Genomic DNA, 57671 nt, shown 5'->3' with positions numbered 1-57671 from the left:
AAGTCGATCACCGCCTTCAGGCCGCACCAGCCAAAATCATTCGATCCGTTGTTGCTGCCCAGATCGATCACGCCGACCACGCGGCCGAGCGGATTGGGGGACAAAAATTCACCAGGTGCGTTCAGGCGCTGCGCCTCACCAGATGCATAAATTCTCATTGGCCATCCTTCATGGAAACGCGCATGCCAGGCCCCGTTGCTCCCCACGCCGGCAGGCCGCAAGGCTTAGCAGAAACCACTGATTATAACAACAGTTTTCACAGTTCGCAAAATTAGTCAACGCTACCTATAGTGTTTTGGATAAATCCACTACCCCATATATAGTGTGCGACAGGCAAGACCAGCATGGAGACTCCTTGTGATTCGAGTTGCCTTTTTCGCTAACGCGTGCCCTCAGGGGTAGAAAGGCATCCCATGTCATTGGCTCTCAGCGTCGAAATCAGCTTCATCAAGAAGAACCCCCGCTACGACCCGTTCCATCCCATCTTGTACGTGGGCGGGAGTTTGCCCGCCATCTGGCACCAGGACATGCGCACCGCTGCGCAGATGCAGTGGGATCGCACGGTGCAGTTCTATGTGCAAAGCGGTCTGCGGCGTGTCAATGTCGTCGCGGAGTACGGGCCTTCAGGCCTGCTGCATCTGCGCACCGAGCCCGACGGCACGCTCACCAACAACCTGTTGAGCCTGCCCGAGTTTCCGTTCTTCTACGATTTGATCCTCGGAGGTACGCCTGCACCCCAGGAAACGTTGCAGTCGCCCCGTGGACTCCCCGGCCTTGGACTGATTGGTGGAGCCCTCAAAGATCGCGCCTTCGGGCCGATCAACCGCTGACAACCGGGGACCACGCACCTTCCACGACGTGAAGATGATTTGGAGGATGGACCAGCAGGCGCCATCATCTTCCATTGGAGGTGCGCGGCTCCGGCGTCGCCTGAATGGTGTCCAGGCGGCGCATTAGTTCCTCTGTCAGCTGCTGGCGTGCCGACTCCGCTGCAGCGGTCGCGGCGAGCAGCCGCTCCAGCTCCAGGTTCCGCTGGGTGGCCTGGTGCAGTTCTGTGTGCAGGCGGGCAAGGTCCTGCTCCTGGCCCAGGGCCTTGGCGGACATTTCCTCCAACTGCTGGGGCATGCCCGCGAAGCCTTCGGCAGCCTGCTGTGCACCCTGCAACTGCGCCTGTAGCTGCTGAAACTGCGACTTGAGCTGCGCCAGTTCGCGCGCGAGCGCCTGGTTCTGCTGGTGGTCGTTGCGCATCTGCTGCTGGTTGGCCGAAACGGCCGCATTGGCCTTGGTCAGTTCCGTCTGCAGGTACTGCAGTTGGTGCTCGTGCTGGCGTAGCTCGCGCTCGCGCTGCTCCTTGGACGCATCGCGGAAGTGCTCAAGCGCCTCCCTGGCGTGGGTGTGCTTTTCTTCCAGGGACTGGCTGTGTGCTTGGGCACTCGCAAGCCGGGTCTGCAGCTGAGTCGTTTGCTCGACCAGTTGGGCCTGCTCGATCGCCTTGGCGGCCAACTGCCTGCCGGCGTGCTCGAGAGATTCGCGTTCCCTGGCCAACTCAAGCTGGGTTTGTTCCAGCTGCCGCCTGGCCGCGGCCGTTTCGCTCTTGGAGGTCTCCAGGCTGGCCTTGTAATGCGCCTCCTTGGCGTTGAACTCCTCCATCAGCGCAACGACCCGTGCGTTGGCATCGAGCTCCAACCTTGCGGACAGGCGGCCGACCAGTTCAGCGAGCTCGTCGCTGATGCTGATTTTGGGTGCCGTGGCGTGGGCTTCCTCGTCTTCGATTTCCTTGAGGTACCGGTGGATGGTCACCTTGGAGCCGGTGTTGCCCAGCTCGACCCGCACCGCATCGATGGACGGGTACTTGCCTTGGCTGATCAGCCTATCCCTGGCTCGCAACACCTCAGACTTGTAGATCCCCGCTCTGGCCATGGCTTCCTCCGATTTTTTCGTACTGTATTACATACCATGATATTACATACCATTAATTGCGATGGGAACGGGAAAATTTCTAGAAAATTCGGAGCAGTTAATAAGGGTTTATCTGTTGTGATGCCAGAAAAAGCCCGGCAAACGCCCAACCACGGCATGTAATGCGCTGGGAGGGGGTGTTTTAGTGGGAGTGACGTCCGCCTCATCGGCTGGCGGTACGGCGAGAAGGCGCAAGGCCAGCGTACCAGCATTCAAAACAGCGCTCAGAGTGCTTTCCAAGATGCGCAGAGGCGTATCGCCCCAGTCTTCATGCGCGCAACTTGGGCCAAAAATCGAATCAAAATGACCAGAAGTCGACTCAATTTTGCACTAAACTGGATCATTAACGATACAGCCTGTGGAACACCTTTCCGAAGTCCTCAAGATCCTCGACGGCGCTCTTAAATCCAACCAGAGCATGGCGGCCAATTACGCGGGCCTTCTGGCAGATAAGCTCGAGCGCGATGGTAGCCGTCGTGAAGCCTCTGCAATTCGCGAGCGGCTCGCGCGTGTGCCCGCGGCGCTTGCGTCGGCGCAGCTCGGGACGCATGTTGCACCTCTTGGAACCCTTCCGGTGGACGGGGACAGTCGGTTGAATACCGTGGACGTGAGTCGTCCTGCACCGGGTTCTGTGCAACTGCTATTGCCCAGCGGGCTGCAAGCAAGGCTGCAAGACTTCTTGTCCTCGATCCAGCACCGCGACAAGCTTTTGGCCGCTGGCGTCTCTCAGCCCAATCGCTTGGTCATGCACGGTCCACCGGGGACAGGCAAGACGCAAACGGCGCGGTGGATCGCTGGCCAATTGCAGCTTCCACTGCTGACCGTCAGATGTGACACTCTGATCAGCAGCTTGCTGGGCCAGACCAGCCGCAACCTGCGGCGCGTTTTCGATTACGCTCAGGAGGTCCCATGCGTCTTGTTTCTCGATGAGTTCGATGCTCTGGCCACCGCCCGCGGCAACGAACGCGATGTCGGTGAACTGCAGCGCGTGGTGATAGCACTGCTGCAGAACATCGATGCCTTGCCGGATGAGACGATTCTGCTGGCTGCGACGAACCATGACCAGTTGGTGGATTACGCCATCTGGCGGCGGTTCACCTACCGCCTAGCCATGCCTTTGCCGGATCAAGAACTGCGTGAGCAACTGTGGGCCCAGTTCCTGGGTGCCTACGCCCCATCGCCAATGAATCTCTCGGACTTGGCTCAGCGATCCGAAGGGCTTTCCGGCGCTGCGATTGAGCAAGTGTGCCTGGATGCCAAGCGCACTGCCATCTTGTCTGCCAAACCGAAAGTCGAGGAAACTGAGGTTTTCCGCCGCCTTGGGCTGACAGTCGCAATGAACAACGGGCAGAGGCTGCACAGCTTGCAGTCCGAGATCCAATGGCTGCGCCACTGGCATCCCAAATTCTTTTCTCAGAGGGTATTGGCCGCTGCATACGGGGTGTCGCAGCGACAGATCAGAAACGCGATCGAGGAGGAGAACATCTATGGCAACCGAGGAGATGAGAGCGCGTAGCGCGCGCAGCAACAATCCGTTCCATCGGATTCCCTTTCAACGCGCGGACCTGTCCGCACCAGAAAATGGTGGCGGGGGCATCAAGGAACTAGTGCCTGTGACGCCGCAGTACAGGGCGGCGCTGATCGAAACACTGGTGACGGCAGCCACTGCATTGCATCCCGAGATTGCGCTTTACCCAAACTCACCGGGAGTGTTGGTTTTCAAGCTGCGTGACACTGCCATCGCCAAGTCGCACCGGCCCAACACACTCGTGGCAGAAGCTGAGCTTCAACCTGCCGGAGTTGGGCGCATCGAAGAGATGCTGGTGGCAGCCAACGCTGCAAGCCTCGACACTCTCTCTGTGGTCATCCTCAGTAGAAATACACAGCAGATCCGGGCCAATCTGTCTGCCATCGAGAAAATCCAAGCTTGGGACAAGAGCCGGCGTCTACTAGCACCAGTGCCCGAACTGCGCAGGCGCGGTAGAGCGTTACTCAGCCTTTTCCGATACCACGCTCCGGATGCTACCGCCCGCAATGTCGATGCCCTGCGCGCCGTGTTTCAGAAGTTCAAAATTGCTGCTACTCCGATCCCGCAGCGCTGGGGGCCACCAGTATTTTTGGTTGACCTGGGGACGATCAAAGATGAGGCTCTGGAAGCTCTGAGCATGTTTCCAGGTCTTCGCTCGATTTTTCCGGAGCCGAGGGTGCAGTCCACAGCTGCTATACCAGGCTTCGTGCCGGGACCATTCTTGCCGCCGCTTCCCGGAGACGTCCTTCCCATCGTTGGCGTATTCGATACAGGCACTGCGGCGAGCGCGACCAGCTTGCGGCCATGGATTTCTTCCTCGGACCCATACGTTCTACCGCCCGAAACCGATCATGTGCATGGAACGGCAGTTGCCTCCCTCGTGGCTGGCGCCAAACTGCTGAATGATGGTCACATCTTGCTTCCCCCAACGCGGTGCAGAGTTCACGACACCTGCGGCCTTGAGGCGGCAGGAGGCAATGTCACAGATTTGATCATTCGCCTCTCCGATGCCGTGGGCAAGGCGCCCCATGTGAAGATTTGGAACCTGTCCCTTGGCGCCGGCCAAATCGGGGATCAGGACTTCAGCTACTTCGCACAGCAATTGGACGCGCTGAGCGACCAACACAAAGTGCTTTTTGTCGTCGCTGCGGGCAACTACGTTGGCTTGCCACGTCGAGGATGGCCGGTCTCTGACCCAAACCTCCAGGATCGCCTGAGCAGTCCTGGAGATTCTGTACGCGCCCTGACAGTCGGGGCCGTTGCTCACCTGGATTCGCCCGGAGCCGTAGTGGCTGCAGGGCATCCCGCACCGTATTCCCGGAGAGGGCCAGGTCCCGTTTTTACGCCCAAGCCAGACTTGGTGCACGCGGGTGGAGGCGTGCACTCAGAATGGAATGTGGGACCCAGCAGCCTGCAGATGCTCAACCCCACGGATGCGCTATATGGGAGCTTTGGCACGAGCTTCGCAACCCCTATCGTAAGTTCGGTTGCCGGGCATGTCTGGCAAAGCCTCGACGGGCGCCCAGATCTCGCCGTTGCGCCCCACATGGTCAAGGCGCTCCTGGTCCACGCAGCGCGGCTGGCCTCCCCGGACTATGGAGCACAGGAAAGGCGCTACTACGGCTCTGGCATCCCCAAGGATGCGCTCTCGGCGCTGTATGACAGCGATGATTGCTTCACGATGATGTTCGAGGCCTTGGTCGTGCCGGGTTTCAAATGGCGCAAGGCTCCATATCCCATTCCAGCGTCTCTGTTGCACAACGGCAAACTGCGGGCCGAAGTGATCATCACGGCCGCCTATTCGCCGCCACTCGATCCCAGTGCCGGTGCCGAGTACGTGCGCGCCAACGCGAATGTCAGCTTTGGCGTGCTAAATGGCAACAGGATTGCCGGAAAGGTGCCGATGGAGGGTGAGGCGGGAACCACAGGTTATGAAGCTGCGCAGATCGAGCATGGCGGCAAGTGGTCCCCTGTCAAGCTGCACCGAAAGAGGTTCCCAAACGGAGTCGCAGGAGACCAATGGGCAATCCAGGTGGATGCACTGTTGCGTGCCAACGAACCGCCTCTGGCAGAGCCACTGAACGTCGCGTTGATCGTGAGCTTGCGATCACTGGATGGGAATGCTCAGGTCCATGCGGACGGCGTGCGCTCGCTGGTAAGTTCTAACTGGGTGCGGCAGCAGCTGCCGGTGCGTGTCCCAGTTCATGTGTGACCGAGCGAGAGTAGATGAGGAAAAAAATCAATCCTACGCTTCGGTACGAATCACCCTGACGATCAGGACTCAAGGTAGCCCGTCCGTTACTCACCCGCAACAGCGGTTTGGTATGGGCGCTGCGGACTTCTCCACCAGGTCGGCGTCGCTGAGACGCAAGTCCTGAAGAATGTTGCACTTGGGCGCTGGGCCTCCAACGCATTCCTCAGTGCACGCCGTCACGAACTTGCTCAGGCTGCGCTCCAGTGCCTGCAGGTCGACCAGCTTAGCCCGCACGGAGTCGAGGTGGACCTGGGCCACTTCGCGTGCTTCCACGCAGTCCCTGTCAGCGCTGGAGGCCAGGGACACCAGCGTCTTCGTGTCGTCCACGGAGAACCCGAAGTCACGGCAGTGACGGATCAGCGTTAGCAGCTCCTGCGCATCCGCGCCGTATACCCGGTGCCCGCTCGGCCGGCGCACTGCCTCAGGAATCAGGCCGACCTCCTCGTAATAGCGGATCGCTGAAACGTTCAGCCCGGTGCGCTCGGCCAGCGCTCCGATGGTCAGTTGGGCGGCAGGGTTATTCATCGAAGGTCCTTGCATCTCAAGCTACTTGAGGTTCTAGAGTCAGTCTATCCGAACTGCTCTTTGCAAGGAATCCCGATGAAAAAACCCCTTCTCACCACCATCGGCCTGGCCGGCGCTTGCGCAGCATGCTGCGCCGTGCCGCTTCTCGTCCCCATCATCTCTGGTTTGTCGGTGGCCGGACTGGTTGGGCTGGACTGGAACCGGCTTGCGGCCAGCCAAGAGTATCTGGCCATCGTGCTTGGAGTCGCTGTTGCATTGGCGGTGGCCCTGGGACTTTGGCTGGCCCGGCGCCGGCGCACGGCAAGCGCTTGTGCGGCTCCCATTACGCCCAACGGTGGTGAGTCGCAGCTCGCATCCTCCTGTGGATGCAGCGGGCCTTCCAAGTCCGCTTCGAACGGGAGGGCGCTGTGAGTTCTACCACGACAGCCCAGGCCGGTGCGGTCTGCAGCCTCGATGCCGATGGCCTCTCCAGCAGGCTCATTCGCATTGCGTTCCTGGCACAGCGCTATCTGAGGTCCGACCGCCAGGAGGGCCGCACTTTGCACCTGACTTACGCCAAGGAAGCGGGTCCCGAACTACGGAGCATCCTGGAGCTCGAGCGCCAGTGCTGCCCGTTTCTGGTTTTCGATCTGAAGGAGGAAGACGCTGCGATCAAGCTGGCCATCTTGGCCCCCGACACAGACGGCTTCACAGCATCGCTCTACGACCACTTCCGCGGCACTGCCATCTCCAAACCCTCGCGAGGCTGCGCCGGCAGCGGGTGCGGTTGTGCTGCGTAGGATCTTCGCAGTCATGTCCACATTTCGACACCTACTGCTCTGGCTTCTCCTGCTTGTCGGTGTGCCCGTGACCGCTGCGCCGGGAGCCACCGTATCCACGCCCCAGGTGCGCGCGCAGTTGGTGGTGCATGCGCCCCAAGGGCTCGGTGCGGGGAAGACGGCCTGGCTCGGTCTCGTGATCAGGCACGAGCCGGACTGGCACACCTACTGGAAGAACTCGGGCGACTCCGGCCTGCCCACCCAGCTCACCTGGCAATTGCCTGCAGGTGCTACGGCGGGCGAGATCCAGTGGCCTACGCCCAAACGCATGGTCGTCGGGTCGCTGGCCAACTATGGCTACGAAGGCACGGTACTGCTGCCCGTGCCGCTCACCATGTCCGAGGGATTCTCTGGGCAGGCGCTACGGGTGAAGCTCCAGGCGGACTGGCTGGTGTGCAAACAGGAGTGCATCCCACAAACGTGCGAGTTCGAGCTGATCGTGCCTGCGAATGCGGCATCCACATCCGATGCCGCGCTGTTCGAAAGAGCATTCGCGGCCCAGCCGAAAGCGCTGGCTGGCGTGGACGCGCAGGGAGCCATTGATGGCGAAATGCTGGCCGTCACCCTGCGTGGATTGCCATCCGCATGGACCGGTGATGCCTTTGAGTTCTTCCCAGAGGATCCTGCTGTCGTGGAGCCTGCGGGAACCATCTCAGCGTCCCGGCGAGGACATGATCTGGTGCTTCGCATGCCTCTGTCAGCGCAGCGCAGCGAAAGCCCTGCAGTCATGAAAGCGGTTCTGGCTCGCCCCGGAGACCATGCGGGTATTGCCCTCAACTTCGCTGTGTCGGGTTGGCCGGCACCGGGTGAGCAGGCAGTCGCCGCGAGCGTCGCCGCATCGCCGGAGCCAGGGCTCGCAGGGGGAACCGGGTTGTTGGTCGCACTGGCGTTGGCTTTCGGCGGGGGCCTGCTTCTGAACCTGATGCCCTGCGTGTTTCCAATCCTGTCGCTCAAGGTGCTTTCGTTTGCCCGGCATGCCGGCGACCGCAAGGCTCTGGTTGCCGGCGGCCTGGCCTATACCGCGGGTGTTGTCGCTTCCTTCGTAGGGTTGGCCGGCCTGCTGCTTGTACTCCGCGCGGGTGGAGAGGCCCTGGGCTGGGGTTTCCAGCTGCAGTCGCCACTGGTGGTAACGGTACTCGCCATCCTGTTCACGCTGATCGCTTTGAACCTGCTGGGAGTGTTCGAGTTTGGCTCCTTCATGCCCAGCGGTATCGCCACCATGCGTGCGCGCAGTCCCTTGCTGGACCATGGCCTGACCGGGGTGTTGGCTGTCGGTGTGGCTTCACCATGCACGGCGCCCTTCATGGGCGCGGCGCTGGGGGCAGCTCTCACCATGCCTTTGCCGCAGGCGCTCGCAATCTTCACATCACTGGGCCTGGGCATGGCGGCGCCGTACCTGCTGGCCAGCGCCTGGCCTGGGTTCTCCGATTTGCTACCCAGGCCAGGCGCATGGATGGGCCGGTTCAAGGTGCTCATGGCCTTCCCGATGTTCGCCACCGTCGTCTGGCTCGTCTGGGTACTAGCGCAGCAAATCGGTGTGGACGGTGCAGCTGCTGTGCTGGCGCTGCTGGTTGCCATCTCGTTTGGTGCGTGGACCTATGGCCTCTCCGGGGTCGGCCCCAAGAGTGGGCGGCGCTACAGACTGGCGGGTGGGTTGGTGGTTGCAACGGCGCTGGTATGGGCATGGCCGCTTATGGGCACAAAGCAAGATGTCGTCGCCGCTACCACCAGTACCTTGAAAGCACCACCCTCGGCATCCGCTTGGCAGACCTGGAGTCCGCAAGCCGTGGCCAACGCGCGGGCGGCGGGGCAGCCTGTCTTCGTGGACTTCACGGCCGCCTGGTGCGTGACCTGCCAGGTCAACAAGCGCACCACGCTCAACGATGCAGCGCTACAGGCCGAACTCGCAGCCAAGGGCGTGCGCCTCTTGCGCGCCGACTGGACCAACCGGGACCCGGTGATCACCCAGGAACTGGCTCGGCTGGGGTGCAGCGGGGTTCCTGTGTACGCGCTGTATGGCCCCGGGGCAGCGCAGGCCGACTTGCTCCCCGAGATCCTGACCATAGCCAAGGTGCGCGAGGCCATCGCCCACTGGCCCGCCGTTTCATCAACCTCCAAGGATTCCTTATGAAAAACCTGATTGCCACCGCCGCTGTTCTCACGGCGGTCTTCGCCACTCCCGTCACCCATGCACAGGCGGTCGTCGGGCAAGCCGCTCCTACCTTCCAGGCGACCGACGTGAACGGCAAGACCGTGCAGCTGTCCGACTACGCGGGCAAGCATGTCGTCCTCGAGTGGTTCAACCCGGGTTGCCCGTTCGTGCAGAAGCACTACAACAGCGGCAACATGGCCGCCACCCAGAAAGCGGCCGTATCCAAGGGGGTGGTCTGGATCTCCATCAACTCCGACGCGCGCGAACCAGGCGACAAGAAGGCGGCCGCCTCTTTCCCCTCCTGGCTTAAAGACAGGGGTGCATCACCCACAGCCGTGGTGCTCGATGGTGCAGGCACCATCGGCAAGGCCTACGGCGCTCGCGCAACGCCGCACATGTACGTGATCGACCCGCAGGGCAAGCTGGTCTACGCCGGAGCCATCGACAGCAAGCCCAGCACCAACCCCGAAGACATCAAGACGGCGACCAACTACGTGAGCCAGGCCCTGGACGAGTCACTGGCCGGCAAGCCCGTCAGCAAGCCCAAGTCCCAGGCCTACGGCTGCAGCATTCACTATGGGTTGGGTGACACCTTGAAGAACCTTTTCAAACCGGCTGGCTGACGCCATCCATGCAGGATCGGGGTTGCGCGTACGGGCATTGCACAAAGGCTTTGCCTGGCATTGCGATACTACGGCCGCTGCGCGAACGCCTGTCCTGCAGCAGACACCTTTGCCAAGCTTGACCCGAGAGCCATTGCGTATGCAGAACACCAGAGATGCCCTTGAGAGGCACCAGATTTCGATGTACTTCGTGGCCGTGGTCGTTGCCACGGTCGTCGCCTTGGTGATTCCCGGCACGGCAGTGCTCGAAGGTGCCATCAACCCGGCCCTCGCGCTGATGCTGTACGTCACCTTCCTGCAGGTCCCGGTCGCAGAGCTGCGGCATGCGTTTGGCCAGGTGCGGTTTCTTGGCGCACTGCTGGTCGCCAATTTCGTCGTCATCCCGCTGCTGGTCGCAGGGCTGATCCAGTTCCTGCCGGCCGATCCTATGCTTCGGCTGGGCGTGCTGCTGGTGCTGCTCACGCCGTGCATTGACTACGTGGTGACGTTTGCCCATCTGGGCAGAGCCGACTCTCGCCTGCTGCTGGCTGCGACACCCACCTTGCTCATCGCGCAGATGATTCTGCTGCCCGGGTACCTGGGCTTGTTCCTGGGTGAAGACGCTGCGCGCCTCGTCAATGCGGGTCCTTTCATCCACGCGTTCCTGTGGCTGATTGCTGTGCCGCTCGTGCTGGCCGCCCTGACCCAGGTGTGGGCAGCAAAGACCGAACGTGGGGCGCGCGCCTCGGCGCTTCTTGGTTTGCTGCCCGTCCCATCGACCGCGCTGGTGTTGTTCATCGTGATCGCGGCTGTCTTTCCGCAGCTGGGACCAGCGACCGGGTCTGCGCTTGCCGTTGTGCCTGTCTACGTCGCGTTTGCGATCCTGTCGCCGCTGATTGGCTGGTTGATAGCGCGGGCCTTCAAACTGGCCCCTGAACCCGGCCGCGCGGTGGCCTTCAGCGCCAGCACCCGCAACTCACTGGTGGTGCTGCCACTCGCATTGGCGGTGCCTGGTGCGATACCGATCCTGCCGGCGGTCATCGTCACGCAGACACTGGTGGAGTTGTTGGGCGAACTTGTCTACGTACGGCTGATACCAGCCTGGGGGCACAAGACTGCAGCTATCGAAACGACTGCCGCATCGCCAGCGCCACCAGAGCGCCGATCAAAGCCGGCACCGTGATGGCGGCCCCCAACCAGAAGTAGGCACCTGCGGACGCGGATGCCTTTTCCCCTCGCCTGGGCTGGCAGCAGCATGTCCATCCAAAGCCGAACTGAGGCTCGTCGGTGCGCGGCCTCTACTTTTGACTGCACTTAGACACCGTGCTGACAAAACTGTAATGCAGCGGTCAGCGCCGCGAGGGGGCCAGCTTTTTAGACTTGTCTCCGTGGTGCAGGAAAGATTGCATCTCCTGAATTCCCAACCGGGCTTCCCTCTAACCATTGACCTCAAGGACCATCATGAAACTCAAGACCACCATCATCATCCTCGCGCTGAGCGCAGCCCCTGCATTCGCCTTCGATGCAAACCATGGCGCCAAATCCAAGACCCGCGATGAAGTCAAAGCCGAACTCTCGCAAGCACTGCGCAGCGGCGACATCATGGCAGGCGGGGAAATCGGCGCCAAAGTCAGCGAGCTCAACTCCGGCCGCTATCAGTTGACGACCCCAGCACTGGGTAAGACCCGGGAACAGGTGCGGGCTGAACTGGAACAGGCCGTTCGTGCCGGCGACATGCTTGCCGCCGGCGAGTCCGGATCGAAGCTCAACGAACTGCAGCCCGAGTTGTATCCAGCCAAGGTGGCGCAGGCCGGCAAGACCCGTGAGCAGGTCAAAGAGGAGCTCGCACAGGCCATCCATACCGGCGACCTGATGGCCGCAGGCGAGGATGGTCGCAAACTCAACGAAATCTTCCCTGGCCAATACCACCCGCACCACGCTGGCTCGACGGCCGCGCATTCGGGCCACCGCAATGGCCAAGATCTCTGAACATCCGATTCAGAATCCCGCGAGTTGGCTTGGCGCTCATTCCACGCCCTGTTGGGGTGGGCGCCAGGGTCGTTCAAGGGTTGAGGGCCTGGTGCCGCCGGTAAGGTATGGAGTGCTTGCGCTGGACCCGCATCGGTACTGTCTCGACTGCCCAATTGAGCCGCATCGCTGTTCTAGCTTTTCTCACGCTTTACCAGGTCCGCTGAGCAATCCCAGACCTTGACGTAGACCGATTCTCCAGCAACCACGCTCACGTCTGCAGGGAGACGCGCAACGGTCCAGCGTGACCGACCCACCTCTCTCCACTGGACGATGGCAAAGCGCTCTGGCGCGCGCCCAAGCTGTGTGGGCATACATCGGCGCTTATTGAAAGCCAAGTCCTGCGCCGTGGCTTCAATCCTGCTGACCTTACCAACTCGCCAACCATCTGCCCATGGCAGGGAGCCCTCGTACACCGGCGTCGCGCAGCCAGCGACCAGCACGGTCACTACGCACGGCGCCAGCAAGCGCAACAGGCGTGCGCTGACCTCTGGCAAGCAGGAACTGGCGGTGGACATCCGCGCGGGGATCACACAGAAGCCCTCCAGTGATCCGCACCGGCATTCGACGCGTCGGCCACAGCCGTACCGCAGGCTTCAGTTTCCAATTGGATGGTGGTGTGGGTGATTTCGAACTGCTTTTCCAGCATCTGATTGATGGCCGCCAGCATGGCCTCTGGGTGTGCCGCGTCGGGGTTGTACACAATGTGTGCGCTCAGGCTTGTCTTGGCGCTGCTCACTGCCCAAACATGCAGTTCATGTACGGAAGACACCCCTGGCATATCCGCCAGTGCCTGCTTTAGCTGAGGCAGGTCGATGCCGTCGGGGACTCCTTCCAACAGGATGTTGAGCGTCTCCTTCAGAAGGATCCAGGTGCGTGGCAGCACCCACAGGCCGATAGCTACCGCAATGACGGTGTCCACCCAGTTCCATCCCGTGAACAGAATGACCAACGCTCCCACGATGACGCCAATCGAGCCGAGCAGGTCGCTCCACACTTCAAGATACGCGCCTTTGACGTTGAGGCTGGAATCCTTGCCAGAGGTTAGGAGGCGCATGCTCACGAGGTTGACGATCGTGCCGAGGACAGCGATCACCAGGACTCCCGTGGTTTGAACAGCAGGCGGGTTGCTCCAGCGTTGCCACGCCTCGTAGAGGATGTAGGCCGCGACGCCAAACAGGAGCAAAGCGTTGAACGCGGCAGCCAGGATCTCGAATCGGTGATAGCCGAAGGTGCGACGGTCGTCTACAGCCCGGCGGCCGACGCGAATGGCTGCCAGCGCAATGGCCAGAGCCGCCACGTCGGTGAACATGTGTGCGGCATCGGATAGCAGAGCCAGGCTATTGAGCATGACGCCGCCAATGACTTCGGCCAGCATGAAGCCGCCGGTGAGCATCAGCGCGAAGCGCAATGCCTTTTCGTTTCCCGCCGCCGGCAAAGCGTGATCGGAACCTTTACCCATGGTCTGTCTCCTGAGATTGAATCCGGTTGCTCCGTTGACTGGGCTTGTCCGCGGTCGCGTTCGGGCCCTTCGTGCTCAATGTCGGCGCCGGTTCTGCGGTTTTCCAGTAGTTCGGCATTTCAATCGGACTGCCTGCCGCTCCCTCAGTCGCTTGGCCAGGCGTCGGCTGTACTTGGTTCGAATTTCCATCGGGGGATGGCGTTTGAGCCACATGTGCCGCAGTCTCCAAAACACAAACACCGAGATCAACAAGCCGATCCAGATCCAGACCAGCTTGGCAAAGAGCCCGCCTTGAGCCGCTTGCATTGACATGGATCGCTCCTTTTGCCCCTCGGGATGGGAACATACAAGCGCCGAGGGGCGGTCCAAGCCCGCCACTACGGTGACGTCGCCTGGACGAGAATCGTTGACCGCAGACAGCTCTATCGCCCGCTCTGAGTGCTGGGGGGCAATGGTCCAGACAGCGTTCGTGTTACTTCAGCGTGAAGCGGACGGAAGCGACCGACTTGCCGGCCTTCGAGACAGCGACGACTGCTTTGGTACCGGCGGGGACTTTGAAGCTGCCCGTGGCTTCCAGCTTGCCATCACCGGCTTGGAGCTGGACATCCTGCTTGTCGCTGCCTGCCAGCAGAGTGACCTTGGCGGTCATTCCCGCCACTGCAACTGGCTTCCCGTGGTCGCGCATATAGAGCTGCAGCTTGTCGGCGCTGGCAACGAATTCGTACTCGACGTCCTTGGCTTCCGCAACGGCACCACCGTGCATCGGCTTTACGTCGTGGCCGTGGTTGTCGGCAGCGATGGACGCGCCCGAGATCGACACTGTGAGGGCGAGGATGAGATGGGAGAGCTTCATGACAGTTCCTTTGGGGTTGGAGAAAAGGGAAGGTCCCGCGATCAGCGGGACCGTCTACGGCTACACGGGCTTCGGTGCTTCAGGGTGAGAGGGCTCAGCGGACACGTCCTCAGCTTCTTCATCGGGCCTGTGGGCCAGCCGATAAAGAATCGGCAGCACGAGAAGCGTGAGCAGCGTGGATGAAAGAATTCCGCCAATCACCACGGTTGCCAGGGGACGATGGACTTCAGCGCCGGTGCCTGTAGCGATGGCCATGGGAATGAAGCCCAGTGAGGCCACCAAGGCGGTCATCAGAACGGGCCGCAAACGGGTCAGAGCGCCTTCACGGATCGCCTCGTCAAGGCCCACACCGCCTTCTCTCAAGCTTCGGATGTAGGAAATCATCACCAGCCCGTTGAGAACGGCCACCCCCGACAGCGCAATAAATCCTACCGCCGCTGAGATAGACATCGGAATATCGCGAAGCCAAAGCGCCAAGATGCCGCCCGTCAGCGCGAATGGAATACCAGTGAAGACCAGCAATCCATCCTTGACGTTTCCGAACATCGCGAACAAAAGGACGAAGACCAGCAGCAAGGACACGGGCACGACGATCTGCAAGCGCTTCGTAGCCGATTGCAGGTTCTCGAAGGTTCCACCCCAGCTCGTCCAGTAGCCCGTAGGGATCTTGATTTGAGCGAGGCCTTGCTCGGCGTCAGCCACGAAAGATCCCACATCGCGTCCGCGCACGTTGGTGCTCACCACAATGCGCCGCTTTCCGTTCTCGCGGCTGACCTGGTTGGGCCCTGGTGCCAGATCGAACGAAGCAACCTCACCCAGCGGAATGAAGTTGGTCTTGCCCTCCGTGCCCGTTCCGGAGCGTGGGAGCGCAATGGGCAGCCGCTTCATTCCCTCCAGGTCGTTGCGCAGGGCTTCGGGCAGTCGAACCAGGATGTCGAATCGGCGGTCGCCCTCGAACATGGTGCCAGCCTCACGTCCGCCGATGGCCGTGGCCACGGTGTCCTGGATGTCGGCGACGTTCAGGCCATAGCGTGCGGCCTTCTGGCGGTCGATGTTGACCGTGAGCATCGGAAGGCCTGTTGTCTGCTCGACCTTCACCTCGGATGACCCCTGGATCTTCTGCAGCATGGCGGAAACCTCTTCGGCGGACTTGTTCAACACGGCCATGTCGTCACCGAAAATCTTCACCGCCACGTCGCTTCGCACACCCGAGATCAGCTCGTTGAAGCGCAACTGAATGGGCTGGGAGAACTCGTAGTTGTTGCCAGGAATTTTGCCAAGGACTTCCTGAATCGCGGCAAGCAACTCGTCTCGGGTCTTGCGAGGCTCAGGCCATTCATCCACCGGCTTGAGCATGATGTACCCGTCCGAAATGTTCGGCGGCATGGGGTCCGACGCAATTTCGGCAGTACCGGTTCTCGCAAAGACGCGCTCAATCTCCGGAAACTTCGCTTTCAGTGTCCGCTCGATCTGCTGCTGCATAGCCACCGACTGGGACAGGCTAGTGCCCGGAATGCGCAGCGCCTGGATGGCAAGGTCACCCTCATTGAGGTTGGGAACGAATTCGCTGCCCATGCGGGTGGCGATCAATCCGCACAAGACCACAGCGACTGCAGCGATGGTGAGAACGAGCGTTTTGGCGCCCATCACGCGATCGAGCAGCGGGGCGTACATGCGCTTGGCATAGCCAAGGAGAAAGTTCTCCTTCTCGCTGACCCGGTTGCCGATGAAAAGGGCAACCGCTGCCGGAATGAACGTCACCGACAAAATCATCGCGCCGAGCAGTGCGGCGACCACGGTGAATGCCATCGGGTGGAACATCTTTCCTTCAACACCCGTGAGCGCGAAGATGGGCAGGTACACCACCATGATGATCAGTTGCCCGAACAGCAAGGGGCGGCGCGATTCCTGGGACGCGAGGAACACCTCATGGAAGCGCTCTGCCCGGGTCAGCGGCCGCCCGTGATGCGCTTGCGCGTGGGCAAGACGCCGAACACAGTTTTCAACGATCACGACAGCACCGTCAATGATGATGCCGAAGTCCAGGGCCCCGAGGCTCATCAGGTTGGCACTCACCTTGTACTGGACCATGCCCGTGAACGTGAAGAGCATCGACAAGGGAATGACCATTGCGGTGATGATCGCTGCGCGGATGTTCCCCAGGAAAAGGAACAGGATCACGATCACGAGAACCGCGCCTTCGAGCAGGTTTTTCTTCACCGTGCCGATGGCCTTGTCGACGAGCACCGTGCGGTCATAGACCGTCACCGCATGCACACCCTCTGGAAGGCTCTTGTTGACCTCCACCATCTTCTTGTCTACCGCCTGGGAGACGGTCCGGCTGTTTTCTCCAATCAGCATGAACACGGTGCCGAGAACCACTTCCCGTCCGTTGTCCGTGGCAGCTCCGGTTCGAAGCTCCCGGCCAATTCCCACTTCGGCCACGTCCTTGACGCGCACGGGCACGCCGTTGGCGCTGCTGAGGATCACGTTGCCGATGTCCTCCAGGGATTTCACCTGGCCAGGCGCGCGGATGAGGTACTGCTCGCCGCGCTTTTCGATGTAGCCCGCGCCCACGTTGCCGTTGTTGCGATCCAGAGCGGTCACTACGTCCTGCAGCGTCACGCCCAGCGAAGCCAGGCGCTCGGGGATGGGCGCGATCTGGTATTCCTTGGCGAAGCCGCCGATGGAGTTGATTTCCGTCACGCCAGGAACGTTGCGCAGCTGCGGCTTGATGATCCAGTCCTGGATCTCGCGCAGGTCGGTCGGGGTGTAGGGTGAGCCGTCGGGCTTCTTCGCGCCGTCCTTGGTTTCGACGGTCCAAAGGTAGATTTCCCCCAGCCCGGTCGAGATGGGCCCCAGCGCTGGCGTGATGCCAGCCGGTAGTTTGTCCCGGGCCTCCTGGATACGCTCGTTGACGAGTTGGCGAGCGAAATAGATGTCGGTGCCGTCCTTGAAAATGACGGTGACCTGCGACAGTCCATACCGTGAAAGCGACCGCGTCTGATCCAGGTTCGGCAGGCCGGCCATGACCGTCTCAATCGGGTATGTGACCCGCTGCTCGGTCTCAAGGGGCGAGTACCCGGCCGCCTGCGTGTTGATCTGGACCTGGACGTTCGTGATGTCGGGCACGGCGTCAATAGGCAGCTTCTGGTAGCTGAAGACGCCGAAGGCCGCCATGGCGAAGGCCGCAAGCAGCACCAGCCATCGCTGCTCGATCGAGAATCGGATGAGTTTTTCAAACATGTATAGGCTCCAGGATCAGTGCGTGTGTTCGGCAGATCCCTTGCCGAGCTCAGACTTCACGACGAAGCTGCCAGTCGAGGCGTAAGGCATGCCGGCCTTGAGGCCCCCAAGGACCTCGATCCGCTTGCCATCGCTGCGGCCCAGCTTCACTGGCTGAGCAATAAACCCACCGTTGACCTTCAGGAAGACAACGGGCTTGTCTCCAAGGGTCTGTACCGCGTCAGCCGAAATCGTCACGGGTGCCGCTGTTTCTTCAGAAATAACCTCGACATTCACGAACAGGCCGGGGCGCCAGGCGCCTTTGGGGTTGTCCAGAACCACGCGGGCTTTGGCTGTACGGGTTTGCTCGCCGATCAGCGCGCCTACAAAAGCGACAGTCCCCGTGGCCGATGCGTCAAACGCTGTGGCCTTGATGGTGACTTTCTCGCCCACCCGCACCGACGGCAGATCCTTCGCTGGAAGGTTGATTTCCGCCCACACGGTGGAGAGGTCGGAGATGGTGAACACCGCAGCATCTTCCTTGACGGCTTCGCCCAGGCTCAGATGCTTCTCGATGACGATCCCGTCAAAGGGCGCACGCAGCTCGATGCGATTGAGACCGGAAGCGGACGAGGTGGACAGGCCCAGCGCACTCAGCTTTTGATTGGCGTTGGCCACAGCCACCTCTGCTTCGCTCAGGGCTTGCCTGGCCTGCAGGTAGTCCTGTTCGGCAGATACCTTCTGCTCCCACAGCTTCTTTTCTCGCTCGTAAGTCGTCTTGGCCAGCGCGAGGCGCTTGTGGGCCGTCTGCAGCTCGCTGCGTTGCTCCGAGGCAGTGGGGCTGGCAATGGCAGCCAGGACTTGTCCCTTCTTGACGACTTGGCCAAGGCTGGCACTGACGCTTTCCACCACACCGGCGAGCCGTGGAACCACATGCGAGGTGCGGTCTTCGTTGAGCTTGATTTCACCAGGCAGCAAGAGTGCCGTCTTGATGTTGGCGGCGGATGTCGTATCCACCGTAATCGAGGCAGCCTTGATCTGGGCGTCTGCCAATTCAACCTTGCCTTCTTCCTTGCTCATCACGAACATGAAGGGCTCGGTGGCCGTCTGCGCGATGATCTCGATCTCGAATGCATGGGGTTCGGGAACGATTTCCTTACTGACCAGGCTGTCTTTTTCCTGAACGAAAGTCAGCTTCTGCTTTTCGTCTGTCAGGCGGGTCACCGTTGCGGTGACCGTCGCGGCATTCAGCGGCAGCGCCTTGTCTTTGTCGAACAACCAGATGCGCAGCCGCGGCTCTCCACCGTCCTCGGACAGCAGCGCCTCCAGGCTGAAGTCGCCTTCCTTGAACACAGTGCCGCCGTGAGGGCCCTTGGCTTCGCTCTTTTCGTGGTGCTCGCCGTCCGCATGGCCCTTGTCATCGTCGTGGCCCTTTTCTCCTGCCTTGCCGTGGTGCTCACCGTCGCCGTGGCCCTTGGCTTCAGTGTGGCCGCCGTGCCCGTGGCCATCGCCTTCGGCAGCTGCCGCCTTGGGCTTTCCGCCGCCCTGCAAGATGCAGGAGCCGGCCCCGACCCCCACTGCGAGGACGACGGCAATGGCGATCAGGGGCTTTTTGCTGATGGTGGATTTGCTGGTGTTCATGGTCATTCTCAGTTCTGCGTTGCGATCAGGCGGGAAGCGGTAGTGCCGCCGAGCAAGCGGTCAACATCAGCCGCTGCGCGGTGCGCCTCGCCAAGTGCTTTGAGGTATTGGGCTTTGGCTGTGAAGTAGGTACGCTGCGCATCCAGCACCTCCAGGAAATTGAACTTGCCGTTTTCAAACCCAATGGTGGCTGCGTCATACGCCGACTTCGCCCCCGGAAGGACGTCCTGCTGCAGGGCCCGGATCTCCGATGCGATCGTTGCGAGTCGCTCCCGGGCCTGCGCTACTTCGCTGTGCAGGCGCACAGTGGCAACCTGCAATTCGTCGCGTGCCTTGTCCTCCAGCTTCAGTGCCTCCAGCAGATTGCCCTCGTTGCGGTCGAACACCGGCAAAGGCACGGAGACACCGAACAGAAGCACGTTTCGCTGCGTCTCGTTGCTGCGCTGCATGCCAACGCTGACGGTGACATCCGGCACTCGCTTGCTCTGCTCCAGGTCGGTCAGGGCCTTGCGCCGATCCACCTCGATCCGCGCCAGGACAACCGCTGGAGAAGAAGAAATCAGTGGCTGCAGATCGGCGAGCTGTGGCACCGCAGGGATGTTTTCTGCCTTGCCCTCCAGTGCCGTGAAAGGCGCCTCGATCTTTCCCAGGAGCGCGAACAGCCGCGACAAGGCATTGCGTTCTTCGCTGGCTGCCTGAGAGAGTTCAACCCGGATTCCCGCTTCCGCCACGCGGGCCTTTGACTCTTCGACGGGCGAGACTTTGCCTGCGGCTACGCGCTTGGCAACGGCGTCCGTTGACGACTTGGCCAGTGCCACGCTGTCCCGGGCAAGCGCCAGGCGTTCTTGTGCAGTCAGCACATCGAAATAGGCTGCAGCCACATTGGCTCGCACGGTCGCCTTCAATTCGTCGAGTTGGGCCTGCGCTTGCTCGCGCGATTTCTCGGCCGCCTTGGTGCGGGCCGCGCGCTTGCCGCCCAACTCCACGGGAAGGTTGAGTTGCCAGCTTTGGGTGCGCGTTTTCGAGCGCGCGTCCTCCAGCGAATAGGCAAGCTCGGGATTTGGGCGAGTGCGTCCTTGCAGAACTTGCCCCTCGGTGGACTCGAACTGGCGAGTCGCAGCAGCCACCTCTGGGTTTCCCTCCAGCGCCAGTTCAATGGCCCTGGCCAGCGACAGCGGCGCTACGGGTGCTGCAACGTCCGCAGGGGCATTCGAGCCGGCCACGGGTCGTTGTGCCATGCCTTGGGACAAGGCACCGGTGGACGTGGCGAGCAGTATGACTGCGGCAGCCGTTGCGAGCTTGATTTTCTTGCGGCCGCGCCATGCGTCCGGCTTTCCTTGAAAGCAAATACCCTTGAACATCCGATTCTCCAGTGATTTCAAAACACGAAGGATCAGCGGGGGGCAACCGTGCAGTTGCTGGCAACTCGTCATTCGTCACAGTCGCGGCATGCGCAACTGCATCCGCCCTTGGGGCGGACACGGACAACTGAGAGAAGGAGAGAGGCCCCGCCGATTAGGCGAGGACAGACCACCGGGGGCGGTCTGGGGGAGTGGGCGTTACACCAGCGATTCGTACATGGGGCTGGGCACCGACACTGCCATCGTGAGAGGCACCCCGGCTGGCATAAGGGAAATTGAGGGCGCCGATGCCGGCACCATGACAGACGGAGCAGTCGATATCAAAACCAGCGCTTTGATCGCCCTTGTCGGCTTGGTGGTCCGCCTTGTCAGCATCATGTTTGTGCTCATGATGTCCCACATGCTGCGCCTGCGCCGTCGTACTCTCATGCATGCAATAGGCAGCTACCGCAGACCAGCTGAACTGGAACGGTAGCAGTGCAAGCATAAAAACAGCTATCAAGCGGCGCATTTTTTGAAGTCTAGCATGCGTCCATGAAGTGACCGCGTGAGGATTGATGGCCGCTCTGGCGCAATTGTGTCGAAAAATCAGCCGCCCGCGCCGTGCAGTTCCTGCAGGCGCTGCTTGTCGGCGGCAGACATGTTCAGGTATTCCTGTTGCACCTGCTCACGGGTCTTTGCCGCTCCGGTCGCCTTGACGGGCACCGCACCACCGCGCGAAAGGATCGCCAAGGTCCCATCCTGGCGAGCCGTCGCGACCGACTGAATTACGTCGCCGCGCGACAACGAGCCCTGGACGTGGTCGGGATGGGTGGTGAAACCGACCTCACCTCCTGCGGGGTGGTACAGCGACGACGCCGATGCCAGGCCGGGAGCGGCAATGGCCAGGGCGATCAAGGAAAGTGCGAGAGGTTTGCGGATGATCATGGTGTTGTCCCTTGCTTGTGGTGAGCCTTCGGCGACCTGCCTGGGCTATGCCTTGCGACATGGGGTGAACTGTAGAAAACGGCCCCCGACAAGGCACCAACAGCCAGATGACAAATTCGTAATCTACGAAGGGCCTGCATTCTTCGAGAATGGCACCATGAAAATTCTGCTCATCGAAGACGAAGTCAAGCTGGCCGAGTACCTGCGCAAGGGCCTGGGTGAGGTCGGCTACGTGGTGGACGTGGCGCACAACGGGGTGGATGGCCTGCACATGGCGCTGGAAGGTGGGCACGATTTGCTGGTCTTGGACGCGATGCTCCCAGGGATCGACGGCTTCAGCCTTCTAACGGCCTTTCGCAAATCCAGGCAGACCCCAGTGCTGATGCTGACGGCCAGGGTCAGTGTGGAGGACCGCGTGCTGGGACTGCAAACTGGCGCCGATGATTACCTGGTCAAGCCCTTCGCCTTTTCCGAGTTGAGCGCCCGCATCCAGGTTCTGCTCAGGCGCACCCAAGGTGCGCGGGACGCGGCAGAGCCCACGCAACTGCGTCTGGCCGACCTGGAAGTCGACCTGGTGCGGCGCAAGGCGTCCCGAGGCGGTCAGCGCTTGGAGTTGACTGCCAAAGAGTTCCTGCTGTTGACCCTTTTTCTGAGAAGGAAGGGAGAAGTGCTGTCCCGCACAGAGATCGCCGAGCAGGTCTGGGACATGAACTTCGACAGCGATACCAACGTGGTGGAGGTCGCAATACGGCGCCTGCGCACCAAGATCGATGTGCCCTTTGATACTGCGCTGCTGCACACCATCCGCGGCATGGGCTACGTCATGGAAGAGCGCAACGGATGAAGGCGCTGATCCAACATCGCTCATTGCGCCAGCGGTTGTCGTGGTGGCTGGCACTGCAGAGCTTTGCCGGGCTCGGGCTGGTCTGCCTGGCCGTCTACCTGGTGACCGAATTCAACTTCCGAGACCGGCAAGAGGAAACGCTGGCGCAAAAAGAAACCGTCATTCGGCACTTGCTGCTGGATGGCAAGGAGCATGGGGATTCGGAAGACCTTGCTCACAAGCTCGATGACTTCCTAGTGGGGCACGGGGATCTGTCGCTCGAAGTAGCGCAAGCCGACGGGTTCGTTCTCTACGCCCATACCCGCAACCAGAATGCGAAGACGGTGTGGCGTCAACGGCAGTTCGAAGTGGCACAGACTGCGGGCCAGACTCCCTCGAAGCATTTGCGCGTCCAGCTGTCTCTGGACATCCAAAACGACAACCAGTTGCTTCACCGGCTTGCACTCACCTTGCTGGTGGCAGCCGTTGGTGGGGCCATCGTGGTTTCGCTGGGTGGATTCTCGCTGGTGAACCTGGGCCTGGCGCCCGTTCGAAGACTGGCCAGTCAGACGCGCGCAGTGTCGGCCGACAATTTGCACCAGCGGCTCGACGGCGCAGAGCAGCCACTTGAACTCGTGCCTCTGATCGACCAGTTCAACGCGCTCCTGGCCCGCATTGAGAAGGCCTACTCACAGATGGAGGGCTTCAATGCGGACGTGGCGCACGAGCTGTGCACGCCTTTGGCCACGCTCATTGCCAACAATGAACTGGCGCTGCGGCGCCCTGATCAGGCGGACATTCGCGAGGTGCTGGCGTCTAATCTGGAGGAACTGCATCGCCTGACCGGCATCGTCAATGACATGCTCTTCCTTTCCCAGGCGGATCGGGGAGTGGGAGCGCGTCGCGTATCCGTGGCGAGCCTTGCATCGATGGCTGCTGACGTACTGGACTACCACGAGGCCGCGCTAGCCGAGGCCGGTCTCACTGCGAAAGTCGTCGGCGATGCGCACGGCTCCTTCGACGTGCCGTTGTTGCGCCGGGCCTTGTCGAACTTGCTGGGAAACGCCACTCGCTACGCGAGCACTGGCTCAATCGTCCAGATCAACCTGAGAGCGGTTGACGAGGACCGCGCGCTGATCAGTGTCACCAACTACGGCGACACGATCGATCCCGAGATTCTTCCGCAGTTGTTTGACCGATTCTTCAGAGCGGATCCTGCTCGCAGCCATGCACAGAGCAACCATGGCCTGGGCCTGGCAATCGTGGGCGCGATTGCCCGCATGCACCAGGGCAAGCCCGTGGCCAGGTCAGAGAACGGAGTGACAAGTGTCGGGATAGAAATTCGCGCTCACTGATAGTCAGCATCGTTTATTGGCCCGCTGCCTGGGAGCCACGCCGATATCACGATGGGCACCTGGCGGGTGGGCCTCGCTGGGCTGCATGTGATTGTGTTGCAGTGCCGCATTGGCCAACCCGCCTAAGATGCCGCACTCACCGGCGAGGTGGCCTGGTGAGCACTGCTGTTGCAAGCTGCGCAATTCGGACTCCAGTGCTTGGAGTTCCCGGATGCGAGAGACCACGTGCCCGATGTGCTCCTGAAGAAGCGCGTCCACCGAGCCGCAGTTTTCATCCGGAGCGTCCTTGAAATGCAACAACACCCGGATCTCGTCGAGCGTCATGTCCAGGCAGCGGCAATGGCGAATGAAGGCCAGGCGCTCGACATGGCTGCTGTCGTAGACCCTGTAATTGCTTTCTGTGCGCATCGCGGTCGGCAGCAGGTTCTCGCGCTCGTAATAGCGGATGGTCTCGGTCTGCGTGCCGGTGGCCTTGACAAGTTCGCCGATTTTCATGAAGCGTCCTTTGCAAAATCTGTTTTACGTAGGACAAGGCAGCGACATCTGGCTTGTCGCTTGACTTTAAGGTCACTACAGGGTTTCCAATTAGGCCATGAAATCAGAAACCAGCACTCCTCCCAGCGTTGTTGACACCTGCTGCTCCTCGGGCTGTTCCAGTCCCGCAGCAGCGGCCCCTGCAGCCGCAAGCAGCCCGGGCCAAGGCAAGCTGTTCCGAATCGCCACCATGGACTGCAGCGCTGAGGAGTCGGAGATCCGGCGGGCGCTGGAACCTCTGGAGGGAATCCGCTCTTTGGGCTTCCAGCTGGGCGCGCGCACGCTGAAGATCGATGCGGAGGATCGCGCCTTGTCCCTGGCGCTCGATGCCATCCGCAAGGCGGGCTTCGATCCACAGCCGGTGGTCGCTGCGGCAAACACCCAGGGTAGCCAGGGCCGGGTGTTTCGCATTGCGACCATGGACTGCAGCGCCGAGGAGGCGGAGATTCGCCGAGCGCTGGAGCCTCTGGATGGGATTCGCTCTCTGGGCTTTCAGCTCGGTGCGCGGACGCTGAAGATCGATGCCGACGAAGGCACCTACCCGCTGGCCCTCGACGCAATCCGCAAAGCGGGCTTCGATCCGCAGCCAGTGGCCGGCGCCAATGGCTCCGAGGGCGGACAGGCGGGCGAACCAGCCGAAGGCGACGACCATGGACATGGTTTTGCAGGCGGCATCTCCCGACTGGTAGCCGCGCTCGTGTTCGCCACGGGGGCTGAGGTCCTCTCGTTCTTTGCTCCCGATCAAATGGCCTGGAAAGTGGCGGGCATGGCCATCGCCGCGCTGGCTATCTGGCTTGCCGGGATCGACACCTACAAGAAAGGCCTTGCAGCGCTGCTGCGCGGCAAGCTGAACATCAATGCGCTGATGTCGGTGGCCGTCACAGGAGCCTTCCTCATCGGCCAGTGGCCGGAGGCCGCCATGGTGATGGCCCTGTACGCGATTGCCGAGTTGATCGAGGCCAAGGCGGTGGACCGGGCCCGAAACGCTATCAAGGGCTTGCTGGAACTGGCGCCCGAAGAGGCTTTGGTACTGGGCACCAACGGAGCATGGACCGCTACACCGGTGGCTTTGGTGGCCATCGGAGCGACCGTGCGCATCAAGCCGGGCGAACGCGTGCCGCTGGACGGTAAGGTGACCAAGGGCAATGGCGCCATCAACCAGGCCCCCGTGACTGGCGAGAGCATCCCCGTGGACAAGGCACCTGGCGACCAGGTGTTCGCCGGCACGATCAACGAGACTGGTGAGCTGGAGTTCGAGGTCACAGCCTTGTCGAGCAACACCACCCTGGCCAGGATCATCCAAGCCGTTGAGCAGGCGCAGGGCACGCGCGCTCCGACGCAGCGCTTTGTGGATCGGTTCGCCTCCATCTACACCCCCGCAGTCTTCGCCATTGCCGTGGCGGTGGCGGTCCTCACTCCTTTCCTGATGGGACTTACCTGGCTGGAGGCGCTCTACAAGGCCCTGGTCCTGCTGGTGATCGCCTGCCCATGCGCTCTGGTCATTTCCACGCCGGTCACGGTGGTCAGCGGATTGGCCGCAGGAGCGCGCCGCGGGATTCTGATCAAGGGCGGCACCTACCTGGAAGATGCCCGGCTCCTGAAGGCGGTGGCGCTGGACAAGACCGGCACCATCACCGAAGGCAAACCCAAGCTGGTGAAGTGGCAGGTGTGGGGTGCCGGTGACGAGGCAGCAGTCCAGCAAATGGCTGCCAGCCTGGCGGCTCGCTCCGATCACCCGGTTTCAAAGGCGATTGTCCAGGGCTTGGACGTAAAGGGCCCAGAAGCAGAAAGCTTCAAGGCCTTGCCTGGGCGCGGTGTCGAAGGCATGGTCAATGGTATGCGCTTGATGCTGGGCAATCACCGTCTGATCCATGAGCAAGGACTGTGCGGTCCGGAGCTGGAGGCGGAGCTGGCGACCCACGAAAAACAAGGCCGCACGGTCACCCTCCTGGCGGACGAATCGCGCGTCCTGGCGCTGTTTGCGGTAGCGGACACCATCCGCGAGACGTCGAGGCAGGCCATCGTCGACCTCAAGGCGCTGGGAGTGACGTCGGTGATGCTGACGGGTGACAACACGGCCACGGCAAAGGCCATCGCTGCCCAGGCCGGCATTGATGATGCCCGTGGCGATCTGCTGCCCGAAGCCAAACTCGATGCCATCAAGGAAATGCAAAAGCGCTATGGCGCTACCGGCATGACCGGCGACGGCATCAACGATGCGCCGGCGCTGGCGCAGGCCGACATCGGTTTTGCCATGGGTGCAGCGGGAACTGACACGGCCATGGAAGCCGCCGATGTAGTCATCATGAACGATGACCTGCAGCGCGTCGCCGAGACAGTGCGTCTATCCAAGCGCACCCACGCCATTCTCTGGCAGAACATCACCCTGGCACTGGGCATCAAGAGCGTCTTCCTGGTGATGGCTGTCGTTGGCACGGCCACCATGTGGATGGCGGTCTTCGCGGACATGGGAGCGAGCTTGCTGGTGGTTGCCAACGGGCTGCGTCTGCTTCGCGGTACACGGGTGGAGCCAGCCGCCAAGCCAAGCCGCTCGGAAACCAAGGAGCATGCGCATTCGCACTGAGCGTTCGTCAGCGCGCGCCAAGTCCACCGGTGGGCTTGCGGAGCGCTTGCTGAATGTCCCGCTTTCATTTCTTGGTTTTGGAGACCTCCTGCGCCACTAAGTCGGCCAGCTGTTTGTGGCCAAAGCTGGGTAGCGGGCGCCCGTTGACGAAGAAGGTCGGGGTCTTTTCGACCTTGAGGGCGGTCAGGTCCTGCACGTCCTGTAGCACCACGGCGTCCAATGCAGGGGCTTCGATGTCCGCCCGCGCCCGTTGCATGTCCAGCCCCGCCTGTTCAGCCGCCTTGTAGGCCAACTCCAGGTTGGGGTTTCCATGGTCCGCCCACTGCGGCTGTGCGGCCAGCACCGCCTCCAGCACGGCCAGGTACTTGTCCTGCCGCCGGGCCGATTCCAGTAGCTTGACCACCTGCTCCGACCCTCGGTGGAAAGGCGCGTAGCGGATGACCAGCCGCACTTCGGTGGGGTACTGCTGCATCAATTCCTTGACCACCGGATAAAAGGCGCGGCAGGTCTCGCATGCGGGATCGAAGAACTCGACGATGGTCACTGGTGCCTCACGGGGCCCGATCACGGGTGAATGCATGCGGACCAGGCGTTCGGCTTGTCCTGCCACCTGCAGCTCCTGTGCACTTTGCACGCGACTCTGGTACAGATTCACGCCGACAAGGAATGCCACAAAGGCCATGCCCAGCACGAGGAAGATGATGAGTTTTCGGTGTTTCATTTGTCTGTTTTTCGCAGATAGAGGGAGAGCGAGACGGCGATGGCAATGAACGCCGCCAGTGAAAGCCAGGGCAACTCAATGCCGTAGAGGATATCGAGCTTCTGATCGGCGCATGACACGCCGGCGCCGCAGGGGACCCAAGCCTTGGGCACCAGGCCTGCCGCCAAGAGGCTGTGGTAACCAGCCACGACCGCACCCGCCAGCGCCAGAGGCAAGGCATAGACAGCGCCCCGGCGGTCGTCGCTGTAAAAGGCCATTCCCAGAAGCAAGACCAGCGGGAACATGGCAATGCGCTGGTACCAGCACAAGACGCAAGGAGCCATGCCCATGACTTCGCCGATGAACAATGCACTGCCGGTGGCGGACACAGCCAGCAGCCAGGCGATCAGGAGCAGCACCGAGGGTCGGCTCATCGACACCTCCTTGAACAACGGTTCTGGCAGGAGGCACCGATCAAGGCACAACTGCGTGTGAAGATTCCAGAGCCATTCGGCCCGACAGTGGAGGACATGGAAAGATCCCGAAGGCATGCAAATGAGGCCAGCACACGCTGTGCTGGCACGCTTGGCGGGGATCGGAGACGGTGGTGACCGATGCCCTGGTCAGGCCAGGGCGGGCCACTGCGGGCGTTCGGGGCGACTGGCGGACTCTGAAGACGGCCACCCGCGCGTGTCGATGTAATAGCGCCCCAGGGGAAAGGCCGGCAGTAGATCGCGTTGCGCCTGAACGGCTTCGGTGCCCTGCAGATGGCAGGAACCACAGTCCACACTGGGCGCTGCATCGCCAGCTCGGGTGGATTCGTCCATTGCTACGTCCCGCAGTTGGGCGTGCTCGCAGCAATGCATTGACACAGGAGGTAAGGAACCCGGTCCGTCATCGTTGCAGTACGCGCCCACCACCGCCCAGCACAATTGCAGCGGCAACAGTACCAATAGGAATACAAGCAGACGGGTGCGGGAGTGCATCCGGAAAATTGTAGTGGCATCCGAGGCGGAACGACCACTTTGGAGCGCCGGCCGATCCAATGCCCGGCAGTGTCGAATCGATCACACAGACAGGCGCGGCAACATAACAAACTTGTAATCTTGCGGTGCGCAAGCTGTCGGCATACGGTCAGCAAACTGTCACACGTGACTCGTCGGCTGGCCAGACATTGGTGCAGTTTCCGGGGCACGTGCATTCAAACCCCAGGAGATCCACCTGACAGTTCGCACCTTCCTGGCCGCCGTGTCGCTTTCTGCGGCAGTTGACCCAGCCATGGCCAGCAGCGTGATCCATCCTGCGACCACCGAGATGGGATACACGACGCACCCAGAACACGCGCAAGCGGGCAAATCGCGTGATCAGGTCCTGGCGGAGATGGATCAGTCCAAGAAGGACGGCCTGTGGCAGTACCACCGCTTTGGAGCTCCCGTACCGGTCAAGGGCAAGGTCGCGAGCCGCGGTGAAGTGCTGGCTGACCTGGAACGCTCCCAGAAGCATCCAAGCTGGGCACTTCGCCGTGTCGGTGCGCCAGTGGCGGCAATACTCGCGCCCTGACACGACTTACATTCAGCATCGCCCCCCGTCCTTGCAGTGCAAACTGCATAAGCCGAAGGGGGCAAGTCATGGCGCCGCTTCGGATGTGCGGACCGATCCCGTTGTTGTCCCGCACGAATTACGAGAATCAGACGTGATGCAGGGTGACTGCGCAGTGACCAAGAACAACTATTGCGTTCGATCCGCAGGCTGGTCAGTGAAGCGGTGGCACGCCTGAACGGCCTGTTCAACACCATCGACGCGGCCATGGGCCAGGCTTTCATTGCATGGCGCTCAACAAACAAGCGGTCCGCTGATCGCCCGCTTCTGAAAGTGAATGCTCCTGTCTCGCATACGTTGAGTGCGACAGCCTATTAGCTCTCGAACTGCTATTGCTGTCATGTTTTTGGAACCCCGGAACTCGTGAGCGATGTGTGCCTGGGCTTGATGCGAGAAAAGAAGCCCGGACACGCCACATGGATCGCGGCCGAAGACTGACTGTGGCTGTACCAACCTCTGCTCCGAGCTCCTCCTAATCCCCGGCAAGACATGGCTGGATGCCGGTTGCTCAAACGGCTTCAGCGCCTGTAGTGAAAGTAGGCGGTCGCGACGGCTGCATGGCGGGTGAAGTTGATGACTATCTGCAAACTGAAATGTGTCGTTTCTGCCTTTGCTGGTCGACGTTGCATCGCTGTTCAGCACCCCTTGTCGTTTGTCGCTACGTAGGGGTTCCATGAAGCCCAAGTCAGTCCGGGACGGCTTTCGATGCTTCCTGCAGTATTTCGCGTCCCCCGTTCGCTGCAATGGCAGCTACGACGATTCCCAATATCAGGTCCGGGATATTTGATCCCAGCCACATGACCAGGGCCCCGGACAGAACAATGGCGCCGTTAACCATGGAATCGTTATTCGTGAAAATTGCTGAGGCCTTGAAGTTCACGTCTTCACCGTGGTGACCGCGCAGCAGCCTCAGGCACACCAAGTTCAAAGCTGCATTCGCCGCAGCTATAACCATCATTGCTGGGCCCACAGGCTCCTCGTCACCGGAAAAGCGGCGCAAGACCTCCACCATCAGCAGCACGGCAAGGCCAATGAGCAAGAAGCCCGACAAACGCGCTGCGCGGACTTTGACCATAGCTGCTCGACCGACCGCGTACAAGCTGACCGCATAGACTGAAGCATCGGCAAGGTTGTCTAGGCCGGAACCCATCAGTGCGGTCGAGGCAGCCCACAGTCCAAGGCCAATACCGGCGGTGGACTGCGCCAGGTTAATCAGCAACACGGTCCACAAGATCTTGCGGTCAGCTGCATTGTTTACGTCGCGCCCGCCGAGTTCGTCGTCTTCGTCGTTTTCAGCCATGCTTGTTCCTTTCGAGTACGCACATATTCAGACCTCCAGCAACTAGAGGGTCAAGGTCGCAAGCCAAGGAACTGCTGCGGAGCATGTGGAACTGGCAGCGACGGAATCGAGGGCAAAGCCGAAAGCGTTGCGCGAAGTTCGGATGCGCTCAACATCTCTGACAAAACTTGCGCAGGCCCATTTCCGCTGTAGAGCACGTACAAAGGTACGCCACTTCGCCCAAATTTTCCCAGTTCGGCGGTAATCTCCGGGTCGCGGATCGTCCAGTCAGCGCGTAACAAAGCGACGTCCTTAGATGCAAATGCTGCCAGCACTTGCGGGTCCTGCAGCACCGTCTTCTTGTTGTACTGGCAAGTGACGCACCACGCAGCGGTGAAATCGACAAACACGGGGCGGCCGCTGGCCAGCAGTAGCTCCGCCCGGCCCGGTGCCCAGTTCTGCCAGACGCTATCACTCACCGCCGCTGCCTGCGGCGGTCGGACGGTGCTGATCTGGCCGACGAGCAGCCAGGCGCATCCTGCCGTCCATGCAACGGCGATACCCCCGACTATCAAGCGCGTGCGTCCCAACAAGCTCAGGCTCCAGGCCAGCATGCTGGTGGCAACCAACACCGCGAGCAAGGCGCCGGCCGCGTCGATCCCGGTTTGCTGCCCAAGCACCCAAATCAGCCAAGCCACCGCCGCAAACATCGGATAGGCCATCAGTTTGCGGAAGGTAACCGTCCACTCACCGGGGCGAGGCAGCAGTTGCGTAAAGGCCGGGATCCAGCTTGCGACGAGATACGGCAGCGCCATGCCAGCGCCAAGCGTCGCAAAGATCAAGATGGCCTGAGCGGCGGGCAGTGCCACCGCGAGCCCAAGCGCGGCGCCCATGAAAGGGGCCGTGCAGGGGGAGGCGACGACCACCGCCAGCACGCCGGATAAGAAAGCGTTAGCGACTGGATTGTTGCTCTGCAGAGACGCCAAACGGGCTGGAATGCACTGGCGGACCTCAAACAGTCCCGCCAGGTTCAGGCCGAGCAGCGCGAACAAGACAGCCAGCGCGGCGACCACCCCGGGCACTTGCAATTGAAACCCCCAGCCGAGCTGTTGCCCCGCTCCGCGTAGCGCGACGAGTATCAGGCCCAGCGCCATAAAAGACGCGACTACCCCAGCGGAGTATGCCGCCCCGTCGAGCCGCCGAGCCCGCTGGTTTGCGGCATGCTGCGTAAAGCCGACAACCTTGATCGCAAGCACCGGGAAGACGCAAGGCATCAGGTTCAGGATCAGCCCACCGAGCAATGCGCCCAGCAAGGCAACCATGAGTGACAGCCCGGAGCCCGATTCAGTCCCGGCTGCGATCACGTTCTTGCGAAGCGCTTCCTGCAGCGCCGGCGACATAGTGACCGGCGCCGCCATTGCAGGCCAGGGCCCTTGCACCAGAGCGTCGACCCGCCATCCTTTGTTGCCTTGGGTCAGAACGATCGGCATCACATCCGGGCTCTGACTTCGCTGAGGCGAGAGCGGGACCCGTGCGGTCCAGATCTTGCCTTCCCATGCCTGGCTCCATGGCGCGGAAGTCTCGATCACTTCCTGCGACTCGGGGAAGAATTCCAACGGCGTTTCCCGAAGGTCCGCGGGCAGCCCGCTGACGCGAAGTCGCAAGGAATTTTCATCAATCGTGGCGGTGGCCTTGCCTGCTAGTTGCTTGGGCTGTGCCGCAAAGCTCGCCTGGAAGACGGGTCCATGCAGGGCTATCGCGCTCCTAGCGGGAATCGCCAGCAAAAACTCGCCTTCCTCGGGGATGCACTCCTTGCGGCACACCAACCACTGAGCCTTGAGCTTGACTTCCAGCGCGCCACCCAGAAGCGAAGGCTTGAATTCCGGCGTGATGGTCAGCGGGACCGGCAACAGCACGGTGTGCTCGTAGCCGTAGTTGATTAACGTGCCGATGGGATATTTGCGAGGCATGGGCCACGCAATCTCACCCGCCAGCACGCCGACGGGTAGTTTCCATTCCAGCTTGGTGGGAAGTCCGGAGTCCCCGGGATTTTTCCAGTACGAGTGCCACTCAGGCTGATGCGCAAGTTGCAGGCCAACCCAGACTGGTTTGCCCGGCTCCAGGCCATCGGGCGCATGGGCCAGCAGTTCGGCTCGGGTGCGCTCGGTCGCCACCACGCTCTTGCCGCCAAGCTGCGCTGATGCCGCGCCTCCCCACAGCGTGAGCAGCAGCATGAGGAGATAAGCAGTGAGGGAGGTAGGTGGCTTGAACATGGGGCGGCAATGCACTTTTGGGGCGCGCGATGCACGCCATCGCAAGGGACTATAGGTGCAATGAGGGCGCGGGTTGCCCGCAGCCCGGGCCTGCCGAGGGTCTCTGATCGGGTCTGCTTGACTCTACTGCAACTAGAGGGTTTCCAATTCCTGCCAGACCTTTGTGAGGAGAGATGATGAGTACAAAAGAAACCCCGTTCCTGGAGACTGTCATCCGGTATGGCAGCTACCCGCTGATCCTTGGTGCCACCGCGCTGGTGCTTTTCGGTGCACTCGCTGGCGGCTGGCCGTATTTCCCCACGGTGCCGCTCACGGTGGCTGCAGCCCTCGCGTGCGTCGCCCTACTGGAGCGGCGGCTGCCCTTTCACACCGAATGGGCTCGCGACCACCGGGACACCGTCTGCGATGCGATCCACACGGTGGTCAATCTCGTCGTGCTCCTCGCGGTCCACGGCGTTATTGCTGCGCTGGCGCCGCTGTGGTCCGCCGGGACGTGGTGGCCGGATCAGTGGCCATTTTGGGCACAGGCCCTTGCCGTCGGTGCGGTACTCGACCTGAGCCTCTACAGTGTCCATTGGCTTAGCCACCGCGTTACCTGGCTCTGGGGTTTCCACGCAATCCATCACAGCTCGGAGCGCCTCTACTGGCTCAACGGCGAGCGCCGGCACCCCCTGCATGCGGGAATAATGGCCGCACCCGGCTTGCTTGCCGTAGTGTTGATGGGGGCGCCAGCATTGGCCATCGGAGCATGGCTCGGCCTGCTGGCAGTGCACCTGGCCTTCCAGCACTCCAACCTGGATTACCGGGTCGGGGCGCTGCGCTTCGTGATCGGGGCCGCTGAAGTCCACCGCTGGCACCACAAGCGCGAATACGAAGACGCCCAAGTCAACTATGGCGAGTTCTGGATGCTTTGGGATCACCTCTTCGGCACCTTCCGGCTGCCCAAGCACAAGCTCGGACCCAGCGAAGTGGGGCTGAAGGAAACCGACTTTCCGATGGACTACGGGTCGCAACTGGTCCACCCCTTCCGCAGCCAGCCAAAGGCGCACGGCGCTTCCGATAAAGACTATGGGCTCGCCCGCGCCGCATTCCTGCGTGAGAAGGGTCTCGCAGCTTCTCGCGAAGCTGCCGGCGACCGGCTCGCGGCGTGGCGGGCGCTTGAGTTGGGCCATATCGTTTCGCAGCCGTATCTTGGCCTGCACTTGCGCAGTCATGCAGCGATGCTCGGTCTGGCGTGGAGAACTCACTTTTGTTCCGAGATGCTGGTCCAAGTCGTCCGTCTCGCGTTGGCTCCCTTGGGTCATGCCCTTGGCTGTATCCCTCCCCGGAACGTTGGCACCGGGCGCTTTGGTGTGATGGAGCATGGACCGTGGCCATCGGAGTTGGACCCGGTCACCTTGCACCGCCGATAGGATACCTGGCCATGACGAACGAACAAAATCGCATTGCCGCTGAGCTGGGCGTCGATCCGCACTTCGATGTGTCAGCAGAGATCACCAAGCGCACGCAATTCCTCATGGAGTACGCGCGCGGCGCCGCCGCAGGATCGCTTGTGCTCGGGATCAGCGGCGGGGTGGATTCCAGCGTCGCCGGGCGGCTGTGCCAACTCGCTGCAGAGCAGTCGCGCTCCTCGGGCATGCCGGTTCGCTTCATCGCGATGCGGCTTCCATATGGAGTGCAGGCCGACCAGGCTGACGCCCAGCGCGCGGTGGCCTTCATCGATCCAGATGAAACGCTGGCCATCGACATCAAGCCGGCTGCCGACGCAATGCTCGCGCAGCTGAAGGCCGGTGGCCTCAAGTTCAACGACCAGTGGCAGACGGACTTCGTGCTTGGCAACGTCAAGGCGCGCCAGCGAATGATCGCGCAGTACGCCGTTGCAGGCACAAACAGCGGACTTGTGGTCGGTACGGACCATGCCGCCGAGGCTGTGATGGGTTTCTTCACCAAGTTCGGCGACGGCGGGTTCGACCTGAGTCCGCTGGGCGGTCTCACCAAGCGTCGGGTTCGGGCCATGGCCTTGGCACTCGGAGGTGACGAGGAGCTAGCGCACAAAACTCCCACCGCCGATCTGGAAACCATGCGACCACTGCGCCCCGATGAGGTAGCGCTGGGCGTTAGCTACGATGCGATCGACGACTTCCTGGAAGGCAGGCAAGTGGACCCCGTCAGCGCCGAGGTCATCCTGCTGACCTACCGCCGCACGGCCCACAAGCGGGCGCTACCTGCAGTACCGGCTCCCCAGTGCGCCGCCTGAGCCTCAGGCGGGCTCGGCCCAGCCGGTAAGAATTCCGCACTCGCGCGCCGTGCGGGCGGTATCGCAGGAACGCCGCAGGTCGGTCAACTCGCGCTCCAACTCCCGCAACTCCTTGATCTTGGCCCGCACCTGGACGATATGGGAGTCCACCAGCGAATTCACCTCACCGCAGTCCAGCTCAGGCCGATCCCGGAAACTCAGCAGTTGCCGGATTTCATCGAGGGTCATGTCCTTGGCCCGACAGCGGCGGATGAACAGCAAGCGCTGCAGGTGGACGTCGTCGTACAGTCTGAAATTGCCCTCGCTGCGCGCCGGCTCAAGCAGCAAGCCCTCGGATTCGTAAAAGCGCACCGTTTGCACCAGACAGTCCGCCCTTTTGGCCAGTTCACCGATCCGCAGCATGGTTGTTCTCCGTAAAGCTTGACTCTATATCAACTAGAGATTGTCCAATCATGACACGCGGGGAAACACTTTGCAACGAAGAATGAGCGACCTATGACCAAAGACTCCTCCAATTCATGCGGCTGCTCTGGCGACAATGGCCAACAGGCGACTTGTGCCGGAGAGAAAACCGGCACGGATACCACTATTTTCCATGTGAGCAACATGGACTGCCGCCGCGAAGAAGGACTGGTGAGGTATACGCTGGAGGGGATACCCGGCGTGGAGCGGCTGGAATTCGATCTTCCTCAGCGCAAGCTGACCGTTGCGCACAGCCAGGTGACGGCCGATGTCCTGGAGCAGGCATTGAACGCAGTGGGCATGAAGGCGCAGGCCGTCCGAGATGCGGCGGTGTCGACCACCTACCGCATCGAAAACATGGACTGCCCGAGCGAGGAGAAGGTCATCCGCTCGCACCTGGGCGCGGTTGAGGGGGTCCAGGACCTGAAATTTGACCTGGCGGGGCGCACACTGTCGGTCAAGCACCTCGCCGAGGCGCGCGCGCAGATGGAGCAGGTTCTGGCTTCCATTGGCATGCATGCCAAGGAACAGACCGCCCTTCCCGGGGGGGCGGTGGCAGCCGTGCCACTTGTCGAGTCCCCGACGTCTCAGCTTCGGCCAACCGAGCCAGTTTCCCCGACGCCGGCCGGCGAGCGCGTGACGTACCGGATCCAGAACATGGATTGCCCAACGGAGGAGGCTCTGATCCGCAACCGCTTGGGCAAGGAGCCAGGCGTGACTGCCCTGGACTTCAACCTGATGCAACGGGTACTGGGCGTCCAGCACACCCTTGCTTCGACAGCGCCGATCGAGAAGGCGCTCGATTCGATAGGCATGCGGGCCGAGCGGCTGGATCTGCACACCGTCACCACACTGCTGCGCATCGCCAAGATGGACTGCCCGACCGAGGAAAGCCTGATCCGAGGCAAGCTGCAAGGCATGCCAGGCGTGCAAGGCCTGGACTTCAACCTGATGCAGCGCATGCTCACAGTCCGACACGCGCCTGAAGCAATCAAGCCAGTGATCGAAGCGATTGAGTCACTGGGCATGGAAACCGAGGTGCACAAGACCGATGAGCCGCGCGTTTCTGAGGCGCCCGCGCACAAGGCCAGCTGGTGGCCAATGGCAGTCTCCGGCATCACGGCGGTGGTCGCCGAAGGCGTCTATTGGGCCAACGACGGATTTCACTGGGCGGTGGTCGTGCTCGCCCTGGTCTCGATCTTCACTGGCGGCCTGAGCACCTACAAGAAGGGCTGGATCGCCCTGAAAAACCGCAACCTGAACATGAACGCGCTGATGTCCATCGCAGTCACAGGCGGTATGGCGATCGGCCACTGGCCCGAGGCGGCCATGGTCATGTTCCTCTTTGCGCTGGCCGAAGTGATCGAGGCGAAGTCGCTGGACCGCGCCCGCAATGCGATTCGCGGTCTGATGGACCTGGCACCAGAGACCGCGACCATGCGGCAGGCCGACGGCTCGTGGAAGGAAATGCCGGCCAAGGAGATCGCCAAGGGCGCAGTGGTTCGCGTGCGTCCCGGCGAGCGCATCGCGCTGGACGGCCTCATGACCGCAGGCCGTTCGGCCATCACCCAGGCTCCCATCACCGGCGAGAGCCTTCCCGTTGAGAAAGCGGAAGGCGACCAGGTGTTCGCGGGCACCATCAACGAGACCGGCTCCTTTGAGTACAAGGTGACCGCTGGCGCAAGCGACTCGACGCTCGCACGCATCATCCACGCAGTGGAGTCCGCGCAGGGCAGCCGCGCGCCCACGCAGCGCTTCGTCGACCAGTTCGCGCGGGTCTACACCCCGGCTGTGTTCCTAGTGGCCTTGCTGGTTGCCGTCGTTCCACCGCTGGCCTTCGGCGGCGTCTGGTTCGACTGGATCTACAAGGCACTGGTGCTGCTGGTGATCGCGTGCCCCTGCGCTTTAGTGATTTCCACTCCCGTCACTATTGTCAGCGGTCTTGCCGCCGCCGCCAGGCGCGGCATCCTGATCAAGGGCGGCGTTTATCTGGAGGGCGGGCGCAAAATCAAGGCCTTGGCGCTGGACAAGACCGGCACGCTCACCAACGGAAAGCCTGAGCAGACCGACTTCCTGGCGCTGATCGGCGATGCCCAGCAGGTGGCGGCCTGGGCTGCGAGCCTCGCTGCGCGATCAGACCACCCAGTGTCGCAAGCCATTGCCCGCAAGGCGAAATGGGACGGCGTCTCGCTGCACGAAGTTGAAGATTTCGCGGCGTTGCCGGGGCGCGGTGTGCGCGGCCGCATTGCCGGCCGGATGCTGCAGATGGGCAATCACCGTCTCGCGAAAGAGCTCGGCCTCAGCGAGGTCGCGTTGCAATCCCAGCTGCAAGCCCTGGAGCGCCAGGGCAAGACAGCCGTCCTGCTGATGAACGACACCACGGTGCTCGGCATCTTCGCCGTCGCTGACACAGTGAAGGAAACCAGCCGCGAAGCCGTGGCCGACCTGCAGTCGCTCGGCGTGCGCACGCTGATGCTCACCGGGGACAACCAGTACACGGCGGACGCCATCGCGGCCCAGGTCGGGATCTCCGAAGCCCGTGGCGACCAGCTGCCCGAAGACAAGCTCAAGACTATTGAGAGCCTCATCGGCGGTGGGGGCCAGGTCGGCATGGTGGGGGACGGCATCAACGACTCGCCCGCCCTTGCGCGTTCCGACATTGGTTTCGCCATGGGTGCGGCCGGCACCGACACCGCTATCGAGACGGCCGACGTCGCCCTGATGGACGACGACCTGCGCAAGATTCCGACGTTCATCCGCCTGTCTCGCACCACGGCCTCGATACTGACGCAAAACATCGTTCTGGCTCTGGGCATCAAGGCGGTTTTCCTCGCGCTGACATTCACGGGTGATGCCACCATGTGGATGGCAGTGTTCGCAGACATGGGAGCTAGCATGCTCGTCGTCTTCAATGGCTTGCGCCTACTCAAGCTCAAGACGGCCTGACAGGGATGCAAGTGCCGGACTCCGCAGCACAGTGGACGAAACGCTGGCTGTATGACTGGGGTGGTGCCAACGTGGACCTCTTCCTTGCCACCCGGGGCGCCGTGTCTGACGGTTGGCTCTGGGCGCCCGAAATCCTGAGCGTGCTAGGTAGCTACTGGGGAGCGCCGGCGGTCGTGCTCCTGATGCTGGTTTGGCGGCGAGCACTGGTTCGGGAGAAGTCAAAACCGCTTGACGTGCCGTTGTGCAGATTTGTGCTCGGCCTGGCCCTTGCGATGGCCGTTGCAGCGATCTTCAAGGCGGTTTTCGCGCTGCCGCGTCCGTTCGTGGTCCTGGGAGATGCGGTGTACCGGGCCCACTCTGCACCTGACAGCCGGTACACGATGCCCAGCGGCCACTCGGTCTACGTCGGCGTCCTGGCGGCAGCACTTTGGCCTGCACTGGGCAGGGTGGGCAGGGTCGGCTCGCTGGTGTTTGCCGCCGCAGTGGGCTGGTCGCGCATCGTACTGGGTGCGCATTTTCCAATGGACGTGATCGCCGGCCTTGCCCTGGGTTGGGCTTGCGCTGCGGGTGCGGGCTCTTGGGCCCAACGCATGGCCCGAGAGGTGCCGATCACAGGGCGGAGCTTGTGATTGTCGCTGTGAGGCCGAGCTGGGCTCCGTCGTTTGCGTCTACCTGTGCTGCGCGAATTCGGGCGATCTGGTTCGGTTTCGGATCTTTCCTCCTTCAGGCTCTACTCGCGCTAGTGAAGAAAACATCAGGCTCCGTTTTACGCCTTGTCAGCGCCGAGCGTGAAGTCCCCAAATCGAAGTGAAACCATATGAATCATCTCTCCAGAAAATTGCAGTGGTATGCACTCGCGATCATTGCTTTTCTCGCCGATCAGGGTACCAAGAGTTATATCGATGCGACGACACCCTTGGGATGGTCGCGCGAGGTCACCCCCTTTTTTAACCTCGTTCACGTGCTCAACCCTGGCGCGGCTTTCAGCTTCCTCGCTGGCGCAGGTGGCTGGCAACGGTGGTTCTTCCTCGTGATCGCTCTTGTGGTCTCAGCCTGGCTGGTGCGACAGCTGTACAGCCCACTGCGCAAGCTGGAAGGTCTTTCTTACAGTCTCATCTTGGGCGGCGCCTTGGGCAACGCATTCGACCGGGCGGTGCGCGGTCAAGTCATTGACTACCTCGACCTTCACCTGCGCGGATGGCACTGGCCTGCCTTCAACGTCGCCGACATGACCATCGTGGGCGGAGCGATGGCGCTGGTGCTTGCATCGCTGATGAGCGGGGAGAGTCCTACCGCAGCGAATGAGCCTCAGTGAACCAAGGGTGCCACCGGAAGCTCCAATCGGATATGCCCCCCGTCCCCACCCCAAACAGGTGCACACATGAAACCTCTTCGACACCTGCTTGCTTTCGCAGCAGCCTCCCTGACGCTCGCCGGTTGCATGAATTCCTCGGCCGCCCCAGAAAGTTCTTTCACGCTGCTGGACGGATCGTCGGTGTCCACTTCCGACCTCAGGGGAAAGGTGACGTTGATCAACTTCTGGGCGACCAGTTGCACCACATGCGTGGCCGAGATGCCCATGCTGTCGGCCACCTACGAGAAGTTCCGCAGCCGCGGCTACGAGACCATTGCTGTGGCTATGAACTATGACCCCCCGGTCTATGTGGTCAACTTCGCCCAAACACGCAAGCTGCCGTTCCCTGTAGCCATTGACAATACCGGAGTGGTGGCCAAGGCGTGGGGAGATGTCAATGTCACCCCTACAACCTTCCTCGTCAACAAGCGGGGTGTGGTGGTGAAACGCATTGTGGGCAAGCCGGACTTCGCTGAGCTCAATCAACTCATCGATAAATTGCTCGCTGAAAGCTGAGCCCAGCCTTTTTTATCTCCTTTAATCATGATCAAAAGACGCCTTTTCTGCAGCTTTGCACTTCCCTTGACGCTTGGCATGCATACCGCCTCTCGCTCCCAGGAGACACGGCGCCTTGGAGCTTGGTTCAGTGTCGTGGGTAGGCGCCGCAGCATGGCTCGTGACGTGAGAGCTCTCAGAGGAAGACAGTTGCCCGCCATGATCAGGAGCTTCCAACAGGCAAGCATTCGCGAAGCCCGACACCAGCACGAACAGCCATACGGCCAGCATCAACGATGCGGCATTGCGGCTAGTGGTGAATCGTGAGAGGAGCTTCATGACAAGGTTCAGATCGATTCATGTTACGAGGTCAAGCGCCGATGCGAGTTGACCTATGTCAAAGCGGCGTCTATGCAGTAAACCAGAGTGCTCCCGAGTCGGTGGGGTGGTCGGTGCGTTGGCGAACATAGCGGCGTAAGGCAATGCGCCGAGTTCAGAAGCAATGCAGTTCTTCAGCTGAGCAGCAGCGCGACGGGCGTACCATGCCGCAATGCCCCAATTCCTTTCCTCTCGTTTAACCAGAAGTCGATCCTCATGATCACGGCAGCACCATTTACGTCCGTGGAGCCTGTTGTCAGCGCGCAAGAGTCCCTCAACAACGGATGCTTCTGCCTCACCTTGGACAAGGACGCGTTGGCGCGAGCATTGAGCTTTGAGCTCGCGGGAGTGCAGCTTTCCGAGCTCGTGCGGGAGCGCTGTCCTTATGTGTTCGCAGCGAGGCCAGTGTTTGTTGAAGCCGCCCAGGCCCGTCGCATTGCCGAGGTGATCCGCGCGGTCGAGTCGGTTGTGGCCCTGCCGGCGTATCGTGATCAGGTGCTGGGAGCGGCTCCCGCCATTGCCCGTCTCGGTGCGGCAGGCCCGAAAGGAGTTTTCTTCGGGTACGATTTTCACGTCGGGAAGGATCGGCTGGGGCTGATTGAGATCAACACGAACGCCGGGGGCGCCATGCTGAACGCGGTCCTCGCACGTGCGCAGCGCGCTTGCTGTTCAGTGATGGACGGGATGGCGCCGACGCTCCTGGATGTTGACGCTTTCGAAGAGCGGATCGCGGCCATGTTTGTTCGGGAATGGGAACTCGCCGGCCGGGGAAGACCGCTTGCGAGCGTCGCGATCGTCGACGAGGCGCCGGAGCAGCAATATCTCTACCCTGAGTTCCTGCTATTTCAGCGGCTATTTGAACAGCACGGCCTGCGGACCGTCATCGTCGGCCCGACTGACTTGCAGTGGCGCGGTGGTGTGCTTTGGGCCGGGGAGCTTGCGATCGACCTCGTCTATAACCGCCTGACTGACTTTTACCTCGAGGAGTCGGGCAGCTCGGCCTTGCGCGAGGCATATCTCCAGGACGGAGTGGTCTTGACGCCGAACCCACGGGCTCACGCGTTGTACGCGGACAAGCGCAACCTCGCGCTCTTTAGCGATCCATCACGGATGAGTGCGCTTGGTGTCCCTGATGGCTTGCAAAAGGTGCTGTTGGAGCATGTGCCCCACACGGAGATCGTCGTGGCTGGAGACGCACAACGCCTCTGGGACGCGCGGCGAAGTTTGTTCTTCAAGCCGGTTGCCGGGTTTGGCAGCCGTGCGGCCTATCGTGGCGACAAGCTGACCAAGCGCGTCTGGCAGGAGATCCTGGCCGGGGAATATGTTGCCCAGGCGTTCGTGACTCCAGGTGAGCGCAAGGTCAGCGGGGATGACTCAGGGCAAGCCATGAAGTTCGACATGCGGGCGTACACATACGAGGGATCTGTCATGTGGTTGGCCGCCCGGTTGTATCAGGGACAGACCACCAACTTTCGTACCTTGGGCGGAGGCTTTGCGCCGGTGTTCAGCGGCTCGATGGAGGGCGGCCTCAGCGCATCGTCGAGTTCAGGCGCCTGCGGGCCGGCCATGGACCACTGCAGTCCGGCTAGCTGCTGATGGCTCCGAGCACCTGCGTGAAATAGGCCAGTCTTCTTGAACAAGGGTCCCGTCAATCCCGAGGCAGGGGCACCGGGGTCAACGCTGATCCGGTCAATCGGGCCATTCCAGCTGACGCTGTATGGACTCGGGAGCATGCTTGGCTTGGACATCTACGGGCTGACCTGCGATGGTCATCGGCGCGCAGATCTCTGTGGCGGTGGCCGTCTTGGCCGTTTCCGTCGTGCCTTGGCGCGAATTGTCGAAAGCACCCGGGCCGTTAACGGAGGTGATCGCGCGTGCCGCGCCAGCCATCACGCCCTGGGTCTTTACCGTGATGACGCTGTTCGCGGTCGCCAACACGGCGCTGGTCAACTACGTCACGAGTTCCCGCCTGGTCTATGGCATGGCGTAGCAGGGGCTTTTGCCGCGGGCGCTGGGCAATGTGCACCAGCGCTCGCGCACTCCGCACCTGGCAGCCATTATGCTGATGTCGCTCCTGCTGCCTCTCGGAATGTTCGGCAGCATCGCCAACTTGGCCTCGGCCTCTGTGCTACTGCTGCTCGCCGTCTTCGCCGTCGTGAACGGTGCCCTGTTTATCCTCAAGGGGCGCCGGAGCGAGCCGGCCGGCCGGTTTGAAATTACGCGCTGGGTGCCAGCTGCGGGAACCGTCATATGCCTGTTACTGGTCGGCATCCGGCTTTCAAGCAGTGACCGGCACGCCTCTGCTTTGGCTGGGGGGCTCTGGCGGGAATCCTGGCCTTGTATGCACTGCTGCGTTCGAAGTCGGTTTAGATTGCTCGCTGGTAGCCGTCCTTTAACGCTGAGTGTTCCCTCGCTCGGCAGAGCCGCCAGGCAACGGTAGCGCACCTCCGGTGTTGAGCCCAAATCGACCGCCAGTTCGATTCGTGACCTGACATTGATCGCGAGCCTGCGGTCGCTGGATGGCGATGCGCAGGTCCGTAGTGATGGCCTGCGCTCACTGGTCAGTTTCAACTGGGTACGCCAACAGCTGAACGTCCGCATCCCGGTCCATGCGTGATCCCCCAAGCGTTCGCCCCCCCACGGCTTGGACGTTTCCCGGGTCAGCCCGATTGCGAAGCGACCGCATGAAGCGTTCGTTCACGACTCAATGGCCTTCACCTGCCTGCGTGCTCGCGGCTTTCGCATCAGCACGTAGGCAGCGGGAATCACAAACAAGGACAGAAGCGGCGCCGTCACCATGCCGCCCAGCATGGGGGCCGCGATGCGGCTCATGACTTCCGAGCCGGTCCCGCTGCTCCAAACGATCGGAACCAGGCCTGCCAGGATCACTGCCACGGTCATGGCCTTGGGCCGCACGCGCAGTACGGCGCCCTCCCGGATGGCGTCCAGTAACTCTTCAAGCGTGGGCTCCCGACCGTCCGGGCACCTCTCGGCCAATGCCTGCTTGAGGTAGATGAGCATTACCACACCGAACTCCGCTGCAACCCCTGCCAGCGCAATGAAACCTACCCCCGTCGCGATCGACAGGTTGTAGTTCATCAGGTACAGAAACCAGATTCCGCCGGTGAGCGCAAACGGCAGCGTGGCCATGATCAAGGCCGCCTCACCCAGGCGGGAGAAGGTCAGGAAGAGCAGCACAAAAATGATCAACAGCGTTGCGGGCACCACCACTTTCAGGCGTGCATTGGCCCGCTCCAGGTATTCAAACTGGCCCGAATACGTGATGCTGACACCGGGTTCGAGCTTGATCTGGCGGCCCACCGCGTCGCGCAGATCATTCGCAACCGAGGCCAGGTCGCGCCCTCGCACATCGACATACACCCAGCCCGATGGGCGGGCATTCTCGCTCTTGAGCATCGGTGGGCCATCGGTGATGGACACCGTGGCCACGCTGCCCAGCGTGACCTGCTGCCCCGTGGGCGTTGAGAAAGGCAACTGGGCCAGGCGTTCGGGAGAGTCCCTCCATTCGCGCGGGTAGCGCAAACTGATGGGGAACCGGGCCAGCCCTTCGACGGTTTCGGAGATGTTTTCTCCCCCGATGGCCCCCGAGACCACGGCCTGGACGTCGGACACATTCAGGCCATACCGTCCCGCCGCTGCGCGATCAATGCGCACATCTACATAGCGCCCACCCGTCAGGCGCTCCGCGAGCGCCGATGACACACCAGGAATCCCCTTGGCCACTTGCTCGACCTGAGCGGCGATCCCATCGATCACGCGCAGGTCACTTCCGGTGACTTTGACTCCGATCGGGCTCTTGATGCCCGTGGCCAGCATGTCGATGCGGTTGCGGATGGGAGGGATCCAGATGTTGGACAGGCCCGGGATTTTGACGGCCTTGTCCAACTCCTCGATGAGGCTTTCGGGCGTCATGCCTGGGCGCCACTGGTCCCTGGGCTTGAGTTTCACCGTGGTTTCGAACATCTCCAGCGGCGCGGGGTCGGTCGCTGTCTCCGCGCGTCCCGCTTTGCCAAACACCCGCTCGACCTCGGGCACCGTCTTGATCATGCGATTGCTCAGCTGCAGCAGTTCGGTTGCCCGCTGGGCCGAGAGTCCCGGCAGCGCTGAAGGCATGTACAGCAGATCCCCCTCGTCCAGACGCGGCAGGAACTCGCCGCCCAGTCGGGACAAGGGCCAGATCGTTGTTGCCAATGCCAGTACGGCAATGACGAGGGTCGACTTGGGGCGAGAGAGAACCCATTCGAGGCATGGCCGGTACACCGTGATCAGCACCCGCGTGATGGGGTTCTTCTGCTCGTCGGGGATGCGACCCCGTATCCAATAGCCCATGAGCACGGGAATCAGGGTGACGGAAAGACCCGCCGCCGCCGCCATGGCGTAGGTCTTGGTGAAGGCCAGTGGCCCGAACAGGCGCCCCTCCTGCGCTTCGAGGGTGAAGACCGGGACGAAGGATAAGGTGATGATCAGCAGCGAGAAGAACAGCGCAGGCCCGACCTCTTCGGCAGCCTCGGTGATGACGGTCCATCGCTCCTGCCCGACAAGTGCTCGGTCCGGATGGGCGTGCTGCCAGGCCTCCAGCTTCTTGTGGGCGTTCTCGATCATCACCACGGCGGCGTCCACCATGGCACCTATGGCGATCGCGATCCCACCCAGGGACATGATGTTGGCGTTGATGCCCTGGTAGTGCATGACCAGGAAAGCGGTCATGACCCCCAGCGGCAGCGAGATGATGGCCACCAGCGCGGATCGCAGGTGCCACAGGAAAACGACGCAGACCAGTGCGACCACGGCAAACTCCTCCAGCAGCTTGACCGTGAGGTTCTGGATGGCCCGCTCGATGAGTGCGCTGCGGTCGTACGTGGTGACGATCTCAACCCCCTTGGGCAGGCTGCTTTGCAGCTGCGCCAGCTTGGCCTTGACGGCCGCGATGGTCTCCTGGGCGTTCTTGCCGGAGCGCAGGATCACCACCCCTCCCGCGACCTCTCCTTCACCGTCGAGCTCTGCGATACCGCGGCGCATTTCCGGGCCTGTCTGGACCGTCGCTACATCTCCAAGGCGTACCGTGATTCCGCCGCGCGCCGCCAAGGGGACTGCGCGAAAATCGTCCAGGGTCTTGAGGTAGCCGTTTGCACGCACCATGTACTCCGCGCCGGCCAGTTCCAGCACCGACCCGCCGGTTTCCTGGTTCGCATTCATGACCGCCTCGCGCACCTGTCCTTGGCTGATCCCGTAGGAGGCGAGCTTGATGGGGTCGAGAACGACCTGGTACTGCTTGACCATCCCTCCCACCGAAGCCACTTCGGCGACGTTGGGCAAGCTCTTGAGTTCGAACTTCAGGAACCAGTCCTGCAGGGCGCGCAGTTGGGCCAGATCATTCTTACCAGTGCGATCCACCAGCGCGTACTGGTAGATCCAGCCCACACCTGTCGCATCCGGTCCCAGAGACGACTTGGCCGTGGCTGGCAATCGGCCCTGCACCTGGTTCATGTACTCCAGCACCCTCGAACGTGCCCAATAGAGATCGGTTCCGTCCTCGAACAGGATGTAGACGAACGAGTCCCCGAAGAACGAAAAGCCGCGCACCGTCTTCGCCCCTGGCACGGACAGCATCGTGGTCGACAGCGGGTAGGTCACCTGGTTTTCGACAATCTGCGGTGCCTGGCCGGGATAGCTGGTGCGAATGATGACCTGGACGTCCGAGAGGTCCGGCAGCGCATCCACAGGGGTCATGCGCACAGCCCACCCGCCCCAGGCCGTGAGCATCAATGTGGCCAGAAGCACCAGAAAGCGGTTCGCGACCGACCAGCGGATCAGTCGCGCGATCATGGCTTGGTCCTTTCCACCGCGGTGATCACAAAGTCCTTGCCTTGTTGCCGGAAGGTGAACCGCACCTGCTGCTCGGGTTTCAAACCCTTGGCCAACTCGGGCGCCGCCAGCTTGAATGGCATGGTCATGCCGGGCCATTTCAGCTCGGGGACGGCATCGTGGGTGAGGGTCATCTCGGTCGGCGTCACCTCATCTATTACCCCTCGCACGGTAAAACTCTTGGGCGCTGACGCGGGTGCTGCAGGGACTGATGAACCCTGCGCACTGGCAGATTGCGTGCCAGTGGCCTGCGCTTGGGCAGGCATGATCCCCCGCAGGCTTGCTTCCGAATCAATGAGGAACTGCGCGGATGCGACCACCTGCTGCCCTGCAGTCAAGCCGTCTCGCACGACCAGGCGGTCATCGATTTCGGCACCGAGTTGCACCTGTACGGGATGGTATTTGCCAGGCCCATCCACCACGTAGACCAGTGCCTGCTTACCGGTGCGGATCACCGATTCACTGGGCACTAGCAGTGCGGGTCGAGCCGTGCCGGTCAGGACAATCTGCCCGGACATGCCCGCTTTGAGGCGCAGGCCGGGGTTGGGAAGCTCCAGGCGCACGCGCACCGTACGGGTATCGCGGTTGGCTTCGGGCAGGATGCTCACGATACGCGCCTTGAGGGTTTCGCCTGCAAAAGCGGCCAGCCGCACCTGGGCGTCTTGCCCCAGTTGCAAGGGCCCGCTTTGCGCCTCGGGAACGGCGGCCTCGATCCAGACACTGGCCAGCCCGTTCACGCGGACTAGGTTGGCACCCGCGGAAACCGTCATTCCCTGGCGCACCATGAGTTCCGCCACCAGGCCCCCCTGCGGAAAGGTCACGGTGTAGCGGCCCTGGGGTTCGCCCGTGCGTTCCACCTGGGCCACGAGCGCAGCCGGCATGCCCAGCAGCGCCAGTCGCTGGCGCGCGGCCGCCGTCAGCGTGTCGTCCTTGAGGGCCCGAACCGCGAGGAATTCGCGCTGCGCAGCGACCCATTCGGGCAGCAGCAGGTCGGCAAGCGGCGCGCCTGCGGCTACCACGTCGCCCGGCGCCCTGGCGTACACCCGCTCTACAAACCCGGCCGAGCGGGCCTGGACGATACTCACATCGCGGTCATTGAGCTGCACCGAGCCCAGCGCAACAACGTCGGCGCCAATGTCACGTTGTTCCACCACAGCGGTGCGCAGACCCAGGGCCTGCACCGCCTGTGCGGACACATTCAGCCCGCTGCCTTGCTGCATGTCTTCATCCGCATACTTGGGGACCAAGGCCATGTCCATGAAGGGCGACTTGCCCGGTTTTTCGAACTTCTGTGTCGGCACCATGGGGTCGTACCAGTACAAGACCTTGCGGTCGGACTTCGTGGCTCCTGTCTCTGCTGTGGATACACCAGCCCCGGTGCCACCAGAGATGCGCCATTGGGCCAGGCCCCATCCCAGCGCGATGCCTGCGCAGAGCAACGCCACCGCCACAGCGGTTTTTTTGAAACCAGAATTTGTCATGTCGTTCTCCGCTCAATCGGCAATCAGGCTGTTCAGCCGGGCAGTCACTGCATCGCGCTGCACCTGCAGATCGATCAAGCGCCATTGCGCCTCGAGCACCTGGGCGCGGGCACCCAGCACTGCACTGAGGTCGCCCTTGGCGGCCTGGTAGTTGGAAAGCGCGAGTTGGGCACGTCCCTGCGCCAGGCCGATGCCGGCGGACTGCAGTCGCTCGATCTGGCTTTGCAGCGCAGCTAGCTCGGCGGCGCTGTCGTCAAGCTCCTGCAAGCGCCTGCGGGTCACGTCTTCCTGCTCGGCCTCCAGACGCTGCAGCTCCAGTTGCTTGGCCTTGATCTGGGGACCCTGGCGCCGCTCTTGTTGCCACGGAAGATCAAACGTCACCTGGAAAGACACCATGTCGCCCCACCGGCGCGCACGGCGGCTGTAGGCGACCTCCCAGGACCAGTCTCCGCGCGTTTGTGCCTGCGCCTCGAGCGACTCGGCCGCGGCCATGGCCTGCATGGCTGGATACTGGGCGAGCTCGGCGTGGCGCTGCACCTGCGCGCGCAGTTCTTCCACAGGGCGGCTGAGCGGACCAGGCGTGCCCTGCAGCACTTCATCGGAACGGGAGCCCACCCAGCGCCGCAGCATCGCGCGCGCTTTGGCGCGATCCCTGCGGAGGTCATCTCGCCTGTCCGACAGAGCAAGCGCCTCCTGCCGGGCCGCCAGCAGGTCATTCGCCTGGGCCGTCCCTCCTGCGATGCGCGAGGGGAGACTGTCCTGCAGGCGCTGGTTCTCCGCCAGCAAGTCCGTGATCACCAAATCGCGCTGCTCAATGGCCTGGGCCAGGATCCAGGCTTGGCTCAGTTCCTGGCGGATCTGCACCCGCTGAACCGCCAAAGTGGCTCGTTCACGCTCTACCTTGGCCTGGGCGCCGGCGATCTGCGCATCGCGCTTGGCCCGGTTGGGGACTTCCTGCATCAGCGCCAGGCGCTGCATGGTCATGGATTCGCGCGACAAGCTTCCACGGTCCATGCCGGTGACAGGGAAGTTCTCGATACCTAACGATAGTTTGGGGTCGGGCAGCGTTCCGGCTGCCTTCTGGGTACTGCCGGCCGCGTCAATCTGTAGCCGCTGGGCTGTGATGCGGGGACTTTGCTGCTCAGCCAGCTCCAGCGCTTCGGTGAAGCCCAGGGCATGGACTGGGGGGCTAAGGGTACCTGCGACCGCCAGGAAGGCTCCCAGCGTGCCAAGGTGCAGGGTGCGCGTGCGCTGCGGGGCGCGTGAAGACGCTGCCATGCGCCCGCACGGGGCGCCGGTAAAGACATTTGACATGATGGTCCTCGAAAATGAATGGGCACGAAGTCAGACTTGCGCACACGCTGCAGGGCAGCGTGCACACCGTACGCGATCAATTCCGAAAGACCTTGTGTGTCAGATACAGGGGTGGGGATCCCGCTCGGCTGTCGAACTCCGCGTAGAGAGCCCGGGGGTCGGCGCGTTGCAACTCGTCCAGCACCGCGGGCAGCACATAGGCAACCCAGATGGCATGAGCCGCAATGGCCTGCAGGTCAAGGCTGTGTAGCGAAGGAGCAGACTGGTTGTCGCCTTCGCAATGGGCTCGGCACAACTGAGGATCCTGCTCATCCATGGTCCCCGCCATGGCGTGGCACTCGGGCATGGACGCCATGGGGACGGCTTCCTCCATGGCCATGCCCGCCTTTTGCATCGACGAAGCATGGGCTGCGGAGTCGAGCCTCGGGCAGGCATAGGCAGCCAGGGCGAATTGCATAAGAAGCAACGCCGCTACCAGGAGGCTGGAAATCCAGCGTCCTTGGCGCGACACGATGCTTCTGACGTTTGTCATGGTGCGATGGTACCCAAGTCGGGGGGCTGGGACTGAACGCAGATCACATTCTGGTTGCGATAACTGCCTATCCCTTGCGCAAACGCAATGCATTGGCGATCACGGATGCCGAACTCAGGCTCATCGCCAGGGCGGCAATCATCGGCGACAGCAGCCAGCCGGTAAACGGGTAAAGCAGACCCGCGGCGATTGGGATGCCCAGGGCGTTGTACAAGAAGGCGAACATGAGGTTCTGCTTCATGTTCCCCACCGTAGCCTCCGACAGTTCGCGCGCCGTGGAGATTCCGCGAAGGTCCCCTTTGACGAGGGTAACCTGAGCACTGTTCATCGCCACGTCGGTGCCGGTACCCATCGCGATCCCTACATCCGCTTTGGCAAGTGCAGGCGCGTCGTTGATCCCGTCGCCAGCCATGGCTACGACACGGCCTTCGGCCTGCAGCCTGGAAACCAGGGCCAGCTTGTCCGCAGGCTTGACCTCACCGTGGACTTCATCGATCCCGAGCTTAGCGCCCACCGCCTTGGCGGTGGTCATGCCGTCGCCTGTGGCCATGATGATGCGCATGCCTGCCGCGTGCAGGGTTGCCAAGGCCTCCGGCGTGCTGGCCTTGACTGCATCCGAGACCGCCAGCAACCCTTGCAACTGACCATCCGCTGCCAGGTACATCACGCTGGCGCCCGTGGCACGTAAAGCCTCGGCCTGCGCCAGCAGCGGCTCCGCTGACACACCCACTTGCTCCATCAGGACAGTGTTACCCAGGGCCAGTTGGCGGCCTGCAACCCGACCGCGCACGCCGATACCCGATCCGGATTCGAAATCCTCGGGCTTGTCCAGCGCCAGGCCCTTGGCCCGCGCCGCCTGGACAATCGCGTCCGCCAGGGGATGCTCACTACCTTGGTCCAGGCTGGCCGCCAGGCGCAGCACATCGTCCTCGGACAAGCCGGGCATGGCGACCACCCGCTCGAACGACGGCTTGCCCTCGGTAAGCGTGCCGGTCTTGTCCACGATCAACGTGTCCACCTTGCGCAGGTTCTCAATGGCTGCGGCATCTCGGAACAGAACGCCACTGGTCGCGCCCCGGCCCGTCGCCACCATGATGGACATGGGTGTGGCCAGGCCCAATGCGCAGGGACAGGCGATGATCAGCACTGCAACCGCATTGACCAGGCCATAGACCCAGCGTGGCTCCGGTCCGAACAGGCCCCATGCGAACAGTGTCAGAAGCGCGATGCCGACCACGGCCATCACGAAATACCCCGCCACCTGGTCTGCCATGCGCTGCATGGGCGCCCGTGAGCGCTGCGCCTGCGAGACCATCTGCACGATCTGGGACAGCATGGTGGCAGATCCCACACGCTCCGATCGGATGATCAGCGCACCGTTGGTGTTGAGCGTGGCGCCAATCACGGCATCCCCTGGCCCTTTGACGATGGGCAAGGGCTCGCCTGTAAGCATGGCTTCGTCCACAGCGCTGCTGCCTTCGACCACCACTCCATCCACTGGCACCTTCTCACCGGGGCGCACGCGCAACAGATCGCCCACATGCACATGGGACAGGGGCACGTCGCTTTCCTGCCCGTCGGGGTCGATGCGCCGCGCGGTCTTGGGCGCCAGGCCCAGCAGCGACTTGATGGCGGCAGAGGTCTGGGAGCGCGCCTTGAGCTCCAGCATCTGGCCGAGCAGCGTGAGCGAGATGATCACGGCCGCAGCTTCAAAGTACACCGACACGCGCCCCATGGCCTGGAACGACGCCGGAAAAACACCCGGAGCCACGGTGGCTACCAAGCTGTAGACGAAGGCAGCGCCTGTGCCCAGACTGATCAGCGTCCACATGTTGGGGCTGCGATTCATCACCGACTGGGCGCCACGCACGAAGAAGGGCCAACCAGCCCACAGCACGATGGGAACGGTCAGGACCAGCTCGATCCAGCTCTGGGTGGCCATCTCAAACCACTGCAGGCGGTGTCCCGCCATGGCCAGGACCGTGACTACGATGGTCAGGGGCAGTGTCCACCAGAAACGGTGACGAAAATCCACCAGCTCGGCGTTCTCGCCTTCCTCCAGCGTCGGAAGCATCGGCTCCAGGCTCATGCCGCACTTGGGACAGTTTCCTGGGTGGTCCTGCTGCACTTCCGGGTGCATGGGACAGGTGTATATCGTGCCCGGCTGGGCCGCTTTGGGTTCGTGCGAAGCCGGTGTGTCGCTCCCGGACACGTACTTCTCTGGGGTCTCGACGAATTTCGTGCGGCACTTGGCACTGCAAAAGTAGAAGTGATGCCCTTCGTGTTCCACAGAATGATGGGATTGATCAGTCACACCCATGCCGCAGACGGGATCCTTGAGATCCGTCGGTGGATGGGGCGCATGCGCGTCATGGCCCTCATGGGCGTGGCGGTTGTGCGGCGTTGCAGTTGACATGTTTGGAGCTCCTGTCTATCGGCGTGGCGGTAGGCCTGGTGCGAACAATAGGCCCTGACACGGTGGCAATGTCAAGCCTGAACGTGGGCAACACCTGATTTATCGCAAGTCCCGCCTCTGCCCTGCGCAAATCCCATTGCAGGGAGCCCAAAAGCCACTGCCCCTGGATCTGGATGGGCTCCAGGTCCAGGGGCAGCGGCTGGGATTGCTGGCAGGCTACTTCGCGCCTGCAGGCGCTTTGCCGCTTCGGGCCAAAAACGCGTCCAGGACTGCAATCTCTTTTTTCTGCGCCGAGATAATCTCCTTGGCCATCTTCAGCAACTGCGGATCCTTGCCATCGCGCAGTTCGCCCTGGGCCATGTCGATCGCGCCCTGGTGATGGATACGCATCATCTGCGCGAAGTCCACATCGGGGTTTCCGGTCATCGCCATAGCCGACATCTTCTCGTTGTTCTCCTTCATCATGGACTTCATGTCCATCTTGCCGGCGGGCATCGAGGAGTCCAGGCCGGAGCCTTTCATTCCGGCGTGCGGTGCTTGCTGGGCCTGCACGGCCAAGGGGGATACCAAGGCGCTGACCGCCAGTGCGACAGCGGGGATCGATTTCAGGACAGGGTGGGAAGTATTCATGGCATTTCTCCAGACAGGGATGACGTTGCGGTTCAGTTGGCGCTGGCCATGGAGCGGCACTCCTGCGCGCACTTGTGGCACGCAGCGGCGCAAGCTTGGCAATGCTCAGCTTCGTGTTTGGCGCATTCATCGCCGCAGGATTGGCAAATCTCGGCGCACAGCGCGCAGATGGCCTTGGCGTGCTCACTATTGCGCGCCATGGCGCTGGCGGCAAAACTGCACACAGCCGCGCAGTCTGCATCAAGAGAGATGCAGCGTGCCATCATTTTGACGTCTTCTTCCTGGAGGCATGCAGCGAAGCATTGATTGCAAGTGGTGGCGCACGAAAGGCAGGCTTCGATGCAGCTTTGGTAAGGGGTCTTGGCGTGGTTCATTGGAAGCTCCTTGATATCTTTGGAATGGGTAGGGTTCTGTGTGAAATCCAGCGCAGTGGGCTGCGAGGAGCGACCATCTTCTGTCGCTGCATGCCGTCAGCACTGTAGGCCGGCACCGACGATTTGCCCCATTACGTACAGCTTTGCGCCCGACACGGGTCGAGGATTACACCGAGCTTTCAGAACCGTAATCTGACCGTCAGATTGGAAGCGCGCATGCCTTGGTTTTGGTGTTTAGTGATCGCTTGCGCATGCATGTCAAAAGCGTAATCGACCGGTCAGCCCTTTGTATGGGTGCGCTTTGTAGACTTCTCTCCGTGGTGCAGTTAAACGCCACCTGGATGGACCATATCGGGCATCCGGCGCCACAGGAGACCATCATGAAAATCCGTACCGCCGTCCTCGTTGCCAGCCTCGCAGCATCCGCCACGGCATCTTTCGCCACTTCCGTGTACCACGCCAGCCCGAGCCAGGAGGAAGGCGTGACCTTTGCCCCTGACCACATGGGCAACGCCGTGAGCCGCCAGGCTGTGGAAAGCACCGTGCTTGACGCCCAGAAGGACGGTTCTCTGTACTGGATCAGCCGCGGCTATCCAGCCACCTATCCGCTGGTGAAGGGCCCGCAGTTGACGAAGACTCGCCAGCAAGTCCTTGACGAGCTGCAGGCCGCCAAACGCAACCCTGTAGGCCGCGACGGTGTGCGCGACATGGGCGGCGAGGCCGGCTGGGTCGATGCCCGCCAATTGCCCTGATCTTGCATTCAGACGAAGCACTGCCGCCGGGCCGCTCGTACACGCTCGCGGTAGTGCTCACTTTTCTCAATCTTTCAGCTAGGAACACCACCATGAAACTCAAATCCACTCTCATCGTTCTTTCGCTCATCGCCGCCCCCGCGTTCGCTTCGGACCAGAGTGTCAGCAAGACGCGCGATCAGGTGCAGGCAGAGCTGGTGCAGGCCATTCGAAGCGGCGAGATGCTCGCCTCTGGCGAGTCAGGCCTGACGCTCAAGCAGCTCAACCCCCATGCCTACCCCGTGACCGCGTCTGCGCTCGGCGCAAAGACACGCGACCAAGTGCGGGCTGAACTGGAGCAGGCAATCCGTACGGGCGACATCATGGCCGGCGGCGAGTCGGGAGCGAAGCTCAATGAGCTTGATCCTGCACGCTATCCTGCAGTCGCCTCGGCACCTTCTAAAACCCGCGATCAGGTCAAGAACGAACTGGCGCGCGCCATCAGCAGTGGTGAACTCGTGGCGGTCGGTGAAGACGGCCGCAAGCTCAACGAGATCTATCCCGATCGCTACCATGCGGCGCACCACGCGGCAGTGGCGGGCAACTCGCTGGAATCCGCCCAGGAACCCCGGTTCTGACGCGGGCTCCGGACTCCAGGGCCCTAGCATTCGCCGTCACGCCATAGAGCACGCCGGTAGTAAGCGGCCAGCCATGCCATCTTGACGACGACATCAATCCTTTCAGTAGCCATTGATCTCGTCGACCGCATCCCCTCCGTCGTAGAACTTCCCGATGGCTTTGTCCAGCCGCTTGAGCAACGCATTCAGCGTCTCACCTTCCCGGCGAACGAGCATGGCCACACTGTTGTGACCATCAGCCGCAGTGGCCGCACATTTGATCGGGTAGATCGCACCAATGGTGATGTCGCCGCCGTCGTCGATGAGTGCTTCAATGTTCTTCATGCGACGGCATTGTGCCGTTTGCCGACTGGCTCCAGCGGTGCGGCAGCAACTCATCAATCCGGTGGTTCGGGTGCGCTTGCAGGCGCTCCAGTACGTCCTTGAGGTACCTCCACGGATCGTGCCCATGCAGCTTGGCCGACTGCACGAGGCTCATCACCATGGCGGTCCGCTGCCCAGCCAGTTCGCTGCCACAGAACAGCCATGCTTTGCGTCCCATCGCCCATGGGCGCATCAGTCGCTCAACGTGGTTGTTGTCGATACTGACATCACCATCGTGCAGGAAGCGACCCAGTGCCTCCCAGCGCTTGAGGCTGTAGTCCAGGGCAGCGGCGATGCCCCCGCCGTCCGCCACGCGCGTTCTCTCCAGGCGCAGCCATACATGCAACTCGTCCCACAGCGGCTGGGTGTGCAGCCGTCGTAGTGCCAGCCGATCCGCCGCTGTCATCCCCCGCGCTTGCTGCTCGATCCGGTACAGCGCGGCCATGCGCTGGATGGTCTGTGCTGCCACCGGGCTTGCATGGGCCTTGGCCAGTTCATCGAACTTGCGGCGCGCATGCGCCAGGCATCCGGCCTCCTGGCGATCTTCTGCGCGGAACACCGCGTCGTACCCCTTGTAGTCGTCACAGGTGATGGTGCCGCACCAGCCGTGCAGGAACGCCATTGGGTACTTCGCACCACGGCCCGCGCAGAAGTCGTAGATCACGCCAGGCGTGCGGTCGTGCTCGCCTCGGGCATATGCCCAGATGTAGGCCTTGATGGTCTTGCCTGCTCCGGGATCGAGCATCCTCACCGGTGTTTCATCGGCGTGCAGTACCTGCGCTCCCAGCACGAACGCACGATGCGCGTCGTACAGCGGCTGCAGGCTGGCTCCGGCAGCTCCAGACCAGGCGGCCAGCGTAGAGCGCGGTGTGTGCACGCCAGAGCGGGCATTGATCTGCTCTTGCCGGTAGTACGGCAGGTGGTCCACGAAGCGGCTGACCAGTGTGTGCGCCAGCAGTCCCGATGTCGGCATGCCCTTGTCGATGATCTGAGGTTCGACGGGCTCTTGCACCAGTAGCTGGCAGCACTTGCAGGCCCATTTGCCGCGCACATGGCGCTGCACGAAGAACTCGGCCGGAACAATATCCAACCGCTCACTCACGTCTTCGCCGATGCGCACCATTGCTCGGCCGCACCCCGGCGATGGGCATGTGGTGTTCTCGGGTTCGTGGCGGTGCTCGACGCGGCGCAGGTGTTCTGGCAGTGGCTGGCGGCGCGGCTGGCGCTTGGTGTCTGCCGAAGGCGAGGTGCTCGGCCCGGATGCTCCCTGCAGGGCTAGCAGTTGGGCCTGCAGGCTGGCCTCATCCTCGGCCACTGTCTCTTCGAACATCTGGCGCTGCCCGGCGTTCATGCGCTCGGTCTTGGCTCCAAACTTCCAGGCCTTCAGACGCGCCAGCTCGTGCGTGATGCGCTCCAGCTTGGTGTCCTTGAACTTGATCTCCTGGGCATGCTCAGTGGCCTGCTTGTCGCGTGCCTGCAGTAGCGTGTCCATCGCCGTGAGTTGGGCCAGCATCTCGGTGGCCAGCTCGACCATGGCGCTCTGGCTCAGACCTTGGAGGTCCTGGGCTTTGAGCGCATTCACATCGAACATGCGCCATTGTCTGAAGCCTGGCGATGGGTGTCATCGGGGCATTCTCGAATTGCCCCGTGCGCGATCCTCACCGGTGCACACGGGGCTATCCATCACACGCGCGTGATGGTCTGCATGTGCATGAGCCGCTGCCACGGCAACCCCACAACGAGGGCATCGAACTGGGTCTGTGTGAGTGTGGGTTGCGGCAGCGACTCGCCGTCACTGGGCCAGGCGAAGCGTCCCTGGTTCAGACGGCGCGTTGCGCACCACACGCCAAAGCCGTCATGCACCACCAGCTTCATCCGCGTGCCACGTGCATTGGCAAAGAGGTAGCCGTGGTGGGCCTGCGCGGCGCCGAAGACCTGCACCACGCGGGCGATCAGGCGGTCGGCGCCGGCACGCATGTCCACGGGATCTACTGCGAGCCACAAGGCATCGATGCGTATCATCGAAGCAGCTCGCACATCCAGGCAGCGCACTCGCTGGCGGCATCAATGGGCCATGTCATGGAGATCGAGGTCGTGCCGCGACGCAATTCGATGCGGATGTCAGCGGCCGCAGTCTTGGTCGGCAGCTGCATCGGCACAAAGGCAGGGGCGTTCGCCACCTGGCGCTTGGGCGTCGGCGGTGCATCTGGCAAGGCGACACCGGGACGCATCTCGGCGGCTTGCACCCAGCGTCGCAGCAGGTTCGCGTTGATCCCATTGGCCATCGCTACCGCAGCCATCGACATGCCTGGCTGCATGCATGACGCCACCGCATTCGCTTTGAATTCGTCGCTGTGCAAGCGTCGGCGCCGACGACCTTCGCCGCTTTGTTCAGGAGTAGTGTTCACGTGTCCACCAAGAGTTGAGGTGGACACGAGGCTCCTACGAGAGCGCCTTTGATTCAAGATGCCATGGCTGGCCGCTTACCGCCGGTAGCCAGCTCGGCTGGCCAGCGCGTCAGCCTCAACGGACTGTTGAGCATGATCCTGGAACCAACTCACCCCTGAGCTGGATTTGGTCGTGTAGACCTGCTCCCAATGATCTTTGGACTGCAAGATATTCTCCTGAGCAGATGGTAAGGCGTCGACATCGCTGCAATGTACCCGCCTCGCGGCTGGATTGCCGAGTGTCTGGTCACGGCCGGTGCTTGCAGCTTGGTCAATGGCCCTGCGTACATCACACCTGCATGTTCATCACATCCGTATAGGCCTGAACAATTCGGTTGCGAGTCTGAAGCGTTGCCTGAAACGCGATGTTGGACTTGACTCCCGCGAGCATGGTTTCTTCCAAGCCGACGGTGGGGTTTCCGAAGGTCACCTCCCGACTCAAGCGACCCGACTCGCTTTGCAGCTTGGTGGTGGTGGTCAATGCC

51 protein-coding genes (1 of these 51 running past the window's edge) are annotated in these 57671 nt (G+C 62.1%); 23 read left to right on the top strand and 28 right to left on the bottom strand.

Annotated elements, in window-relative coordinates:
* Positions 1–158, bottom strand: the 5' portion of a protein-coding gene (locus ACK59X_RS08130) for a hypothetical protein (protein ID WP_409956376.1). Its footprint begins 49 nt before the window's first position; the window shows 158 of its 207 coding nt (coding positions 1–158); its start codon is at positions 156–158; the stop codon falls past the left edge of the window.
* Between the two features lie 255 nt (positions 159–413).
* Between ACK59X_RS08130 and ACK59X_RS08125 the strand changes: the two genes are divergently transcribed.
* Positions 414–830 carry a DUF3892 domain-containing protein gene (locus ACK59X_RS08125; RefSeq protein ID WP_409956375.1) on the top strand — a complete coding sequence of 139 codons (417 nt, stop codon included), beginning with the start codon at positions 414–416 and terminating at the stop codon, positions 828–830.
* A 64-nt stretch (positions 831–894) separates the two neighbouring features.
* On the opposite strand, the gene ACK59X_RS08120 is transcribed toward ACK59X_RS08125, so the two are convergent.
* Positions 895–1920 (bottom strand): DNA-binding protein, encoded by a 1026-nt coding sequence (locus ACK59X_RS08120; protein ID WP_409956374.1) that lies wholly within the window; start codon positions 1918–1920, stop codon positions 895–897.
* Between the two features lie 397 nt (positions 1921–2317).
* Between ACK59X_RS08120 and iteA the strand changes: the two genes are divergently transcribed.
* A complete protein-coding gene (iteA, locus tag ACK59X_RS08115) occupies positions 2318–3475 on the top strand; it encodes an anti-phage ATPase IteA (protein WP_409956373.1) in 1158 nt (385 codons plus the stop codon).
* The gene (iteS, locus tag ACK59X_RS08110; protein WP_409956372.1) at positions 3447–5699 is read left to right on the top strand and encodes a S8 family anti-phage peptidase IteS; all 2253 of its coding nucleotides are present in this window, start codon (positions 3447–3449) and stop codon (positions 5697–5699) included. Before iteA ends, iteS begins: the two co-directional genes overlap by 29 nt.
* 90 nt (positions 5700–5789) lie before the next feature.
* Here iteS and ACK59X_RS08105 read toward each other — a convergent pair whose 3' ends face one another.
* Positions 5790–6266: a MerR family transcriptional regulator gene (locus tag ACK59X_RS08105; protein WP_409956371.1), complete on the bottom strand. Its 477-nt coding sequence runs from the start codon at positions 6264–6266 to the stop codon at positions 5790–5792.
* Between the two features lie 75 nt (positions 6267–6341).
* Here ACK59X_RS08105 and ACK59X_RS08100 point away from each other — a divergent pair, with 75 nt between their 5' ends.
* The 6 genes from ACK59X_RS08100 to ACK59X_RS08075 all read left to right on the top strand — a co-directional run bounded on the left by ACK59X_RS08100 (position 6342) and on the right by ACK59X_RS08075 (position 11827).
* A complete protein-coding gene (locus ACK59X_RS08100; protein ID WP_409956370.1) occupies positions 6342–6677 on the top strand; it encodes a hypothetical protein in 336 nt (111 codons plus the stop codon).
* Positions 6674–7045, top strand: coding sequence for a hypothetical protein (locus ACK59X_RS08095; RefSeq protein ID WP_409956369.1), 372 nt, complete (start codon positions 6674–6676; stop codon positions 7043–7045). Before ACK59X_RS08100 ends, ACK59X_RS08095 begins: the two co-directional genes overlap by 4 nt.
* 13 nt (positions 7046–7058) lie before the next feature.
* The gene (locus ACK59X_RS08090) at positions 7059–9215 is read left to right on the top strand and encodes a protein-disulfide reductase DsbD family protein (RefSeq protein ID WP_409956368.1); all 2157 of its coding nucleotides are present in this window, start codon (positions 7059–7061) and stop codon (positions 9213–9215) included.
* Positions 9212–9859 (top strand): thioredoxin family protein, encoded by a 648-nt coding sequence (locus tag ACK59X_RS08085; RefSeq protein WP_409956367.1) that lies wholly within the window; start codon positions 9212–9214, stop codon positions 9857–9859. Before ACK59X_RS08090 ends, ACK59X_RS08085 begins: the two co-directional genes overlap by 4 nt.
* Positions 9860–9998: 139 nt before the next feature.
* Positions 9999–11021 (top strand): arsenic resistance protein, encoded by a 1023-nt coding sequence (locus tag ACK59X_RS08080; protein WP_409956366.1) that lies wholly within the window; start codon positions 9999–10001, stop codon positions 11019–11021.
* 278 nt (positions 11022–11299) lie between these two features.
* Complete coding sequence (locus ACK59X_RS08075; protein WP_409956365.1) at positions 11300–11827, top strand: DUF4148 domain-containing protein; 528 nt, start codon at positions 11300–11302, stop codon at positions 11825–11827.
* 568 nt (positions 11828–12395) lie between these two features.
* Here ACK59X_RS08075 and ACK59X_RS08070 read toward each other — a convergent pair.
* From ACK59X_RS08070 to ACK59X_RS08040, 7 genes are all read right to left on the bottom strand, one after another.
* Entirely contained in the window at positions 12396–13328 is a 933-nt protein-coding gene (locus ACK59X_RS08070) for a cation diffusion facilitator family transporter (protein ID WP_409956364.1), read from the bottom strand.
* A gap of 472 nt (positions 13329–13800) precedes the next feature.
* Positions 13801–14181 (bottom strand): hypothetical protein, encoded by a 381-nt coding sequence (locus tag ACK59X_RS08065; RefSeq protein WP_179684647.1) that lies wholly within the window; start codon positions 14179–14181, stop codon positions 13801–13803.
* Positions 14182–14241: 60 nt separating this feature from the next.
* Positions 14242–17427, bottom strand: a complete 3186-nt coding sequence (locus ACK59X_RS08060; protein WP_409956363.1) for a CusA/CzcA family heavy metal efflux RND transporter — start codon at positions 17425–17427, stop codon at positions 14242–14244.
* 15 nt (positions 17428–17442) lie between these two features.
* A complete protein-coding gene (locus ACK59X_RS08055) occupies positions 17443–19053 on the bottom strand; it encodes an efflux RND transporter periplasmic adaptor subunit (RefSeq protein ID WP_409956362.1) in 1611 nt (536 codons plus the stop codon).
* Between the two features lie 2 nt (positions 19054–19055).
* Positions 19056–20408 carry a TolC family protein gene (locus ACK59X_RS08050; protein WP_179684644.1) on the bottom strand — a complete coding sequence of 451 codons (1353 nt, stop codon included), beginning with the start codon at positions 20406–20408 and terminating at the stop codon, positions 19056–19058.
* A 154-nt stretch (positions 20409–20562) separates the two neighbouring features.
* The gene (locus tag ACK59X_RS08045; protein WP_409956409.1) at positions 20563–20895 is read right to left on the bottom strand and encodes a hypothetical protein; all 333 of its coding nucleotides are present in this window, start codon (positions 20893–20895) and stop codon (positions 20563–20565) included.
* Positions 20896–20996: 101 nt separating this feature from the next.
* Positions 20997–21335: a DUF4148 domain-containing protein gene (locus tag ACK59X_RS08040; protein WP_179684642.1), complete on the bottom strand. Its 339-nt coding sequence runs from the start codon at positions 21333–21335 to the stop codon at positions 20997–20999.
* A 157-nt stretch (positions 21336–21492) separates the two neighbouring features.
* Here ACK59X_RS08040 and ACK59X_RS08035 point away from each other — a divergent pair, with 157 nt between their 5' ends.
* Together ACK59X_RS08035 and ACK59X_RS08030 are read left to right on the top strand one after the other, a co-directional pair.
* Positions 21493–22179, top strand: a complete 687-nt coding sequence (locus ACK59X_RS08035; protein ID WP_179684641.1) for a heavy metal response regulator transcription factor — start codon at positions 21493–21495, stop codon at positions 22177–22179.
* A complete protein-coding gene (locus tag ACK59X_RS08030) occupies positions 22176–23513 on the top strand; it encodes a heavy metal sensor histidine kinase (protein WP_179684640.1) in 1338 nt (445 codons plus the stop codon). Before ACK59X_RS08035 ends, ACK59X_RS08030 begins: the two co-directional genes overlap by 4 nt.
* A 3-nt stretch (positions 23514–23516) precedes the next feature.
* Here ACK59X_RS08030 and cadR (ACK59X_RS08025) read toward each other — a convergent pair whose 3' ends face one another.
* Positions 23517–24008, bottom strand: coding sequence for a Cd(II)/Pb(II)-responsive transcriptional regulator (cadR, locus tag ACK59X_RS08025; RefSeq protein ID WP_409956361.1), 492 nt, complete (start codon positions 24006–24008; stop codon positions 23517–23519).
* Positions 24009–24105: 97 nt separating this feature from the next.
* On the opposite strand from cadR (ACK59X_RS08025), the gene ACK59X_RS08020 reads away from it, so the two are divergent.
* Positions 24106–26631 carry a heavy metal translocating P-type ATPase gene (locus tag ACK59X_RS08020; RefSeq protein ID WP_409956360.1) on the top strand — a complete coding sequence of 842 codons (2526 nt, stop codon included), beginning with the start codon at positions 24106–24108 and terminating at the stop codon, positions 26629–26631.
* 64 nt (positions 26632–26695) lie between these two features.
* Here the strand turns inward: ACK59X_RS08020 and ACK59X_RS08015 are convergent, their stop codons facing one another.
* The gene (locus ACK59X_RS08015) at positions 26696–27352 is read right to left on the bottom strand and encodes a DsbA family protein (protein WP_409956359.1); all 657 of its coding nucleotides are present in this window, start codon (positions 27350–27352) and stop codon (positions 26696–26698) included.
* Complete coding sequence (locus ACK59X_RS08010; RefSeq protein ID WP_409956358.1) at positions 27349–27765, bottom strand: disulfide bond formation protein B; 417 nt, start codon at positions 27763–27765, stop codon at positions 27349–27351. Before ACK59X_RS08010 ends, ACK59X_RS08015 begins: the two co-directional genes overlap by 4 nt.
* Before the next feature lie 739 nt (positions 27766–28504).
* Here ACK59X_RS08010 and ACK59X_RS08005 point away from each other — a divergent pair.
* Positions 28505–28891, top strand: a complete 387-nt coding sequence (locus tag ACK59X_RS08005; protein ID WP_409956408.1) for a DUF4148 domain-containing protein — start codon at positions 28505–28507, stop codon at positions 28889–28891.
* A gap of 724 nt (positions 28892–29615) precedes the next feature.
* Here ACK59X_RS08005 and ACK59X_RS08000 read toward each other — a convergent pair.
* The gene (locus tag ACK59X_RS08000; protein ID WP_409956357.1) at positions 29616–30230 is read right to left on the bottom strand and encodes a cation transporter; all 615 of its coding nucleotides are present in this window, start codon (positions 30228–30230) and stop codon (positions 29616–29618) included.
* Positions 30231–30280: 50 nt separating this feature from the next.
* The gene (locus ACK59X_RS07995; RefSeq protein ID WP_409956356.1) at positions 30281–32443 is read right to left on the bottom strand and encodes a protein-disulfide reductase DsbD family protein; all 2163 of its coding nucleotides are present in this window, start codon (positions 32441–32443) and stop codon (positions 30281–30283) included.
* Positions 32444–32658: 215 nt separating this feature from the next.
* Between ACK59X_RS07995 and ACK59X_RS07990 the strand changes: the two genes are divergently transcribed.
* Both ACK59X_RS07990 and nadE read left to right on the top strand, forming a co-directional pair.
* Positions 32659–33894 carry a sterol desaturase family protein gene (locus ACK59X_RS07990; RefSeq protein WP_409956355.1) on the top strand — a complete coding sequence of 412 codons (1236 nt, stop codon included), beginning with the start codon at positions 32659–32661 and terminating at the stop codon, positions 33892–33894.
* A gap of 11 nt (positions 33895–33905) precedes the next feature.
* Positions 33906–34739 (top strand): ammonia-dependent NAD(+) synthetase, encoded by an 834-nt coding sequence (gene nadE / locus ACK59X_RS07985; RefSeq protein WP_409956354.1) that lies wholly within the window; start codon positions 33906–33908, stop codon positions 34737–34739.
* 3 nt (positions 34740–34742) lie between these two features.
* On the opposite strand, the gene cadR (ACK59X_RS07980) is transcribed toward nadE, so the two are convergent.
* Positions 34743–35141, bottom strand: a complete 399-nt coding sequence (gene cadR, locus ACK59X_RS07980; protein ID WP_409956353.1) for a Cd(II)/Pb(II)-responsive transcriptional regulator — start codon at positions 35139–35141, stop codon at positions 34743–34745.
* A 93-nt stretch (positions 35142–35234) separates the two neighbouring features.
* Between cadR (ACK59X_RS07980) and ACK59X_RS07975 the strand changes: the two genes are divergently transcribed.
* The 6 genes from ACK59X_RS07975 (at position 35235) to ACK59X_RS07950 (ending at position 42364) form a co-directional block, all read left to right on the top strand.
* Positions 35235–38147, top strand: a complete 2913-nt coding sequence (locus tag ACK59X_RS07975) for a heavy metal translocating P-type ATPase (RefSeq protein ID WP_409956352.1) — start codon at positions 35235–35237, stop codon at positions 38145–38147.
* Positions 38148–38152: 5 nt separating this feature from the next.
* Positions 38153–38776, top strand: coding sequence for a phosphatase PAP2 family protein (locus tag ACK59X_RS07970; RefSeq protein WP_409956351.1), 624 nt, complete (start codon positions 38153–38155; stop codon positions 38774–38776).
* A 188-nt stretch (positions 38777–38964) separates the two neighbouring features.
* Positions 38965–39462, top strand: a complete 498-nt coding sequence (gene lspA, locus ACK59X_RS07965; protein ID WP_409956350.1) for a signal peptidase II — start codon at positions 38965–38967, stop codon at positions 39460–39462.
* A gap of 66 nt (positions 39463–39528) precedes the next feature.
* Complete coding sequence (locus ACK59X_RS07960) at positions 39529–40017, top strand: TlpA disulfide reductase family protein (protein ID WP_409956349.1); 489 nt, start codon at positions 39529–39531, stop codon at positions 40015–40017.
* A gap of 573 nt (positions 40018–40590) precedes the next feature.
* On the top strand, positions 40591–41970 hold the full coding sequence (locus ACK59X_RS07955) for a hypothetical protein (protein WP_409956348.1): 1380 nt from the start codon (positions 40591–40593) through the stop codon (positions 41968–41970).
* Between the two features lie 169 nt (positions 41971–42139).
* On the top strand, positions 42140–42364 hold the full coding sequence (locus ACK59X_RS07950) for a hypothetical protein (protein ID WP_409956347.1): 225 nt from the start codon (positions 42140–42142) through the stop codon (positions 42362–42364).
* 707 nt (positions 42365–43071) lie between these two features.
* Here ACK59X_RS07950 and ACK59X_RS07945 read toward each other — a convergent pair.
* From ACK59X_RS07945 to ACK59X_RS07915, 7 genes are all read right to left on the bottom strand, one after another.
* Positions 43072–46221, bottom strand: coding sequence for an efflux RND transporter permease subunit (locus tag ACK59X_RS07945; protein WP_409956346.1), 3150 nt, complete (start codon positions 46219–46221; stop codon positions 43072–43074).
* Complete coding sequence (locus ACK59X_RS07940; protein ID WP_409956345.1) at positions 46218–47741, bottom strand: efflux RND transporter periplasmic adaptor subunit; 1524 nt, start codon at positions 47739–47741, stop codon at positions 46218–46220. Before ACK59X_RS07940 ends, ACK59X_RS07945 begins: the two co-directional genes overlap by 4 nt.
* A 12-nt stretch (positions 47742–47753) precedes the next feature.
* The gene (locus tag ACK59X_RS07935) at positions 47754–49019 is read right to left on the bottom strand and encodes a TolC family protein (RefSeq protein WP_409956407.1); all 1266 of its coding nucleotides are present in this window, start codon (positions 49017–49019) and stop codon (positions 47754–47756) included.
* A gap of 112 nt (positions 49020–49131) precedes the next feature.
* Positions 49132–49587 carry a hypothetical protein gene (locus tag ACK59X_RS07930; RefSeq protein ID WP_409956344.1) on the bottom strand — a complete coding sequence of 152 codons (456 nt, stop codon included), beginning with the start codon at positions 49585–49587 and terminating at the stop codon, positions 49132–49134.
* Positions 49588–49654: 67 nt separating this feature from the next.
* Complete coding sequence (locus ACK59X_RS07925) at positions 49655–52003, bottom strand: heavy metal translocating P-type ATPase (RefSeq protein ID WP_409956343.1); 2349 nt, start codon at positions 52001–52003, stop codon at positions 49655–49657.
* Positions 52004–52219: 216 nt separating this feature from the next.
* Positions 52220–52633, bottom strand: a complete 414-nt coding sequence (locus tag ACK59X_RS07920) for a DUF305 domain-containing protein (protein ID WP_409956342.1) — start codon at positions 52631–52633, stop codon at positions 52220–52222.
* Between the two features lie 32 nt (positions 52634–52665).
* Positions 52666–53007 (bottom strand): four-helix bundle copper-binding protein, encoded by a 342-nt coding sequence (locus ACK59X_RS07915; protein ID WP_409956341.1) that lies wholly within the window; start codon positions 53005–53007, stop codon positions 52666–52668.
* 380 nt (positions 53008–53387) lie between these two features.
* Between ACK59X_RS07915 and ACK59X_RS07910 the strand changes: the two genes are divergently transcribed.
* Both ACK59X_RS07910 and ACK59X_RS07905 read left to right on the top strand, forming a co-directional pair.
* Positions 53388–53759: a hypothetical protein gene (locus ACK59X_RS07910; RefSeq protein WP_409956340.1), complete on the top strand. Its 372-nt coding sequence runs from the start codon at positions 53388–53390 to the stop codon at positions 53757–53759.
* 92 nt (positions 53760–53851) lie between these two features.
* Positions 53852–54376, top strand: a complete 525-nt coding sequence (locus ACK59X_RS07905; protein WP_409956339.1) for a DUF4148 domain-containing protein — start codon at positions 53852–53854, stop codon at positions 54374–54376.
* Positions 54377–54478: 102 nt separating this feature from the next.
* Here the strand turns inward: ACK59X_RS07905 and ACK59X_RS07900 are convergent, their stop codons facing one another.
* The 5 genes from ACK59X_RS07900 to ACK59X_RS07880 form a co-directional block, all read right to left on the bottom strand.
* Complete coding sequence (locus ACK59X_RS07900; RefSeq protein ID WP_409956338.1) at positions 54479–54700, bottom strand: hypothetical protein; 222 nt, start codon at positions 54698–54700, stop codon at positions 54479–54481.
* On the bottom strand, positions 54687–56330 hold the full coding sequence (gene tnpC, locus ACK59X_RS07895; RefSeq protein WP_409956337.1) for an IS66 family transposase: 1644 nt from the start codon (positions 56328–56330) through the stop codon (positions 54687–54689). The genes ACK59X_RS07900 and tnpC overlap by 14 nt, the downstream gene beginning before the upstream one ends.
* Positions 56331–56422: 92 nt before the next feature.
* Positions 56423–56761 carry an IS66 family insertion sequence element accessory protein TnpB gene (tnpB, locus tag ACK59X_RS07890; protein WP_409956336.1) on the bottom strand — a complete coding sequence of 113 codons (339 nt, stop codon included), beginning with the start codon at positions 56759–56761 and terminating at the stop codon, positions 56423–56425.
* Positions 56758–57099, bottom strand: coding sequence for a transposase (locus ACK59X_RS07885; RefSeq protein ID WP_409956335.1), 342 nt, complete (start codon positions 57097–57099; stop codon positions 56758–56760). Before ACK59X_RS07885 ends, tnpB begins: the two co-directional genes overlap by 4 nt.
* A 376-nt stretch (positions 57100–57475) precedes the next feature.
* Positions 57476–57671: flagellar hook-basal body complex protein FliE (locus ACK59X_RS07880; protein ID WP_409956334.1), on the bottom strand; the 196-nt coding region annotated here is incomplete at its 5' end.

It is taken from the genome of Acidovorax sp., from assembly GCF_046339755.1.
Lineage (GTDB): Bacteria > Pseudomonadota > Gammaproteobacteria > Burkholderiales > Burkholderiaceae_C > Acidovorax.
The sequence above is the reverse complement of the archived record's forward strand: the minus strand, read 5'-3'. Positions and strand labels throughout refer to the sequence as shown.

Bases quoted from the DNA above. Each gene is read 5' to 3' on its own strand.
- ACK59X_RS08125 (WP_409956375.1), top strand. From the start codon at position 414: ATGTCATTGGCTCTCAGCGTCGAAATCAGCTTCATCAAGAAGAACCCC.
- ACK59X_RS08120 (WP_409956374.1), bottom strand. From the start codon at position 1,920: ATGGCCAGAGCGGGGATCTACAAGTCTGAGGTGTTGCGAGCCAGGGAT.
- iteS (WP_409956372.1), top strand. From the start codon at position 3,447: ATGGCAACCGAGGAGATGAGAGCGCGTAGCGCGCGCAGCAACAATCCG.
- ACK59X_RS08105 (WP_409956371.1), bottom strand. From the start codon at position 6,266: ATGAATAACCCTGCCGCCCAACTGACCATCGGAGCGCTGGCCGAGCGC.
- ACK59X_RS08100 (WP_409956370.1), top strand. From the start codon at position 6,342: ATGAAAAAACCCCTTCTCACCACCATCGGCCTGGCCGGCGCTTGCGCA.
- ACK59X_RS08090 (WP_409956368.1), top strand. From the start codon at position 7,059: ATGTCCACATTTCGACACCTACTGCTCTGGCTTCTCCTGCTTGTCGGT.
- ACK59X_RS08085 (WP_409956367.1), top strand. From the start codon at position 9,212: ATGAAAAACCTGATTGCCACCGCCGCTGTTCTCACGGCGGTCTTCGCC.
- ACK59X_RS08080 (WP_409956366.1), top strand. From the start codon at position 9,999: ATGCAGAACACCAGAGATGCCCTTGAGAGGCACCAGATTTCGATGTAC.
- ACK59X_RS08075 (WP_409956365.1), top strand. From the start codon at position 11,300: ATGAAACTCAAGACCACCATCATCATCCTCGCGCTGAGCGCAGCCCCT.
- ACK59X_RS08070 (WP_409956364.1), bottom strand. From the start codon at position 13,328: ATGGGTAAAGGTTCCGATCACGCTTTGCCGGCGGCGGGAAACGAAAAG.
- ACK59X_RS08065 (WP_179684647.1), bottom strand. From the start codon at position 14,181: ATGAAGCTCTCCCATCTCATCCTCGCCCTCACAGTGTCGATCTCGGGC.
- ACK59X_RS08060 (WP_409956363.1), bottom strand. From the start codon at position 17,427: ATGTTTGAAAAACTCATCCGATTCTCGATCGAGCAGCGATGGCTGGTG.
- ACK59X_RS08055 (WP_409956362.1), bottom strand. From the start codon at position 19,053: ATGACCATGAACACCAGCAAATCCACCATCAGCAAAAAGCCCCTGATC.
- ACK59X_RS08050 (WP_179684644.1), bottom strand. From the start codon at position 20,408: ATGTTCAAGGGTATTTGCTTTCAAGGAAAGCCGGACGCATGGCGCGGC.
- ACK59X_RS08045 (WP_409956409.1), bottom strand. From the start codon at position 20,895: ATGCTTGCACTGCTACCGTTCCAGTTCAGCTGGTCTGCGGTAGCTGCC.
- ACK59X_RS08040 (WP_179684642.1), bottom strand. From the start codon at position 21,335: ATGATCATCCGCAAACCTCTCGCACTTTCCTTGATCGCCCTGGCCATT.
- ACK59X_RS08035 (WP_179684641.1), top strand. From the start codon at position 21,493: ATGAAAATTCTGCTCATCGAAGACGAAGTCAAGCTGGCCGAGTACCTG.
- ACK59X_RS08030 (WP_179684640.1), top strand. From the start codon at position 22,176: ATGAAGGCGCTGATCCAACATCGCTCATTGCGCCAGCGGTTGTCGTGG.
- cadR (WP_409956361.1), bottom strand. From the start codon at position 24,008: ATGAAAATCGGCGAACTTGTCAAGGCCACCGGCACGCAGACCGAGACC.
- ACK59X_RS08020 (WP_409956360.1), top strand. From the start codon at position 24,106: ATGAAATCAGAAACCAGCACTCCTCCCAGCGTTGTTGACACCTGCTGC.
- ACK59X_RS08015 (WP_409956359.1), bottom strand. From the start codon at position 27,352: ATGAAACACCGAAAACTCATCATCTTCCTCGTGCTGGGCATGGCCTTT.
- ACK59X_RS08010 (WP_409956358.1), bottom strand. From the start codon at position 27,765: ATGAGCCGACCCTCGGTGCTGCTCCTGATCGCCTGGCTGCTGGCTGTG.
- ACK59X_RS08000 (WP_409956357.1), bottom strand. From the start codon at position 30,230: ATGGCTGAAAACGACGAAGACGACGAACTCGGCGGGCGCGACGTAAAC.
- ACK59X_RS07995 (WP_409956356.1), bottom strand. From the start codon at position 32,443: ATGCTGCTGCTCACGCTGTGGGGAGGCGCGGCATCAGCGCAGCTTGGC.
- ACK59X_RS07990 (WP_409956355.1), top strand. From the start codon at position 32,659: ATGAGTACAAAAGAAACCCCGTTCCTGGAGACTGTCATCCGGTATGGC.
- nadE (WP_409956354.1), top strand. From the start codon at position 33,906: ATGACGAACGAACAAAATCGCATTGCCGCTGAGCTGGGCGTCGATCCG.
- cadR (WP_409956353.1), bottom strand. From the start codon at position 35,141: ATGCTGCGGATCGGTGAACTGGCCAAAAGGGCGGACTGTCTGGTGCAA.
- ACK59X_RS07975 (WP_409956352.1), top strand. From the start codon at position 35,235: ATGACCAAAGACTCCTCCAATTCATGCGGCTGCTCTGGCGACAATGGC.
- ACK59X_RS07970 (WP_409956351.1), top strand. From the start codon at position 38,153: ATGCAAGTGCCGGACTCCGCAGCACAGTGGACGAAACGCTGGCTGTAT.
- lspA (WP_409956350.1), top strand. From the start codon at position 38,965: ATGAATCATCTCTCCAGAAAATTGCAGTGGTATGCACTCGCGATCATT.
- ACK59X_RS07960 (WP_409956349.1), top strand. From the start codon at position 39,529: ATGAAACCTCTTCGACACCTGCTTGCTTTCGCAGCAGCCTCCCTGACG.
- ACK59X_RS07955 (WP_409956348.1), top strand. From the start codon at position 40,591: ATGATCACGGCAGCACCATTTACGTCCGTGGAGCCTGTTGTCAGCGCG.
- ACK59X_RS07950 (WP_409956347.1), top strand. From the start codon at position 42,140: ATGGTCATCGGCGCGCAGATCTCTGTGGCGGTGGCCGTCTTGGCCGTT.
- ACK59X_RS07945 (WP_409956346.1), bottom strand. From the start codon at position 46,221: ATGATCGCGCGACTGATCCGCTGGTCGGTCGCGAACCGCTTTCTGGTG.
- ACK59X_RS07940 (WP_409956345.1), bottom strand. From the start codon at position 47,741: ATGACAAATTCTGGTTTCAAAAAAACCGCTGTGGCGGTGGCGTTGCTC.
- ACK59X_RS07935 (WP_409956407.1), bottom strand. From the start codon at position 49,019: ATGGCAGCGTCTTCACGCGCCCCGCAGCGCACGCGCACCCTGCACCTT.
- ACK59X_RS07930 (WP_409956344.1), bottom strand. From the start codon at position 49,587: ATGACAAACGTCAGAAGCATCGTGTCGCGCCAAGGACGCTGGATTTCC.
- ACK59X_RS07925 (WP_409956343.1), bottom strand. From the start codon at position 52,003: ATGTCAACTGCAACGCCGCACAACCGCCACGCCCATGAGGGCCATGAC.
- ACK59X_RS07920 (WP_409956342.1), bottom strand. From the start codon at position 52,633: ATGAATACTTCCCACCCTGTCCTGAAATCGATCCCCGCTGTCGCACTG.
- ACK59X_RS07915 (WP_409956341.1), bottom strand. From the start codon at position 53,007: ATGAACCACGCCAAGACCCCTTACCAAAGCTGCATCGAAGCCTGCCTT.
- ACK59X_RS07910 (WP_409956340.1), top strand. From the start codon at position 53,388: ATGAAAATCCGTACCGCCGTCCTCGTTGCCAGCCTCGCAGCATCCGCC.
- ACK59X_RS07905 (WP_409956339.1), top strand. From the start codon at position 53,852: ATGAAACTCAAATCCACTCTCATCGTTCTTTCGCTCATCGCCGCCCCC.
- ACK59X_RS07900 (WP_409956338.1), bottom strand. From the start codon at position 54,700: ATGAAGAACATTGAAGCACTCATCGACGACGGCGGCGACATCACCATT.
- tnpC (WP_409956337.1), bottom strand. From the start codon at position 56,330: ATGTTCGATGTGAATGCGCTCAAAGCCCAGGACCTCCAAGGTCTGAGC.
- tnpB (WP_409956336.1), bottom strand. From the start codon at position 56,761: ATGATACGCATCGATGCCTTGTGGCTCGCAGTAGATCCCGTGGACATG.